The sequence below is a fragment of the Serratia sp. T13T92 genome (genome assembly GCF_047530105.1).
Taxonomy (GTDB): Bacteria; Pseudomonadota; Gammaproteobacteria; order Enterobacterales; family Enterobacteriaceae; genus Chania; species Chania fonticola.
In genome coordinates this window covers 1-57,671 of the sequence record NZ_JBLJAK010000006.1, presented here as the reverse complement: position 1 = coordinate 57,671, position 57,671 = coordinate 1, and the positions used below count along the sequence as shown (strand labels likewise).

Sequence of the window (57,671 nt, the reverse complement as noted above, 5' to 3'; positions counted from 1 at the left end):
GCTCATGCGCCAGCACCACATCGCGCGGCAGGATATGCTGTTTGGCGTAGTGCTTGGCGACGATACCGGCCAGCAGATCGCGCTGGGTAGGGATCACCTTGCTGTCTTTATTGGCGTTCTCATTGAGCAGCGCGACGTTGCTTTGTTCCACCAGACCACGAATTTCCTGGTTCAGCCGCCCGCGCAGCTCACGCGAGACGTCACGATCGTGGCGATATTCGATGTAGGTACGTGCCAGTTGCTTATACGGGCCAGACATCAGCTGGTTTTCTACCGCCTGCTGGATTTCGTGGATGTCGACACGCGGTCGATTTTCCATCTGTTGAGCGACCACGCGGGCGACGGTAGCACAGTAGTCAGCATCGACAACTTCAGCGGCCAAAGCGGCCCGCTCGATGGCCTGCTTGATCAGCATCTCGTCAAAAGATACTTGGCAACCGTCCCGTTTAATCACTACTGGTTTCACGTTGTAACTCCTGTCCCCATGGGGGAGCGTCGGCTTATCCACAGGGCAAAACCGCAGGGCGCAAGGGCTGCGGAGGGTGTGGATGATATTGTGGATAACTACTACATATAGGTGATTGAATCTCTATGGGCACTATATATGGGTGTGGTGCCGCTTTTTTTGACGTGGGTCAAAGAATGGGGGGAGCAGTTTGAACGCTGTACAGTTACCCGTTACAGGAATATTTGTAACCCTTGCTATCAGCGGCTTGAATGGAAAATGCCGATTATCCGAAAGATCGTTAAAGCGTGATTGCGATCGCATCATGCCGATTAGCGGCGAAAATGCGCCAGTAAAAAATCGACCCAGACGCGCACCCGCGGCGGCAGATCTGCCGAGGCATAGTAAAGCCAGATTTGCGTGGGTTTAGGCCAGTGATCTTGCAGCACTGGCAACAAGGTTCCTTGGGCAAAATGCTGTTCCACATGCCAGCGCGACAGGCAAGCGATGCCCAGCCCGGCCAGCGCGGAATCTAGCAACATCTCCGGGCTGCTGGCCGTCAGGCGGCCATGCAGATCCAGCGTTTTGTGTGCCAGTGGCCATTTTACATTACGCCCGGTGTCCGGATTGCGGTGCAGCAGGCAACTGTGTTGCAGCAGATCTTCCGGCACCTGCGGTGTGCCATGCTGGGCAAGGTAACCGGGGGCGGCGACCAATAGCATCTGCATTGGGTAGAGCGGGCGTGCTACCAGCCGGCTATCGGGATCGACCTGGCTACCGATACCCACATCAAAGCCTTCACCTACCAGGTTCACCACCCGGGCATCCAGTGACAGATCCAGATCGATCATCGGATAGCGTTGTAAAAATTCAGGGATCAGCGGCATCAGTACCTGACGGCCAAAGCCTGGGATCATGCTGACGCGCACGCTACCGGCTGGAGGGAGTTGTGCACCCCCGGCCAGCTCCAGCGTGGCGGTCAGCGCTTGCCATAGCGGTGCTACCTGTTCCAGCAGGGCTTTGCCTTCGTCAGTCAGCACCACGCTGTGGGTGTTGCGTTGGAACAACCGCAGCGCCAGCTTCTCTTCCAGCACGCGGATATTTTTGCTGATCGCTGCCGGGGTCACGCCCAGCTGGCGTGCAGCGGCGGAGAAGTTTTGTGTCTGAGCGGCGCTGAGAAACGCCGGTAACAGGCGGTGCACGTCAATGGGCAGCGACATAATGGTTGATACTTTAGGTTGAAGTTAATGTGACCGTTTACAGACTACACCGGAAACGGAGGAAATGAAAAAATGGCTTACTTTCGATAAACAAGGATTTCCCCATGTCGCGTATTTTAGTGTTGGCCGCCCACCGTTTCCCCGACGACTCCCGCATCAATAAGGCGCTGATCGAGGCGCTGCGTCCTTTACCTAACGTCACCGTGCATGAACTGATGCGCGTTTACCCGGACTACCAGATTGACGTGGCCCGGGAACAGGAACTGCTGCAAGCGCACGATGTAGTGGTGATGCTGTTTCCGTTCTATTGGTACAGCTCACCGGCGATCCTCAGCGAATGGCAGGATGCGGTATTAACCCACGGTTTCGCCTATGGCAGCGAAGGTACCCAATTACAGGGTAAGCCTTTGCAATTGGTGGTCAGCACCGGGGGCAACGCGCAGGCCTATTCACCGGCAGGGTATAACCGCTATCCGGTAGCAGACCTGCTGCGGCCGTTTAACGCCGTCGCCAACCTGACCGGCATGGATTATTTGCCGCCGCATCTGGTGCAGGGCGTATTTGATATGAGCGATGAGAAGCTGGTAGAGGAAGCGACGGGAGTAGTGAAGCTGGTGAAAAGTTTTTAAGTGGTGACGTTCTGCATCCCTCTTCCACACGGGAAGAGGGATGAGGAGAGGGCCGTATTACAGAATACCCGCGCCGATTGGGAACAGAGGATCGACAGAATCGTGCGCCACGTCCTCTTTCTGATCCAGCACCGCCTGCCAGCTGGATGGCAGCTCAAACGGTAACTTACCCTGTGCCTTGCTCTTGCCGGTGATCACATCCAGCACCGCCTCATCGGATGCGCCAAAGTTGGCCAGCAGTACGTCGGTTTTATCCACGATGTTGGTCAGGATCGCCGGACGATCGAGGTAAACGGAAATCACCGTTGGAATGTTGAGCGCCTTCACCTGTTTGATCAACTGATAGTCTTCACTGCCGCTGTAAGTGCCCGCTTTCTGATCCAGCACCACGGTTTCGGCATCGTCAAAGCCCAGTTGGCCAAAGTTGACAGAAACGCCAAACGGGTAGTGCGGATCGTTCTGATGCGGCGTATCGACTCGCAGGATGGCGATCTCCGCCTCTTGCGGCGTAGCGACGACTTCCAACCCATAGCGTGCCGCCACGGTAGCGTTGACGTTATGCAGGAACACCTTCTTGCCGCTCAGCGCCAATGGCAGCAGGGAATTATTATTCTGCAACAGGATCTGCGCACGGCGCTGTGCATCATCCCCTTTCTGCTGGAACTCCGCATTGCCGACAATTTTCACCGCTTTGGCTTCATCCACGTAAGGTTTCTCAAACAGCCCCAGCTCAAACTTCTGCTGTAAAATGCGTGTGACGGAAGCGTCGATGGTGGCGATCGGCAGCTGTTGCTGGTTGATGGCTTCTATCAGATCGCTAGGATCGCTGGTACCGCCGAACTGATCGATCCCGGCTTCCACCGCTTTCACTACGCGTTCCTGGCGGGTGAGGTTCTCAACGCCCCACGACATGCCGATCCCTGCAGTCCAAGGCGAGACTCCGGCGGCGATGTCGGCATCGCTGATGCCGGTGGCGCATTTACCTTCGCAGCTTTCCAGGATGCCCCAGTCACTCAGCACTACGCCGGTGAAACCAAAGCGGCCACGCAGCATCTCGGTCAACACCTGCTTGTTAAAGCCAAAGCCTACTTCTTCAATCAGCTGATCCTTGTACCACAGGTTGATCGGTTGGCCGTAATAGGGCATCACCGAGGCCACATTGGCGGCAAACGCTCCTTCGAACGGTACCAGGTGGTATTCCAGATTATCGCCCGGATAGACCTGCTCTTTGCCAAAGATATTGTGCGGATCCAACCCGCCAAGCTGTGGACCGCCACCGGCAAAGTGTTTGACCACGGTGATGACGCTATCTTGGGTCAGGCCTTTGTCACCATGCTGGAAGCCTTCGATATAAGCTTGTACCTGACGTTTGGCGAGTTGGTTATCCTCGCCGAAGGTACCGTTGATGCGGCCCCAGCGCGGTTCGGTGGCAAGGTCGGCCTGCGGTGATAACGCCATATGGATCCCAACGGCCCGGTACTCCTGACGGGCGATGTCACCAAAGGTTTTGGATAATGCCGTATCATCGATTGCCGCCAAGCCGAGCGGTTCTGGCCATTGTGAGAAGCTGCCCGCCGCGACGCTGGTGGCATTAGGATCGTTAACGAAGTGGTTGCGCGGATCGGTACTGATGGTTACCGGTATACCGAGGCGAGACTTCTCGGCCATTTCCTGCAGCGCATTGTTATCGGCGGAAATATGCTGTGGATCGCCCGCCATGCGGGTAATGAAGGTGTTGACGAAGCGTTGGTTCACATCTTCTTCGGCGGCGCTAATATCGACGCGGCCAGCACCATCGAGGCCAATGGTACCGTGCATCATGGCACCGGCTTTTTCTTCCACGTTCATGCGGGCGGTCAGATCGCGGGCGCGGGTGGCGCTATCAAGACGCCAGTCTTCATAAGGATCTAGCTGGCCGTTTTTATTCAGATCTTTAAATTTCAGCCCGTCGACGGTAAGCGTGGGAATATTTCTGCTCTCCAGCTCCGCCTGATTACTCGGAGTAATCTGGGTATCATTATTGTCACAGCCGGTCAATCCGGCGGCTAATAAACCACTGACTATAAATATCGACTTCCTTTTGATGGTCATAAAGAGTGCTCCATTTCGCGAGAGGTAAAAAGGCCGATGGGAAAAATCAGTCTGGTGGTTTAATTAAAATAGTTATATTTATTATGAATTTATGTTTTTAATCTGGTTTTTACCTATTATTGCATGTTTTTTTTACAGCGTGAAATAAATCTATTTACAATTTGGGATATCCTTCACAATTTGATCTTCGGCGCAGTTCTTTTAGCGCCTGAAATAGCGTGGTAATGATTTAGGAAGAAATTTAGGCAAGTTAAGTGAAAGTAAAAATAATTGCGCTGGGTGACTTATTTATACGGGGAATAATAAAGGTCAATTACTTGGTGTTAAATATATGATTCAACGGCAGGGCGTCGCTGTGAAATCCGCTGCCTTTTGGCCCCTGCCTGGCGCTTGCTGGCAGGCGCTGAGTAACTGAGGAAGTGCTCCCAGCGCCAATTTCATTGTTCGAGCCATACAAAATCAATGTTTTTCCGACAATTATGTATGGATTGTAGCAAACAACTCCCGGTGACCAATCAGGACTCCAGCAGCCACCAACTCGCTTCGAAAGGCCGCAAAACACCGGCCCGTGGCTGCTCTGCAGCATCCATATAGTTGCTTATCAGTGGCCGCCACAGTTCAGAAAATTCAACGCCAGCGGCATCCCATGCCAACGGTTCGCGGCTCAGGTTCGCAACTACCAGCAACCGTTGCCCATTCCAGCTACGTTGATAGCACCATAATGCCGGGTGAGCCGGGGCCAGATCCAGATAGTCGCCGTGAGTCAGCAGCGGATACTGCTTACGCAGGGCGATCAGATGGCGATAAGCGTAAAACACCGAATCCCGATCGGCCAATGCTGCCGTGGCATTAATCTGGGGGTAGTTCTCTGCACAGGCTATCCAAGGCGTACCGGTGGTGAAGCCTGCGTGGGGTGTCGCGTCCCACTGCATCGGCGTGCGGCCATTGTCCCGTGATTTGCTGGCCAGAATAGCCAACAGTTCGCCTTCGTTTCTTCCCTGAGCCTGCAGTTCGGCGTACATATTCAGACTTTCCACATCGCGATAGCTTCCGATCTGCTGGAAGCCTGGATTGGTCATGCCGATCTCTTCACCCTGATAGATATACGGCGTGCCCTGCATACCGTGCAGCACCATCGCCAGCATCTTGGCGGCGGTGACTCGCAGCTCGCCCTCGTCGCCAAAGCGCGAAACGATGCGTGGCTGGTCGTGATTACACCAGAACAGCGCGTTCCAGGCGCGGTTATGCATGCCTTGCTGCCAGTGGTGGAAAATCTGCTTCAACTCGACGTAATCTGGCGCGGCCAGTGTCCACTTCTGCCCGTTGGCATAGTCTACTTTCAGGTGGTGGAAGTTGAAGGTCATCGACAGCTCGGCACCGCTTTGCGCCGCATACTGCTGGCAATGCTCCAGCGAGGTTGAAGACATCTCGCCCACGGTCATCAGGCCGCGCGGCTGGAACACGTCGCGGCTCATCTCCTGCAAAAACTCGTGAATGCGCGGGCCGTCGGTGTAGAAACGGCGGCCATCGCCCTGGCTATCGCTTGGGAAGTCCTGCTGCTTGGACACCAGGTTGATTACATCAAGGCGCAGCCCATCCACGCCTTTATCTGCCCAGAACTGGCACACTTTCTTCAGCTCTTCGCGCACCGGCGGGTGTTCCCAGTTCAGGTCGGCCTGCTCGGTAGCAAACAGGTGCAGGTAATATTGGCCGCTGTCGGCGTGCCATTGCCAGGCATTACCGCCAAATTTGGAGCGCCAGTTATTGGGCAGGGCGTCACCTTCGCCATCGCGCCAGATGTAGAACTGACGCAGCGGGCTGGCAGGATCCTGCGAAGCCTTAAACCACGGATGCTCGGTGGAGGTGTGGTTAAACACCATATCCATCACGATACGGATGCTGCGCTGGTGGGCTTGTGCCACCAGGTGTTCGAAGTCGGCCATGGTGCCGTAGGCCGGATCGATGGCGCAGTAATCGGCGACGTCGTAGCCATTATCGACCTGGGGCGAGACATAGACCGGCGTCAGCCAGATGGCATCGACGCCCAGCTCCTGCAAATAGTCCAGCCGTTGAGTTACCCCTGCCAGATCGCCATAGCCGTTACCGGTGCTGTCCTGGAAGCTCTTCGGATAGATTTGATAAATAACGCCGTTCTGCCACCAGGGAATTACATTGCTCATAAAAAAATACCTTTCAGTTTAAACCGGTAACTCGCCGCGGCTGGCTTTGCGTTTGTAAACCATCATGGTCAGCAGCAGTGGGATCACTACGGCCACCAGGATAGCTACGGAGTAGATCAGCCAGAACTGCGGTTGGATAGACAGGATGCCCGGCAGGCCACCTACGCCGATGCCGTTGGCCATCACGCCGGTCAGGCCACAAATCAAGCCTGCGAAGGCGGAGCCGATCATCGCGCACAGCATAGGGAAGCGATATTTCAGGTTAATGCCGTACATAGCCGGTTCGGTCACGCCGAGATAGGCGGAGATGGCGGCCGGTACGGAAATCTCACGTTCGTTGGCCTTGCGGCTGACGATGATGATGCCCAGCACCGCCGAGGCTTGCGCGATATTAGACAGGGCAATCAACGGCCAGACTGGCGTACCGCCCATGCTTTGGATCATCTGCATATCGATGGCCAGCGTGGTCTGATGCACCCCGGTGATCACCAACGGTGCATACAGGAAGCCAAACAGTGCCGCGCCGATCGGGGCGAAACTACCGGTCATTACCCACTTCACTGCCCAAGCTACGCCATCGCCAATCATGCGACCAAATGGACCGATCAGCGTGTGAGCCAAGAACACGGCCAGCAGCAGAGAAACCACCGGCACCACCACCAGATATAGATAATCTGGCACGATCTTTTTCAGACGGGTTTCGATCCAGCCCAACGCCATACCGGCGAGGATCGACGGGATCACCTGCGCCTGATAGCCCACTTTCTCAATGGTGAACCAGCCAAAGTTCCACACTTCCGGCACTTGCTGGCCGAGCAGGTAGGAGTTCATCAACTGCGGGGAGACCAGGGTGATCCCCATCACGATGCCGAGCACCGGGGTACCGCCCATCTTCTTCACCGTTGACCAACAGATAGCCACCGGCAGGAACATAAAGATGGCCTCGCCCAATAACCACAGGAAGTCATAAATGGTTTTCCAGGCTGGGTGCATCTGTGCCAGCGTTTGTCCGCCGGACATCGGGATATCGCCGATCACGTTGCGGAAACCCAGGATCAAACCGCCGCTGATCAGGGCTGGCAGCAGTGGGAAGAAGATCTCGGCGAAGTGGGAGATACCGCGTTCGAACCAGGTCATGTTCTGGCGAGCGGCCAGCTTGGCCTGTTCCTTATCGGCTTCGTTGATGCCGGTGGTGGCAATTAACGCCTGATAGTAATCACCAACTTCAGGGCCAATCACCACCTGGAACTGCCCGGCGTTGGTGAAGCAGCCTTTGACCATGCGCAACTGCTCAATCTCTTTCGGCTTGGCCTTGGCGGGATCGTTAAGGACGAAACGCAGGCGGGTAATGCAGTGGCTGACGGTGGCGATATTCTCGCGGCCACCCACCAGCACGATCAGGCGATCGATGTCCTGCTGCTGAACTTTGCTCATTATGGCACCTTTGTTATCAGTGAGGCTCAGAGGTATTGATGTTTTTAAGCTTAGCCACTAGGCCGTTTTTATTAAATGGGAACGTTCCCAACTTGCGGTGAGGATCACAAAATGAACAATAAAGCCGCAAATAGCGTCAAAATGAACTCTGGCTACGATATGTAGGGGCGCAGCATGCTGCGCCCGCTATTAGGCAAGTTTGCAGGGGATAATGATTTGGCGGATGCTCAGTTCACCACTCAACTGGCCCAGCAGCTGAAGGGCCGCCTGCTGCCCTGCGGTGCCATAGCCCAACTCAACGGAAAACGTCTCTGGGAACAAGAAGTTGAGCATTGGCGTATTACCGATGGCGCACACCTGGATTGGCGTAATCTGTTGCTGTTGCAGGTACTTCATCGCACCTAGCGCGATAGTATCGGAGGCGCACACCAGCGCGGTGGTTTGCGGTTCAATCACGTTGGCGGCCAGTTGGAAACCGCTCTGATAGTTCAGTTCACCCAACGCCACCAGCGGCGAGATTTTTTGCGCGCGACAGGTATCCAGATAGGCCTGATGGCGACGCATCCCGGTGGTGGCATCGGACTCCTGCACGCCAAGGTAGCTGATATGGCTGTGACCCTGCTTGCGTAAGCGCTGCATCAGCAGTTTCACGGCACCTTCATCGTCATAACAAACGGAGGAGATACCCGGATATTCGCGGGCGACCACCACCATCTTTTCCTGCCACGGTTTGAGCATGTCAGCGGTCAGGCCGGTAAAGCCGAACAGGACCACGCCGTCGACGTTGCGCTGGCGCAGTACGTTGAGGTGCTCCTCGACCAACCGGGTTTCAAACTGGCTTTCCATCACGATCGGATCGAAGCCCTGCTGATACAGCAGCGGCAGCATGGTGCGCACGGCCTGATTTTCCGAAGGGGAATCCAGACGGGAAACGATAATGGCGACCACTTTGTCGCTCTGGCCACGCATGGCGCGGGCCGATTTTGACGGGGTAAAACCCTGGCTACGGATCACCGCCTCCACCCGTTCACGGGTTTGCGGGCTTACGCTGCCTTCGTTATTCATCACGCGTGAGACGGTAGACTTGCCTACCCCGCTCAGGCGGGCGATATCCTTGATTGTCAGCCGGTTTTGCATGGTTTACTTTTCATTTAGGTTATGAGGCTTAAACTTATACCCGTCGCCTTTCAAGTTGCAGCGTTGTTACCTGTACTTATACACCCCAGTCACTTACTAAAGTAAGCTCCTGGGGATGAGTCAGTTTGTCGCCTAGCTGCAACTTGAAATTCATAGGGTATACAACATCCCACTTATGCTCGCTACCATAGCGCATTTTAACGCGCGGATCTTGGTGCGCGGCCCATAGTGTTGCAAAACGGAATGGCCGCCTTTGCCGTTCTCACTTTTTCTTTACCGGAGGTAAATCCCTGAATGGATCCTGATCCGAACCCTGACACTACTCATTCGGTTCCCCGGTAAAACCTCTCCGCTCTGCGTTGCTGTTTTACCGGTTTAGGTAAGCAGCGGCACTTGCTCGATAGTTCGCCTCTGTTGTGATTGAAAATAATAGGATCTGTTCCGGCGGAGGATTTTTGGCGCGTCAGAAAATCAAGCCAGCGGGCCGATCCGCCGTTCACCCACTGCCGTGAGGCGCTGGGCGATGAGGTGCGAACGATGAAATTTAAATATATCCCCCGTCGGCTGCTGGGTTTGCTCAGCCGCAATTTGCCACGCCGCTTGGTGCGGCGTGATGCGCTGTTGGAAAGCATCAGTGGATCGGCGCAAGAATTGCCTGCCGGTTTGGCGCAACAACGCCTGGAATGTGCCGCCGCCAGCGCGATGCAACTGTATGAGCGTTTCAACAGTCACCCGGAAGGCATCACCGCGCATGAAGCAGAAACTGCCCGCGGACTGTTTGGCAGCAACACCATCGAAAACCAGCTGGCCGAAAGCTGGTGGAAGCATCTGTGGCACTGTTACAGCAACCCGTTCAACCTGCTGCTGACCGTACTGGGGCTGATTTCCTACGCCACCGAGGATCTAATCGCTGCGCTGGTGATTGGCCTGATGGTGCTAATTTCCACGCTGCTGCACTTTATTCAGGAGGCTCGCTCCAACAAGGCGGCGGATGCGCTGAAGGCGATGGTCAGCAACACCGCGACGGTGTACCGCAGCGATGCGCATACCGGTAAAAGCGAACATAGCGAACTGCCGATTTCACAGTTGGTGCCGGGCGACATCATCAAGCTGTCGGCTGGGGATATGATCCCAGCGGATCTGCGGTTGCTTTCTGCCAAGGATCTGTTTATCAGCCAGGCAGCGCTGACCGGTGAATCGCTGCCGGTAGAAAAAGTGGCGGATCGCCGTGGCCAGGTGAGCGATCCGTTGGAGTGCCAAAACCTGTGCTTCATGGGCACTAACGTCGTCAGCGGCACCGCGCTGGCCATAGTGATCGGTACTGGCAGCGAAACCTACTTCGGCCAGTTGGCGCAGCGGGTGACCAGCCAGGATGAGCAGCCCAACGCCTTCCAGGCCGGTATCAGCAAAGTAAGCTGGCTATTGATCCGCTTCATGCTGGTGATGACGCCAATCGTGTTGCTCATTAACGGCTTCACTAAAGGCGACTGGTGGGAAGCGGCACTGTTTGCGCTTTCTGTGGCAGTGGGGCTGACGCCGGAAATGCTGCCGATGATCGTCACCTCTACCCTGGCTAAAGGGGCGGTCAAGCTGTCGCGCCAGAAGGTGATCGTCAAACGTCTGGACGCGATCCAGAACTTTGGCGCGATGGATATTCTGTGCACCGATAAAACCGGCACGCTGACTCAGGACAAAATTGTGCTGGAGCGCCATACCGATGTGTTTGGAGCCAACAGCGAGCGGGTGCTGCGTTACGCCTGGCTGAACAGCTTCTACCAGACCGGACTGAAAAACCTGCTGGATGTGGCGGTGCTGACCTGTGCCGACGAAAGCCAACAGCCGGACGCGTTGCAGCATTACCGCAAAGTGGACGAGATCCCGTTCGATTTCGAACGCCGCCGCATGTCGGTAGTCGTTGCCAAAGAGGCGCAATACCACGAGCTAATCTGCAAAGGTGCACTGGAAGAGATGCTGTCGATCTGTAGCCATGTGCGTCAGGAAGATGAGGTGATCCCGCTCAGCGAAGCGCTGCTGGCGCGCATCCGCCGTGTTACCGACGAGCTCAACCAGCAAGGGCTGCGTGTGGTGGCGGTGGCCAACAAGATCCTGCCAGCGACGGATCATGAGTATGGCGTGGCGGATGAATCGGATCTGATCCTCGAAGGCTATATCGCCTTCCTCGATCCACCGAAGGAGAGCACCGCACCGGCATTGGCCGCGCTGAAAAAGAATGGCGTAACCGTCAAGATCCTCACCGGCGACAACGAACTGGTCGCCGGTAAGGTGTGTAAGGACGTGGGTCTGGATGCGGAGCATATCCTGCGTGGCAGCGAGATCGAACTGATGGATGATGCCACGCTGGTCACAGCGGCGGCACGTACCACGGTGTTTGCCAAGTTGACGCCGCTGCACAAGGAACGCATCGTCCAACTGCTGCGTAAGCAGGGCCACGTGGTGGGCTTTATGGGCGACGGTATCAACGATGCCCCGGCGCTACGCGCGGCGGATATCGGCATATCGGTAGATTCTGCGGTGGATATCGCCAAGGAAGCTGCAGATATTATCCTGTTGGAAAAAAGCCTGATGGTGCTGGAGCAGGGGGTGATAGAGGGCCGCCGCACGTTTGCCAACATGCTGAAATACATCAAGATGACCGCCAGCTCCAACTTCGGTAACGTCTTCAGCGTGCTGATCGCCAGTGCCTTTTTACCTTTCCTACCGATGTTACCGCTGCATCTGTTGATCCAGAACCTGCTGTACGATATTTCACAGATTGCCATTCCGTTCGATAACGTCGATGACGATCAGATCACCAAGCCACAGCGTTGGAACTCTGGCGATCTGGGCCGCTTTATGGTGTTCTTCGGGCCGATAAGCTCGATCTTTGACGTGCTGACCTTTGCCCTGATGTGGTACGTGTTCCAGGCCAATACGCCGGAAATGCAGACGCTGTTCCAGTCCGGCTGGTTTGTGGAAGGGCTGCTGTCGCAGACGCTGATCGTCCATATGATCCGTACGCGCAAAATTCCGTTTATCCAGAGCCGCCCATCCTGGCCGCTGTGTGTGATGACGCTGGCGGTGATCGCCATCGGTATCGGCCTGACCTTCTCGCCGCTGGCGGGCTTCCTGCAACTGCAGGCGTTGCCGCTGGGCTACTTCCCGTGGCTGGTGCTGATCCTCGCTGGTTACATGGTGCTGACCCAGTGCGTGAAAGGCTGGTTTGTCCGCCGGTATGGCTGGCAGTAAATTTTCTGATGGTCCCCTCACCCTAACCCTCTCCCACAGGGAGAGGGGACCGACCGAGTACGCCATCTGTTGCAGAAAATTACCTGATCACGGTACTAACTAGCTTCCTTTTGCGGCGAAATAGCTTGATCGCGGTACTTGACTGCAATGCTGAACTAGCTTCCTTTTGCGTTGAAGTAGATTGATCGCGGACGTGATGACAACGCCAAACCAGCTCCCTCTCCCCGTGGGAGAGGGTTGGGGTGAGGGGCATCTCCAGAGCCAATCTGTGATCCATCGCACCGTTTTGCCCCTGCGGTTGGACATCTCTCTCCGGCTCAGTCTTTATCTACTTCCTTGGCTAGATTGATTTTTTCCTCTGAGGAATTTCCGATGCACAAACCTTTCAGTTATACGCTACTGGCTTCTTCGCTGTTATTTTCCCTTAATGCGCTGGCTAAACCGGCTGGCGATCTGCCGCTGATGCCCTGGCCAAAGCAGGTTGAGTTAGCTCAGCCGCAAGGCAAGCTGGTGCTGGATTACCGCTTATCATTCAACGTTCAGGGCGATGACTTGAGCGAAGCGCAGGCTCGCTGGCGCGATCGCCTGGAACGGCAAACCGGCTGGACGCTGGCCCCACAGGGCGAGAAAAACCAGGCGGCAACGATCAACATCATCATCAAACACCAGGTTGCAGCCCAGCCGCTGCCGGATAGCGATGAGAGCTACCAGCTCAAGGTGACGCTGCAGGGCGCGACGCTGACGGCCAACACCCGCTTCGGTGCGCTACGCGGCATGGAAACTCTACTGCAATTGGTGCAGACCGACGGCGAAAACACCTTTATGCCGTTGGTGAACATTACCGACGTCCCACGCTTCCCTTGGCGTGGAGTACTGCTAGATTCGGCGCGTCATTTCCTGCCGCTCGAGGATATTCTGCGCCAGCTTGATGGCATGGCGGCGGCCAAACTCAACGTATTCCACTGGCATCTGACCGACGATCAGGGCTGGCGCTTTGCTTCCGAGCACTATCCAAAGCTACAGCAACTGGCCAGTGACGGACATTTCTACAGCCGTGAACAGATGCAGCAAGTGGTCGCCTACGCCACGGCGCGTGGCATTCGGGTGGTGCCCGAAATCGACCTGCCGGGCCATGCTTCTACCATTGCCGTGGCGTATCCTGAGCTGCTTAGTGCGCCAGGGCCGTATCAAATGGAACGCCATTGGGGCGTCCACAAGCCGACGCTCGATCCTTCGAATGACAAGGTTTATCAGTTTGTCGATAGCATCATCGGCGAACTGGTGGCGATCTTCCCCGATCCTTACTTGCATATCGGCGGGGATGAGGTGGATGCCACCCAGTGGAAAGAGTCCAAAACCATCCAGGCGTTTATGCAGCAGAACCAGCTGGCGGATGCCCATGCGCTGCAGGCTTTCTTCAACCAGAAGCTGGAAAAGATCCTCGAACAACATCAGCGCCGCATGGTGGGTTGGGATGAGATTTACCATCCGACCTTGCCGCGCACCATTGTGATCCAATCCTGGCGTGGGCCAGATTCTTTGGGGGCCAGCGCCCAGGATGGCTATCAAGGCATCCTCTCTACCGGTTTCTATCTCGATCAGCCGCATAGCACCGCCTATCACTATCGCAATGAAATTTTGCCGCAGCCATTGGGAGTAGATACCAACGTACAGGCAGGGGAGCAGGCGCAGAGCTGGCAATTCAGCATGCCGCGTTTCAAGGGGAGCCCGGTAGAAGGCACCTTCACGCTGATCGAAGGCAAGCAGGGATGGCGTGGCTTTATCGATTTCAAAGACAAATCGCGCCGTGCAGTGCGGGATATCGAGTGGCGTACGCCAGAACAAGTGACCTTCCGCATTGATACCTGGATGGGTGACACGCGTCCGGTATTTACTCTGCAGCAGGACCAACTGAGTGGTTACACGCTGGTGGGCAACGTGCGCTACCCAACCACCGGCAGTAAATTGACGGCGATCCCGGCGGGCGTGATGCCAGTGGTACCGGATGAACAGCATCAGGCCAATATTCTGGGGGGCGAAGCCGCCTTCTGGGCGGAAAACATCCGCGCACCGGTGCTCGATCTCAAGCTGTGGCCAAGAACCTTTGCCGTGGCGGAGCGTATGTGGTCGGCCAAGGATGTGACCAATGAGGACAATATGTACCAACGCCTGGCGGCGATAGATGCCTGGTCGGTGGTGTCTGTCGGCCTGCAACAGCACGCCGAAACGGCGCGTGAGTTTACCCGTTTGGCTAACAGCGTCGATATCACCCCATTGCAGGTCTCGGCCGAAGCGGTGGAGCCGGGGCAGTATTACACCCGTCAGCACCTGAAGTTCAAGGCAGGTAATTACCATCAATTTGAGCCGCTAAACCGCTTTGCCGATGCCATCCCACCGGAAAGTTCGGCAGTGCGCGATCTCGATAAGCAAGTGGCGTTGCTGCTCAAAGACAAGAACCATCGCGCAGCGGCAGAGGCGATCCGTGAACGTCTACAACGCTGGCAACGTAACGGTGCACCGGTGAAGCAGGTGATAGCCGGTAACGTGGTGATGAAGGACTTGGCACCGGTGGTACAGGATGTCAGCGCGTTGGCCGATCTGGGCTTGATGCTGTTGGAACGCTATCAGCAAGGGAAGCCTTTGAGTAACGCGGAGGCGGAACAGGCCCAGCAACAGCTGGACGCGGCAGCACAGATCCGGGATGAAGTGGTGATTGCGGCGGTGTACCCGCTGGAAACGCTGTTGCGCGCAGTTGCGGTGCGCTAACCGGGCAGGGGATGGCGTGGTTAAGACTGCGCCAACCAGCTATCCCAGATGGGCACCGGCTGTAGCTGCTCCAGCAGAAAATCGATAAAGGCACGTACCTTGGGGTTGCTGTAGCGGCTGGGGAAATACAGGGCATACAGGCCGTGGGTCGGGTGGGTCAGTGTGCCGTCCAGCGCTAGCGGAACCAAGGCGCCTTGCTCAATTAAATCGCCCAACAGGTAGGTTGGCAGATAGGCAATGCCTTGATTTTCCAGCACCGATTTCAATAACACCAGGCTGCTGTTGGCCTGGATCGGGGTGCGTGTCTTCAAGTGGTGGGCGACGCCCTGCTCATCAAGGGTTTTCCACACCGGGGTCAAGCCAGGGTAAATCAGGCACTGATGATGGCTTAAATCCTGAATGGAATGCGGCGTACCGTACTTTTCGAGATATTTTGGGCTGGCGCAATAGGCCCAATTCACCGTGGCTAATTTACGCATTGCGTAATTAACAGGCGGTTCCGAAGAAATGCGCAATGCGATATCAAAGTTGGTTTCATTAAGATTAACAAAGTTGTCATTAAGGTTAATATATAAATCAACATCGGGACAACGCTCACGAAAATGATTCGCCAACGTTGCCAAATGGGAATAACCAAAAGCCATCGAGCAGGTTATCCGTAATTCACCGTTGGGGTGATTATAGTAACCGGCGGTGGTATTGAGCGATTCATTAAAATCCAGCAACAGTTGTGTCGCACGATTGTATAAGTATTGGCCAGGTTCGGTGAGCGTAAAGCTGCGGGTAGTTCTCTTGATTAAGGTGGTGCCCAACTGACTTTCCAGCTGCGACAGGCTCTTGCTGATCGCAGAGGGTGAGACGTTGAGGTGTGCGGCAGCCTCCGACAGCCCACCACATTCCACAATTTTGACCAGGACTTCGAGTTGCTTTAACGACGCTGGGCTGCTCATTTTTTCCTTTAATTCACGAGTGATTTCTTTAAACGGTACGAATGCGCTATTACATCGCTGGAAACAAGATGCCATTATTAATCGCAGAATACGCTGTACCGTACCAGATCACAACCAAACACCAAGGGGTGACCTGTCTCACACAAGTCACATACTATTGTTGAGAAAAATAAAAAAGTGACATAAGTCACATGAACAAAAAAGATAATAATAAGGAACTGAATATGTGGAAACGTCTAGAACCCTACAAGTCATCTTTTATTCTGTTATTTGCCTTAACGCTCGGGGGGATCGTCGGTATATACGCCCCCGATATTGCGTTGAAATTACAGGCAATCGGTAAGATATTCCTTAACCTGTTGTTTATGATCATCGTGCCTTTGGTCAGTGTCAGCGTGATGTCCTCAATCGCCGGCATGACCGACCTGAAAAAGCTCGGGCGCATCATGGGGGTGATTTTTGCCGTTTCCATTGTGATGGCGCTGATACCTGCAGCCGGTATCGTCGGCCTGGCCACCTTATTCAACCCTGCGCAGGGCGTCACCATTGAATTGGCTGAAAAGTTTAATGCTGGTGGCGGAGGCATGGACTTTGTCAGTATGGTGACCACCAACGACTTCGTCGGGCTGCTGTCCAAATCCAACATTCTGGCGCTGATTATCATGTCCGTGATTGCCGGCATCGCCATCGGCCAGTCGGGTGAGCAGGGCAAGCGGGTGTCAAACTCGCTCAACGATCTCAACACCATCATCATGAAGATTGTCTCTATCATCATGAAGGGCGCGCCAGTCGGGCTGGGCTGCTATTTTGCCTCCACCATGGCCAGCCAAGACTCGCAGTTGCTGGTCACCTTTGCCAGAGCGATTGGTCTGTTCTTTGCCGCTACGCTGCTGTACTACGTTTTTGGTTCCATCTTCTACTCCTGGATTGGTGGCGGCGTGCCTGCGATACGTGCCTTCTGGCGTAACGCCATCGAGCCTTCGGCCACCGCATTGGGCACCTGCTCCTCTCTGGGCACCTTGCCTGCCAATATCCGCGCTGCCAAAGCGATGGGGATTAATCCGGAAATCGTGGACATCTCCCTGCCGCTGCTGGTAAACCTGAATAAGGGCGGCGTGGCAATGATTGCGGCCCTGAAGATCGTGTTTATCTTCGCGGTGCTGGGGTTGGACTTCACGATGGAGACCTTCTTCCTGACGATGCTGATTTCCGTACTGTCAGCAATTATCGTCGGTGGCGTACCCGGCGGGGCTTTCCTGGGCGAGATCTTCATTGTCACCACGTTGGGGCTGCCGTTGGAAACCATCCCGATGCTGGTGGTGCTGGGCACTATAACCGACGCTCCGGCCACGCTGATCAACGTGATCCACGATCTGAACGCCGCACAAATTGTTGAACGCTTTGCGGGCAAAAAGCCGCAACCGGTCTCTGAAAACGCAAGTCTTACGGATGTAGCAGAAAAAATCGCGTAAGGGCCGCTGCATAGCCCTATTATTTTTGATTAACGATAAAAGCAGGCAAATTGTTATGACAGCTAAAAAAATAGAAACCGCCCTGGTCACCGCTGGCCGTAAGCCTCGATTCACCCAAGGATCGGTCAACCCGGTGATCCAACGCGCCTCTTCCTTAACCTTTGATACGGTGAAGGCCAAAAAGTTTGCCACCGCCAACCGTGCTAAAGGTGAGCTATTCTACGGGCGTCGCGGCACCCTGACGCATTTCTCATTCCAGGACGCGATGGCCGAGCTGGAAGGCGGGGTAGGCTGCTCGCTTTACCCTTGTGGGGCGGCGGCTGTCACTAATGCTATCCTGGCGTTTGTTGCCAGTGGCGACCATATCCTGATGACCGGATCCGCCTATGAGCCGACGCAGGATTTCTGCAACAAGATCCTGAGCAAGCTGGGCGTGGCAACCACCTATTATGACCCGCTGATCGGTGCCGGGATCGCCGAGCTGATCCAGCCCAATACCAAAGTGCTGTTCCTGGAGTCCCCAAGCTCTATCACCATGGAAGTCCAGGACGTACCGGCGATGGTGAAGGCAGCTCGGGCCGTGAACCCAGATATCGTCATCATGATTGATAACACCTGGGCGGCGGGCATTCTGTTCAAGGCGCTGGATTTTGACGTGGATATCTCTATTCAGGCCGGAACCAAATACATCATTGGCCATTCCGACGCCATGTTGGGTACCGCCGTGTCGAACGCTCGTTGCTGGGACCAACTGCGTGAAAACTCCTACCTGATGGGGCAAATGGCCGACGCGGATACCGCCTATAACGGTAGCCGTGGCCTGAGAACGCTGGGTGTCCGCCTCAAGCAACATGAGATCAGCAGTATCGCCATTGCCGAATGGTTGGCGGCACGGCCAGAGGTGGAGCGGGTTAACCATCCGGCGCTGCCTTCTTGTAAAGGGCATGAATTCTTCCAGCGGGATTTCAGCGGTAGCTGCGGGTTATTCTCTTTTGTGCTGAAAGCACGGCTGACCAATGAGCAGGTTGCCCACTATCTGGACCATTTTGAGCACTTCAGCATGGCCTATTCGTGGGGCGGGTTTGAATCGCTGATCCTGGCCAACCAGCCGGAAGAATTGAACGAGATCCGCCCGGCAGCCAAGGTGGACTTTAGCGGCACATTAGTGCGTGTTCATATTGGTTTTGAGAATATTGACGACCTGATCGCCGATCTGGAGGCGGGCTTTGCGCGTCTGAAGTGACCCCTCACCCTAACCCTCTCCCACAGGGAGAGGGAACCGAACGTGCCACTGATTGGGCTTTGTGTCCGACTAGCGACAGCTCTGAACGAGCCACAATTTGACTCCCGCACTCGACTACAACACCGATCTGGCTCCCTCTCCTTGTGAAGGGGACGGAACATGTCACAGATTGACTCCTACACCTGACAACAGCACTGAACTGGCTCCCTCTCCTTGGGGAGAGGGTTGGGGTGAGGGAGAACGCATCTTGGTAAAACCAGAACATTTGGCGAGCTTGTAGAACCCATCTAACTCGTGGCTTTGAACGAGAGTGATTTTGCGGATGAATGTTTCAGATTGATGATGACGAAAAAACAAACGGCCAGCAAAGGCTGGCCGTATTCGATCGCACCGGGTTGCCGATTAACGGCGAACGGCGATGGCTTCGATCTCGATTTTCACGTCTTTTGGCAAACGCGCCACTTCAACGCAAGAACGCGCTGGGAACGAGGCGTTGTGCTCGGTGAAGAACGCTTCATAGGCCGCGTTAACGGTAGCGAAATCGTTGAGGTCTTTGACGAAAACGGTGGTTTTAACGATGTCGCCCACTTTCAGGCCTGCGGCTTCCACGATCGCCTTCACGTTGGCCAATGACTGACGCGCTTGATCGGCAACATCATCGGGTACGGCACCGGTTTTTGGATCGACCGGGATCTGGCCGGAAGTGATGATCATGCTGCCCAGGTCAACGCCCTGCACGTAAGGACCAATGGCGGCTGGCGCGAGTTCAGTGCTGATATTACGTGACATTTTTTCTCCTGATATCCTGTTGTTGTTCAAACGGCGAGTCAACCCGCCGTAAACTCACATGGACGCAGCATGCAGCGCCCTACGACGCACCATTATAAAGGGTACCCGCCAGATTAACAGCGGCATACCCTGGTAAAGCGGAGGATTTTAGTCGGTCTGTAACACCACCTGATGATCGAACTCTTTCTCGCAGTAACGGCACTTGAGGTGCACTTCCCCTGCATGGGATTTGACGCTGAAACTGGATGCCACCGGTTCGCTGCGGCTGATGCAGTTGCTGTTCGGGCAGGTCAGCACGCCGTCGATATGATCCGGCAGGCTGAGCGTCAGCTTGCGCACCACTTCATAGTTATCGATACGGTTGACCGTAGCCTTGGGCGCGTACATCGCCAACTGGTTGGCCTGCTGCTCGGTCAGGAAGGTGTTCTCGATCTTGATCAAATCCTTGCGGCCCAGCTCTTTGGAGGGCAGGTTCAGGCCGATGGTGATGCGCTGATCGGTGGCGGTCAGCTTGAACAGTGAAAGCAGCTTAAAGCCGATCTGCGCCGGAATATGGTCGATCACCGTGCCGCACTTGATCGCTTCAACCTGGAGTTTGTTATCGTGAGTCATGACGGTTCCCCCTTAAAGAGCCAAATCTGCGTTTAAAACCAGTGCCAACAGCGCCTGACGGGCGTAAATACCGTTGCCTGCCTGTTGGAAATAGTGGGCATACGGTGTCTTGTCCACCTCAATGGCAATCTCATCGATGCGCGGCAGTGGATGCAGCACCTTCATGTTGTCCCGGGCACCGGCCAGATCGGAAGCCCGCAGGATGAACTGCGCCTTCACGTTGGCGTATTCGGACGGGTCCAGGCGCTCTTTCTGCACGCGGGTCATATACAGAATATCCAGTTCCGGCACCACTTCTTCAATGCTGTTGTGGCGACTGTAAGAGATGCCTTTTTCGTCCAGCATCTTCAGGATATAGCTCGGCATCGCCAGGGCGTCTGGTGCGATGAAGAAGAAGTGATTCCCTTCGTATTTTGCCAGTGCCTGGGTGAGTGAGTGCACGGTACGGCCATATTTCAGGTCGCCGACCATGGCGATATTGATATTGCTCAGGCGGCCCTGGGTTTCCTGGATGGTGAACAGATCCAGCAGCGTTTGGGTTGGGTGCTGGTTCGAGCCGTCACCGGCGTTCAACACCGGGATACCGCCAGAGAATTCAGCGGCCAGACGGGAAGCCCCTTCCTGCGGATGGCGCATCACGATGGCATCAACGTAGGTGCTGATCACCGAGATGGTATCGGCCAGCGTTTCGCCCTTTTTGCCGAGGGAGGTGTTGCTGCTGTCGGAGAAGCCGACCACCGAAGCCCCCAGGCGCTGGATGGCGGTCTCAAACGACAGGCGGGTACGCGTAGACGCTTCAAAGAAGCAGCTGGCGATCACCAGGTGTTTGAGCAGCTCCGGCTGCGGGTTAGCTTTCAGGCTGGCGGCGGTGCTGAGCACCAGCTCCAGATCTTCACGGCTGAGATCGTTAATAGAGATGATGTTCTTGCGATACAGCGGATTGGCCATGTTCACTCTCCTCGACTCGTGCCCTTGGCGCGGGGCTTTTCAATGTAATAGCAATGCTTTGGACAAAAAAAAGCCCCTCAACGAGGGGCTTTAAATGATGATTCATGCAACAGGGGAAATAACGGCAGTTGCCCGCCGATTGGCTGGCGGTCTTGTCGAGTGTGGCGAACAAAACAAAGCTCGTTTTTCATGCTTTCTCCTGGCAAATTGTCGCGCATTATACTCGCGCTTTTTTTCTCTGCAAGGGTAAAAACACCACTTTTTGCGATTTCGCAATCGATTGGCTTGATGATTACCGCTGCGAGTAGAACTTGGTGTCTGGTTGTTTGGCCATGCTGCCGCTAGCGCTTAATCATGCATATGCTCACCGGCCTGTAAGGCAGCCCGGTCGTAATGCTGCACGATGTGGCCGTTTTCCATCAGGGCGGCGCGTTCGGACATATGGGCTATCACGTCGCCGTCGTGACTGACCAGCAGATAGGTCATGCCATGCTCGCGTTTGAGATGGTTGAGCAGGTTGAGGATCTCAGCCTGTACTGACATATCCAGCGCCGAGGTGGGCTCATCCAATAGCAGCAGCTTAGGCCGCAACAGCAAGGCACGGGCGATAGCAACGCGCTGGCGCTGGCCACCGGAAAGCTGGTGGGGATAACGCTGTGCCGTGGCCTCGCTCAGCCCTACCTGCCGCAAGGCTTCGTCGATCCGCGCCGCAATGTGTTTTTCACCGTGGATCTTCAACGGTTCACCCAGCGTACGGGCAATCTGATGCTGCGGATGTAACGAAGCGTAGGGATCTTGAAACACCATCTGCACGTCGCGGCGTAATTGGCCGGTGAACCGTTGCTGTGGTTGCAGAGGCTGGCCGAGCAAGCGAACTTCTCCGCGCCATTCACGTTGCAAACCGGCCAGCACGCGCAGCACGGTAGATTTGCCGCAGCCTGAAGCCCCAATCAGGCTGAAGGTTTCCCCCGCCTCAACGCCAAAGCTGACCGACTCCACAGCGATCTTATGGCCGTTGTCCTGCGGGAAGCTGACCTGCAAATTTTCAATTTCAATCAGCGCCATGTTCGCTCCGGGTAAAATCGATGCTGCGATCCAATACTGGCAGATCCTGGCCGTAGGTGCTGGCATTGGGGCGGCAGGCCCACAGCGTGCGGGTATAAGGATGGGTGGCTAGCGGCAGGTTGGCCGCGATCCCCTGATCCACCAGCTTGCCCTGATACATCACCAATACCCGGTCGCAGCGCTCGGCCACCAGCGGCAGATCGTGGCTGATCAGCAACAGCCCCATGTTACGCCGCGTGGTTTGTTCGACGATCAGATCGAGGATCTGATTACGCAATCTGGCATCCAGCGCCGAGGTTGGCTCATCGGCAATCAGCAGTTGCGGATCGTTGACCAGCGCAATCGCCAACATGGCACGTTGCCCCATGCCGCCGGAAAGCTGGCCGGGGTAGCTGTGATAGAGGCTCTCCGGCAAGCCGACGGCGGCCAGTGAGTTCAGCACACGCTCATGGCGATCGGCCCGGGTTAGTGCGTTGTGCAGTACCAGGGATTCTTCGATCTGCTTACCAATGCTGCGTACTGGATTCAATGCATAGCGCGGATCTTGCAGCACCATGGCAATTTTGGCGCCGCGTACCTCGTTCCATTGGCGTGGTTGCAGCTTCAGTAAATCGGTCTCACGATAGTGCAGTTTTTCGGCGGTGACGATGCCCGGCTTACGTACCAGCCCCATCAGGGCGCGGGCGGTCATGGATTTGCCGGAACCTGATTCCCCCACCAGCGCCACTTTCTCCCGGCCAATGCTGAAAGAAAGGCTATCCACCACCTTGTGGCCGTTAAATTCGATATTCAGGTTCTGTGCTGCCAGCAGTGGTTCAGTCATGATGCGGATCCAGTAAGTCGCGCAGGCCGTCGCCCAGCAGGTTAAACGCCAGGCTGCTGATCAGGATCGCACAGCCAGGGATCGCTGCGATCCACCACTGATCGAAGATCACTTGCATCCCGTCGGCTACCATCGATCCCCATTCCGCCATCGGCGGTCGGGCACCCAGCCCCAGGAACCCCAGACCGGCGGCGGCCAGAATAATCCCCGCCAGATCCAAAGCAAGGCGAACGACGGCAGAGGGCAGGCACATGGGCAGAATATGGCCCCACAGCAGGCGCGGCCCCTGAATGCCCATCATCTCGGCGGCGGCCAGGTAGTCGCTTTTACGCAGCAGTTGGATCTCGGCTCTGGCCTGGCGAGCATAGGCGGGCCAGGTGGTGAGCGCTAACGCTAGCGCGCCGTTGACGAGCCCAGGGCCGAGCATCGCCACAAAGGCGAAGGCCAGGATCAGCCGTGGCATCGACATGACCACGTCGGTAAAGCGCATCAGCACTCGCTCCAGCCAGCCGCCGTAATAGCCGGATAGTACACCAATCAGCAGGCCGAGCGGCAGGGTGATGGCCGTGACCAGCAGCACCAGCCCAAGGGTTGGCCGGGTGCCGTAGATCAGGCGTGAAAGCACGTCGCGGCCATAGCTGTCGGTGCCAAGCCAGTGGCCAGCCCCCGGCGGTAATAAGCGGTTGGCGGCGTTTTGCCAGTTGGGATCAACAGGTGCCAACCAAGGAGCGAACAGCGCTATCAACACCAGTAACAGCAGAATGGTGGCTCCGCAGGTGGCGGAGGGCGAACGTTTAAGTAGCGTCATAGTCATTGGCGCGCCCTCGGATCGAGCAACCGCACCAGCAGGTCGGTGAGGTTGTTGATAATCACAAAGCACAGGCCAATCAGCAGCGTGCCGCCCATGATGGCGGTGGTGTCCCCGGCAAACAGCGCAGTGGTGAGATAGCGGCCAATACCCGGCCAGGAGAACACGGTTTCGGTCAGAACCGCTCCCTCCAGCATGCTGGTATAGGCAAGAGCGATCACTGTCAGCAGGGTGCCGCTGATATTGGGCAGCACGTGGCGGAACATGATGCGCATCTCACTGGCCCCTTTGGCGCGCGCCAGGGTGATGTACTCTTTATTCAGTTCGCTCAGGCAGGCGGAACGGGTCAGGCGGGTAATGCTGGCTAACGAATAATAAGCCAGCAGGCAAACCGGCAGCACCAGATGTGCTAACGCATTGCGCACGGCCCCCGCATCGCCGGAAAGCCAGGTATCAATCAGCGCGAAGCCGGTTTTGGCCTCGACGGTGTATTGGTAGATATCGTCCAACCGCCCCGGCCCGGCGCTCCACTGTAGCTTGGCGTAGAACAGCAACAGCATCAGCAGCCCCAGCCAGAAGATGGGCACCGAGTTGCCGAGCAGGGTAATAAAGCGCACGCCGATATCCAGCTTGCTACCGGCAAAACGCGCACACAAGATGCCAGCCAGCACGCCGAGCGGGGCACCAATCACCAACGAGAGTGTGGCCAATTCCAACGTGGCCGGGAAGGCATGCAGCAAATCCAGCAACACTGGCTGGCCGGTGGCGCTGGCGGTGCCGAGATCGCCATGGGCCAGCCGTTCCAGATAGTGCCAGAACTGCACCGGCAAAGAGCGATCCAGACCAAGCTGCTGTTTTACCTGCTCATAGGTGGCCGCGCTGGCGTGATCGCCGACGATCTGCAACACGCGATCCACCGGCGACAGGGCAGACAGTAGGAAGGTGATCAACAGCAGGCCGAACAGGGTCAGCGCCAGCGTGAGCAGCCCCTGCGCCAATCCCCAAAGACGACGCCGGGAACGGCTTCCCGGCGTGGATTTTATTGCTACCGACATGACAATCCTGATTATTTGCTAACGCGATCGTAATAGACCATATCCGCATTCAGGCCCTGTTGATAGCCTTTGACGTTATCGCGCAGCACCACCTGCGTTTTGGCCTGATCGATAAACACATACGGCGAGCTACGCTGTAATTCCTGCTGCATGGCGGTATAGAGCGCGGTGCGTTTGGCTGGATCGGCCTCAGCGACTGCTGCCAGCGTTTGTTTGCTCAACTCAGGGAGCTGCCAACTGTTCAGTCCGGCTACCGTGCTGCTTTTGCCATCGTTATAGGCGAAGGCGCTGGCATTGGAGTGCGCATCGAAGTAATCCGGGATCCACAAGCGGATCGCTGCCTGATGCTGCTTGGCGCGTACGCGGGCATAGACCTGGCTACCGGCGGCAGGCAACAGATCGAGCTTCACTCCACCTTGGGCAAAGCTGGCCTGTAGCGACTGAGCGATGGTGATAAACGGCGGTTTGTTTTCCACGTCCAGCGTCAGGCTGGCGTTGGTGATCCCGGCTTTTTCCAGGATCGCCTTGGCTTTGGCCGGATCGAAGCTGAACGGGTTATCTTCCAGCGCCCCCGGCAGGCCGACCGGCAGGAAGCTTTGATGGACGAAGTATTGCCCTTTCAGCAGATCTTTGGTGATGCCCTGATAATCCACCAGATAGCGGGCTGCTTCCCAGAAGGCCGGGTTCTTCAGCAGCGGGTTGGCGGTATTTCCGGTGTTGAACACCAGATAGTTCTGCTCGGCGGAAGGGATTTCCAGCACCTTCACACCCGCCTGGCTTTTCAGCGCGGCGGTTTGATCCGGGCCGAGTTCACGCGCCACGTCGGCATCCCCTTGCTGGATCAGCAGGCGGCGCGCGCTTGGGTCTGGCACGTTCTTGATAATGATGTTGCTCAGCAGTGGCTTATCGCCCGGTGAGGTTGGGTTGGCGTCCAGCACGATCGCCTGATGTGGCTGGTAAACCCGCATCTTGAACGGGCCGCTACCCGCAGAGTGCATCTTCAACCAGGCATTGCCAAAGTCATCACTCTTCACGTTGGGCTGCACGGCTTTACTGTCGACGATTGAGGCGATCGGCGTCGAGAGGATATTCAGGGCCACCGCCGGGCTGACGTCTGCCGTCCAGCTCAGTTGCACGGTATGGTCGTCAATCTTCTTCAACTGCTGTTCGATGTTGTCCGGCTGCCAGCCGAGAACGTTGAGGATAAACGCCGGTGACTTGTTCATCTTCACCGCGCGGGTGTAAGAGAAAATCACGTCGTCGGCGGTCAGCGGGTTACCGGAGGAAAACGCTGCCTGTGGGCGTAGCTTGATCGTCAGGGTCTTGGCGGCGGCATCATCCTGCCAGCTTTCGGCCAGTACCGGGATCACCTTGGCCGGATTATCACGATCGGCCTGCACCAGACGCTGATAGAGGCTGGGCACGGTCTGGATGCTGGAAAGCTCATTGGCCTCCGCCGGATCCAGGCTGACAATATCATCCAGTGACTGCACCACCACCAGCGTATTCGGCGGCGTGGCGGCCAGTGCAGTGGTGGAGAGGGCGGCAAGAATAAACAGTGGCAAGACTTTGGCTTTCATAGACGTTTTCCCTTAAATGTGCCGGTAAACCAGAACGGAGAAGAGGTTGTTCTCATTAGTTTTTTACGGCATTTCCGCCGCCAGAATGCCACGGTAGAACGTTGGTAAAAAACAGGCAAAGGCCAATAAGTTATTAGCAATAACGAAAAAGACTATAGAGCCAGAAGGGGGATTAACCAGAATAAACGAGACTGCTGATAAACTCTCACCGGGCTTACAACGTAGGGGCGCTGCATGCTGCGCCCGTCTTGATAATCAATGGGTTAGCAAATACTAGTATAGATAGATCCCGACCAATTCAGCAATATTGCCACTTTGTCAGCAATCTGAACCCTTCTATAAGAAGGGTTTTTGGAGAGGGCGATTTATAGGGTTTTGCTCAGCGTGGCGACCATCACTGCCTTGATAGTGTGCAGGCGGTTCTCTGCCTGATCGAACACGATGCTGTGCTCCGACTCGAACACCTCGTTGGTCACTTCCATACCGCCGTGCATGCCATACAGCTCGGCCATCTGTTTACCCAACGTGGTTTGATCGTCATGGAATGCTGGCAGGCAGTGCAGGAACTTCACCTGTGGATTACCGGTCAGTTTCACCATCGCCATATTCACCTGATACGGCCTGAGCAGGGCAATCCGCTCCTGCCAGACTTCTTTGGCTTCCCCCATGGAAACCCAAACGTCGGTATACAGGAAATCGGCACCTTGCACGCCTTCGGCAATATCTTCCGTCAGGGTGATTTTACCGCCGGTCTGCTGTGCCAGCGCCTGGCATTCAGCAACCAGCTCGGCCTGCGGCCAACAGGCCTTTGGCGCGACCAACCGCAGATCCATTCCCACCAGCGCGGCGGCTTCCAACAGGGTGTTGCCCATATTGTTACGTGCATCGCCAATGTAGGCGAATTTCACCTCGCTCAACGCTTTCCCCGGCAGATGTTCACGCACGGTGAGCAGATCCGCCAGCAACTGGGTAGGGTGGAACTCATTGGTCAGGCCATTCCACACCGGCACACCAGCGTGTTCTGCCAAGGTTTCCACCAGGCACTGGCCAAAACCGCGATATTGAATACCGTCGTACATCCGGCCCAGCACGCGGGCGGTGTCTTTCATCGACTCTTTATGGCCGATCTGGCTGCCGCTTGGGCCAAGGTAGGTCACCTGAGCGCCCTGATCGAATGCGGCAACTTCGAAAGAGCATCGGGTACGGGTGGAGTCTTTTTCGAAGATGAGCGCAATGTTCTTGCCTTGCAGATGGCGGGTTTCCTGGCCTTGCTTCTTGGCCTGCTTCAAATTGGCGGCCAACTGCAACAAGGACTGGATCTCACTGGGGGTAAAATCCATTAATCTCAAAAAGTGACGACTGTAGAACGGGTTCATCTGGCTCATCTCCGTAAATCCCTATCGTTTTGACTGAATTTAAATTCACTTTATATGTATGAATATTCAATTTCAACCCCGAAGCAGAAATCTTTCACGTTTATCGTGGCAGCGGTGACAGCGGTGTGTGAAAATAGAAGTAACGAAGCCCATTTTATTGAGGATAGAGGCATGGCAAACCGCGAATTGCTGGAAGAACAACGTGAAGAAACCCGCCTGATCATCGAAGAACTGCTGGAAGACGGCAGCGATCCGGATGCGCTCTACACTATCGAGCACCATTTCTCTGCCGAAAAGTTTGAAGTTTTGGAGCAGGCCGCCGTGGAAGCCTTCAAGCTGGGCTACGAAGTGACCGATGCCGAAGAGCTGGAAGTGGAAGATGGCTCCATGGTGATGTGCTGTGACGTGATCAGCGAAGTTGCGCTGAATGCCGAGCTGATCGACAGCCAGGTAGAACAACTGGTGGCACTGGCAGAAAAATGCGGTGTCAATTACGACGGTTGGGGCACCTACTATGAAGATCCGAACGGTGAAGAAGGCGACGACGAAGAAGACGGCGACTTTATCGATGAAGACGACGACGGCAAACGTCATTAATTAAATCCTGCGGGCTGGCGCAAGCTGGCCCCTGATAGAACCCGATGAAATACCAATCTCTGTTATCCCCGATTTTAAACTTCCTGCACTGTGAAACCCCGGATGGATGGATCGAAGCGGCCCGTCGCCCGGAAAACCTGCCACTGTTGCTGACCGACCACCTGGTATGCGAGCTAAAAGCGGCGCAGACCGGCATGTGGCTGATCCGCCGCTATGTGGCCGATAAAGAGAGTGGCGATGCCCTGTTGGCGCTGCTGAGGCCCTATGAGGCGTTTGTGCACGAGGCGCAGGAAGTACCAGAAGAGCTGTTCCGTCAGAGCGCGTTTACCAGGAAGATCCTACCGAAGAATGGCTCGGCCTATGGCCAAGATCTGGTCGACAAAATGGTGTTGTTGATCAAAGAAGAGCTGCATCACTTCTCGCAGGTGCTGGAGATCATGCAGGCTCGACAGATCCCTTATAGAAAGATCACCGCCAGCCGCTATGCCAAAAGCATGATCCGCGAGGTGCGCACTCACGATCCGGCCACTCTGATCGATAAGCTGATCTGCGGCGCGTATATCGAGGCCCGCTCCTGCGAACGCTTCGCCAAGCTGGCCCCGTTCCTGGACGATGAGCTGAACCGGTTTTACGTCTCGCTGCTGCGTTCTGAAGCCCGCCATTACCAGGATTACCTGACGCTGGCAGAGCAGATTGCCGGCGGCGATATCAGTGAACGCGTGGCGTTTTTTGGTCAACTGGAGGCGGAGCTGATCCGCTCACCGGACACCGAGTTCCGCTTCCACAGCGGCGTACCGGTGGCGTAAAATTTCACGATCCGGCCTTTCTCATCTAGAGGCAAGGCCGGTCAGGTTACTGTCGGAAATCGGAGTACAACTGCTGGCCACGGTAGCCAATGCGTTGTGAGAGCTCCAGGGCGGTATCAGAGATCATTTGCCCCAATGCGGCGATTTTTTCGGGTTGCTGGTTAATTTTGTTAAACAGGCTGGCGACGCTGATAGCGGCGTAAACCTTACCCCGAAAGTTATAGACTGGAGCGGCAAGGCAGAACACCTCGGCATTATGTTCCCGATCGTCAATGGCATAACCCTGCTGGCGTGCCTGATTTAAAATCGCGAAAAATTTCGCTTCATCAGTCACGGTATACGGCGTGATGGCCTGCAACCCGCCGGTGCGGGCCAAAATGGTTTTTACCTCATCATCAGGTAAGGTTGCCAGGATCGCTTTACCCAGGCCGGTACAGTACAGCGGGTTGTTCGAACCAATTCTGGCGGAGGTTCTGACGGAGTTGGGGCTTTCCACTTTATCGAAATACACCAACTCATCGTTATTGAGCAACGCCAGAAACACGGTTTCCCCCGCGATTTCGGCGAGCTTTTCCAGCATTGCATGCGCGACGTTGTGGAAAGGCGTTTGCTCCAGGTAACAAGCCCCTGTCTGGAACAGTTTTACGCCCAGCTTAAACGACTTCTGCTTTTCGTTGGCTTGCTCCAGATAACCTTTATCGAGCAGGGTGTAGAGAATATCAAAGGTAGTGCTCTTGGGGATGCCCAGTTGCTTGCTGATTTCGGTAATGGTCAGTTCGTTTTTGCTTGCTGCGACCAACTCCAGCATATCCAACGCCCGGGCAACCGAACGATTTATCTTTTCAGACACGGGCTTACCTCACCGTTATTGTTATAGCTGGCAGTATAACGAGGTAGCGAGGGTGAATACAGATCTGCTAAATAATAACCAAGCTACGGCTGTTCACCGTAGCTTGTCTGTCCTGATGTCAGGACCGTTTTCCCTCATGAAACGCCTGGATAAAGGCTTGTGCCTGCTGGGTGATTGCTGCCCAGTTGCCTGCCTCAATCCATTGTTTATTAGTCAGTGCGCTCCCCACACCCATCGCAAACGCACCGGCCTTGGCAAATGCGCGGGTGTTTTCAAGCGTAATCCCGCCAACCGGGATCATGGATAGGTTATCCAACGGCCCTAACACCTCTTTCATATAATCAACGCCGAGGCTGTTGGCTGGGAACAGTTTTAACAAATCTACCCCCAGGCGGCAGGCCTGCAATATCTCCGAGGGTGTCATCACCGCAGGGATCATCAGGCGTTGCTTTTCGTGCACCATCATCACCACATCGGGGTTGAAGTCGGGGGAAAGGACAAAATCGGCACCGGCGTCCAGCACCAACTGTGCCATTACCGGATTTAATACCGTCCCCGCGCCTACACACATTCTGTCTCCCATCTCCTGCTTAAGCGCGCTGATGCTTTCCAGGTGCCGGGTCGAGTTACAAGTGACCTCAATGACTCGGATGCCGCCGTCATACAGTGCATTGGCAAGGGGGATAATGCCCTCGGGCGCGACGCCACGAACGATGGCAATCATGCCGGTTTCTTCTATGGCGCGAATCACGCGTTGTTTAATCATGGATAACCTCTTGGGAAATATCAGGGAGCGGGCTCCCTGATGACATCAATCCGTTACGGTTACCGGTTCTTTGACGATGAACCAATAACACAGTGCAGCGCAGGCTGCGATAATTCCACCGCTGACAAATGCCAAGGTGTATGAGCCAGTGACATCGGCAATTAACCCGGTCACTAGCGGTGATAACGATCCGGCAAAATAGCCCCCGAAGTTCTGGATGCTGCCAACCGAGGCCACCATGGACGCCGGGGCGACGTCGCCAGGTAATGCCCAGCCAGTAGCCGAAAGCGAGGAGAGCAGCGCCATGGCAATCACCAGCAAGGTCAGGGTGGCGGCCAGGCTATCTACCATTGGCACCGCAATAACAGCGACGCCAGCCAGCAGTGCCGAGACACTGATGGTGACACGCTTGGCTTTTAAGGATTCGGTGAAAATCTGTTTATCAACCAGCCACTTGGAGATGTAACCACCGGCAATGGCGCCGACAATCCCACCGAAATAGGGAATACTGGCGTAAATGCCCAACTCTTTAAATTGGATGTTTTGGGTTTTCATTAAATAGAGCGGTAAGAATGTAGTGAAAATATTCATCATCCACACATAACAGAACCAACCTAAAATCATTCCCCAGATACAGCGATATTTAAACAGACCGCCCCAGCTGATTTTTTCAGCGTCACCCGTCAGTTTTTGTGCTGTGCCGCCACCGCCTTCTTTAATATAGTCCAGCTCTTCTTTGGTAATGTTAGGGTGCTGCTCTGGCTGATGATAGGCGAAGATGAAAAACACGACGAAAATAAAACCTATTGCCCCAGCAATATAAAATAGCGCACGCCAACCGAGTGGCACAATGATAGCGACCAGGATCGGCGGAGCGATGGCTGGCCCCCATTTGGACGCGGCATCCCAGAATCCGGTTGCCAACGCACGTTCACTTTTTGGGAACCATGAAGCGGTAATTTTCGCCGCTCCCGGCCAGCATGGGGCTTCGGTTATCCCCAACAGTCCACGGGCAAAAATCAGTGTCACCATACTGCTACAAGCACCGGTTAGCATGGTAGCACCGCTCCATAAGCCGACAGCCCAGCCGTACACTTTTTTCGGGCCGAAGCGGTCAACCAGCCAACCAGCAGGAAGTTGGCAAAGCGCGTAGATCAGCGCAAAGACCGAACCCAGCAATCCGATATCCGTATTCGATAATTCAAGTTCTTTCATCATATCGGGCGCAGCAATAGAGAGGCTGGCACGATCGAGGTAGTTGACAATACCGCCAATCAATAAGAGGAATACAACAAACCAGCGCTTATTTCCTCGTTTTTTTGTTATGACTTTTTCATTAACGATGGTGTTCATAATCAGACCTTTTAATTTTGTGTAGGATACAAAGGAATTAAATAATCTGTCGGTGGTGAGCCAGGGCAAATAATCCAGAACTGGAAAGTGAACGATCTACCGATGCCAGGGTAACTTTCCCGTTAAACCACGGGTCATTTTCAATGAGAGTAGCGAAAGCGAATTTAAGCGTGTCTTTGCCGCATACCACGACGTGAGTATCCGGGGTAACCGTAAAGGCCTCGCTATTTTTGACCGCCTGCAGGTCATCTTGTAGCACGGCTCCTAACAGGACATTGGCTTTCTGGTTGAGCGTAAGTTGGCTGAACATATCCAGAACGCGCACAGAAAAACAGGTGCGGGACAAGCCCGTTTGCCGGCATTGGTTCGCACCTTGCAGCAAGGCTGGGGCTTCAATCTCCTGAGCGAATTGCCGATCCAGGGAGTTGGCCAGGATCGTATGCCGGGTAATCACGTCCAGCAGTTCACCACCGAGTGTCGTGACACAACCTTCGATGCGGTCCTGCGCATCTATCTTGACGAATTTAGAGTGTGAACCCGGCAGCACAATCAGCGCCGGGCCGTGGATGTCCAGGCTGGCGAGTACACCGATAGCTTCAGTCTCTTCGCCACGCATCATGTCCATCTGCTCGGCATTACCCAGCGTGACGGCAGAATCATGATTGCGAACTCCTGGTACAAACCAGATGGGTTCCTCGGCGATTTCTGGCAGATTGGCGCAGACCATGCCTTGAGCCAGTTCGCCAAGCCCGGCAGGCGCCAACAAATGCGGAATTTCACATAATCCCACGTTGGAGGTGATCATACCCGATGATAGGTAAACCACGCGTTCAGCAGCCGGTATCGTGGCCAGATTTTTGGCTTCCTGAACGGCTTCGCGTACGCCATTCATCAGCGTTGCCGTACTGCCAGAGATGGCGGTATCGCGTACGCCGATGGGGCGTGCCGCTTCAGCTAACAGCCGTTGGTCCTGCCAGGCACATACCCTGGTGTTGGTTGTGCCGGTATCGATAGTGATTATATACATGTCATTCTCGTTATTATTATCAGCGTAGGGTGCGGAGTGTATTAGCAATAGCGCTGGCGCCGGTTATCGCTAACAGATCTATTTGCTGCTCATCGGAAATTATTCGCTGTGGGCTATCTATTTTTAACTGCTGTCGAATAATGTGCTGGTAAATCTCACAACGTCTCGCATGGCCGATTAAAAATATCTCGCCATGGAAATTAAACCCCTGGTGTTGGGCATTAATAAAAACGTTGATATCGTCACCTGCCATGGCGCTTTCAAGGAAGAGTTTGCGCTGCGGCGCTGTGGTCGGAAACGCGAATTGTAAGAATCGGCTCATCAATATTGTGCGTAATAAACCGCTCTCCTGCACGGACTGGCAGGCAGCATCAATAATCTGTGGCTCTATTTTTGCCTGCGCTTCTTCTTCTGGCGTGGTGGCAACACTGGCTGCGACAAAGGTCTGCTTCAGGATTGCTGCATACACCTGGCCGCTTAAGGAGGTAATACTGCCGGCAATTTTCCCCTGTTGATTAATCGAAATCAATTTTGTGGTGGAACCCAGCTCGATCAGGATACAGGGGAGCTTGGGCTGATAACCCAACAGCAACCCGACAGCCTGAGTCTCTTCACCTCGCATCAGATCAATGCCGCTGAGATTATCCCATGAGGGAGTCGTCTGGTTACGAACGCCAGGGATCAGCATGACGGGAATATCCAACGCCAGGAGCTCATTGGCAGCAAATGGCACAGTATGCTGTGCCAATTCGTCAATCCCGACCGGTGCAACCAGATGGGGAACCTCATGCAAACCCAGGTTTGACGTGATCATGCCTGAGGCAATAATAAAGGTGATATCCTGCTGAGCCTTGCCGTTTCTTGCCAACAATTCCGTTACGCCACGCACCATCTCCTGACGTAATAGATTATTATCTCCATGAGTGACGGTGGAGTTTACCCCTTCGCCGATCGTGATCTTGTCAATAATCTTACTATCGGCGAATGCCAGCAGATAAATACGTGTCGTGGACGAACCTGAATCAATGACAATAAACATGCTCACTCCTTTAAATAGCGCTGCTGAGGCTGATGTTTTTCATTAAAGGCTACGTTGTAAAATATCACGCAGGGTGTCGGCATCCGGCACTCGTGGATTATTCTCCAGCACCACTTTCATGGTGGTTTGCACGTTATTGATAATCCAGTCGAAGTGTTCTTCTTTCACCCCCAGTTCAGTCAAGGAAGGGAGCATATTGACTGATGACAGCAATGACGTGACGGCCTGTACGCTGCTGTAAGCGGCTTGTTCAAGGGACATATCGCGAGTATCCACACCCATGGCATAGGCAATGGCGGCAAATTTTTCGGGGGCGGCCGACCAGGTGTATTCCATAAAAGCAGGATAAACCGCGGCGATCCCTTCTGCATGAACGACGTCAAGCAGTCCGCCCATTGGGTGTTGCAGAGCATGTGGCAGCGCCGTACCGGCACAGTCGATCGCCATTCCGGCAAGCGTACTCGCCACGCAAACCTGCTCCCATGCCGCCAAATCGGTCACATCGGCATACACGCGTGGCAGGTTCTGTGTCAGCAGGGTTATCGCACGCAGCGAGAGCATTTCACTGACTGGATGCGCATTCCGGGAGATATATGACTCCAGGGCATGGAACAAGACGTCGGCACCCGGCCCGGCGATCACGCGTTTTGGCAGAGTGAGCATCAGTTCGGGGTCAACAATCGAGGCGACCGGGTAGATTAACGGGTTAACCAAGCCTTTTTTATCATGGGTTTCCGGGTTGGTGAACACGGCGGTACGGTTAGCCTCGCTACCTGTGCCTGCCGTGGTCGGCACCAGGATATTTGGCAGTGCGTTCTGTGCCTGGGCTTTGCCAAACACATAATCCCAGATGCTGCCTGGATTGCAGGCACAAAACGCGATGCCTTTGGCCATATCCATTGCGCTGCCACCACCAATACCAATCACCAGATCGCATTGCTCCTGGCGTGCCATTTCAGCACCGGCTTCCACCAGTGTGGAAAGCGGGTTTTGCATAAATTTGTCATAGACGGCAAATGCCACCCCGGCGGCAGCCAGGGTTTCCTGTGCCCGAGCGAGTAGGCCCGTGGACTTGGTGTTATCAGAAACGACCAACAGTGCTTTCTTCCCGTATTGTTGAGCGATGCTACCAAGCAGAGCAAATTTGCCAGGGCCAACGTGAAGTTTGACAGGGTTGTTGAAGATAAAACTGTTCATTAGTTATCCTTTTTGTCCGCATATTCGGATCGTGTTCGCATTTGTGATTATATTGGCCGTGTTTCATCCTGCGTTCAACCCTTTTTGCTGGATTAATGAGCGCAATCACATTTTTTCTGGTTGTTGGCGAATTAGGGGGAGGTAAATAGGGGGGGTTTTAACGTGATTTGCAGCAATGGGTAGCTGACAGCAAGCCAACATCGGCTTGCTGTCTATTTGGGCTATTCACCCAATATCAAATCCACCGCCTTCTCGGCCAGCATAATGGTTGGGGCATTGGTGTTGCCGCTGGTGACCTGCGGTATCACCGAACAGTCGACCACACGCAGGCGTTCAAAGCCATGCACTTTTAGCTGCAAGTCGGTCACCGAGTCCTCCGTATTTTGCCCCATCCGGCAACTACCCACTGGGTGATAGACCGTCTTGCAGAAGTTGCGCACAAACTCCTCCATCTGCGCCTCATCGTTCACCCACGCCGGTTGTGGCATCAGCAGATCTTTAATCAGCGGCTTGAGAGAGGCGGTTTCCAGGAAGCGCAGGCCAAATTTCACCGCGCGAATGCTGCCCGCGATATCGTCTGGATGACCGAGGTAGTTGGCCTGGAGCTTGACCGGATCGGCAGGGTTGCGGCTACGTAGCTGCACCTGACCGCGCGCTTTGGGTTGCAGATAGCCGACCTTGAGCGACATGCCGTGGATCGCCGGTAGCGGTTCGCCGGGCACGTCGTCCCAACTGTCCAGAATCGGCAGGAAATGTACCTGCACGTCTGGCCTGCCATTACCCAGGGAGTCTGCAAAGGCGGCCCCCTCCAGTACGTTAGAGGTCAACACACCGCTGCGAAACGCCAGCCACTCTGCACCGTGGCGTAACGCCTGTAATCCCCGATCGGCACCGAACAGGCTGACTGGTTCGCGGGTGCTGACGTTAATCGACATATGCAGATGATCGTGGAAGTTTTTGCCTACCGGCAGATCGGCCAGCGGCGTAATACCCAACTGCTCCAGATGTTCGCGCGGACCAATGCCGGACAGCATCAGGATCTTCGGTGAGCCAATCGCCCCGGCGCTAAGGATCACTTCCTGGCTGGCGTGGGCGACGATCTCATTGCCACCGTTCAGGCTGTAGACCACTCCAGTTGCCACGTTGTTTTCGAACGTGACGCGATGCACCAGCGCGTTGAGTTTCACCACTAGCCGCGAGTTATCGCGCACGGCTTGCAGATAGGTGCGGGAGGTGCTGGCGCGTTCTCCATTGTGGGTGGTGGTTTGGTAGAACCCTACGCCGTGTTGGCTAGCGCCATTAAAGTCGTTGCGGTAGGGCAGGTCCAACTCCTGGCCCGCGCGGATAAATGCCATGCTGAGTGGATGGCGATAACGGTTCTCGCTGACGGGCAACAACCCTTCGGTGCCGTGATATTCATTCGCCAGGCTTTCATTGGCTTCTGCGCGTTTAAAATAGGGCAGTACGTCCTGATAGCTCCAGCCGGTACAGCCATACTGTTGCGCCCAGCCGTCGTAATCCTGCGGTTGGCCACGCAGATAGATCATCCCGTTGACCGAGCTACTGCCACCCAGCACCTTGCCCTGGGCGATTTGCATGCGGCGGTTATTGGCGTGCGGCTCTGGCTCGGTTTCATACGGCCAGCTCTTCTTGGCGATGATCTTGGCGACCCCGGCGGGCATTTTGATAAACAGATTATTGTCGTCGCCACCGGCTTCCAGCAGCAGGATGCGGGCCTGAGTACGGCGGATGAGTTGGGCTGCCAGCACGCAACCCGCCGAGCCTGCGCCAACAATGATGTAATCGAAGTTATTTTCTGACATGACCGTTCCCTGTGCGTGATGGTTGGAGACTGTCATGGCAGAGTAACTCAGAGGAAGGGTAGGTCAATTCACGATCGTTAATTTATTAACGAATATCACAATAAATTTACATTACAGAACTGAGCATCAGTTTAACTGTTTGAAATATAAAATTACCGTGCGAATTTTTGAATAGTGTTGATGTTAATAATTTTTGTGTGAGTGATGTGTTCTCTCCCTCACCCCAACCCTCTCCCCAAGGAGAGGGAGCCGATAGGCGCAGTTGTCAGGTAAAGAAGTTAATTGGTAACAGGGGGAATATCGAGGGTGTATACCGTTATTAAGTTGTGGCACATTCGGTCCCCTCTCCCTGTGGGAGAGGGTTAGGGTGAGGGGCCATTGCGGCGGTTAAAGCGTCTTCAGCATGGTGACTTCGCAGTCGCCGTGGCCGGTATTGCCCATGGCACAGCCGATATGCTCAAAACCAAGATGTTCATACAGACCGATCGCCTGCTGCAACGTGGCGGTCGTTTCCAGATAACAACGGCCGAACCCCTGCTGGCGGGCAAACTCCAGCGCCTGCAGCGCCAGGCGTTTTGCCAAACCTTTGCCACGCAGCACCGGCAGGAAATACATTTTCTGTAATTCGCAAACGTCGATCTCACCGCCCTGCAGCGGCGCAACGCCACCACCACCGGCAATCTGACCGTCTATCTCCACCACCCAGTAAGCACTGCGCGGTTGGCTATAGAGTTGGTATAAAGCGTCCAGATTGGGATCGGAAACGGTATAGCCTTTATCCGCCGTCAGGCCATGCTCGGCGGAGACTTCGCGAATGACGTGAGCAATAGCGGCATTATCGTCGGCCGTGATTGGGCGCACCAGAAGGCGCACTGGGGTGGCTGTTGTCATGTTTACACTCACCATCAAAGGGAACCTGAGGGGACCAGGAATTTCGTTGTTATTACGGAATGCACCGCATCAATAATACTTTGTAATAACACTTAAGCCTGGCTCTTGGCAATGCCGATAAAAAAACAGCGGGGAAAAATCACCCGCTGTTTTTGATCGGTAGTTTGCAGAATTACAGTGCGGCGATAGTCGCCTGCTGTTCCTGTAGCTTCAGCTTACCTTCTTTACAGGCTGCCAGACGCTCACGCTCTTTGGCCACCACCGCTTCCGGTGCGCGAGCCACAAAGCCTTCGTTGGACAGCTTGCCTTCGATAGACGCGATCTCACCATCCAGCTTGCCCATCTCTTTCGACAGGCGCGCGATTTCCGCATCCTTGTCGATAAAGCCAGCCATCGGGATCAGCAGTTCGGCACCATCTACCAGCTTGGTGACCGAAACCGGGCCTTTCTCGCCTGCAGGCAGCAGGGTGATAGAGCTCAGGCGTGCCAGGCGTTCGATAAAGCTCTGGTTTTCCTGTACGCGGCGTTGGGCATCACCATTGGCGTTACGCAGCAGCACTTCCAGCTGTTTGCTTGGCGCGATGTTCATCTCGGCGCGGATGTTACGCACCGCGATGATCGCCTGCTTGATCCATTCCAGATCGTTCAATGCCTGCTGGTCTTCCAGCGCGGCATCGAAGGCCGGGAACGGCTGCAGCATGATGGTGTCTGCGGTTTCACCGGTCAGAGGCTTGACGCGCTGCCAGATGGTTTCGGTGATAAATGGAATGATTGGGTGCGCCAGGCGCAGCAACGCTTCCAGCACGGTGATCAGCGTATTACGTGTGCCACGCTGTTCCGCTTCGCTGCCGTTGATCACGACCGGTTTGGTCAATTCCAGATACCAGTCGCAGAACTGGTTCCAGGTGAATTCGTACAGGATGCCTGCCGCGATATCGAAGCGATAGGTGTCCAGCGCCTCACGGTAGGCTTTCACCGTGCGGTTGAATTCGGCCAGGATCCAGCGGTCGGCCAAGGAGAGCTGCATTTCGCCACCGTTGAAGCCGCAGTCGTGCGCTTCAGTGTTCATCAGTACAAAGCGGCTGGCGTTCCACAGCTTGTTACAGAAGTTGCGGTAGCCTTCCAGGCGCTTCATGTCCCAGTTGATGTCACGGCCAGTAGAGGCCAGTGCTGCCAGGGTGAAGCGCAGGGCGTCGGTGCCGTGCGGTTCGATGCCGTTCGGGAACTGCTTCTCGGTGCGCTTGCGGATTTTCTCTGCCAGCTGCGGCTGCATCATGTTGCCGGTACGTTTCTCCAGCAGGTCTTCCAGCGAGATACCGTCAACCATATCCAGCGGATCGATGACGTTACCCTTCGACTTCGACATCTTCTGCCCTTCGTCGTCGCGGATCAGGCCGGTCATGTACACGGTCTTGAACGGAACCTGCGGTTTGCCGTTTTCATCTTTGACGAAGTGCATGGTCAGCATGATCATGCGGGCAATCCAGAAGAAGATGATGTCGAAGCCGCTGACCAGCACGCTGGTCGGGTGGAAGGTCTTCAGATCTGGAGTCTGCTCTGGCCAACCCAGGGTCGAGAAGGTCCACAGGCCGGAGGAGAACCAGGTATCCAGCACGTCTTCGTCCTGGTTCAACGCCACGTCGGCACCCAGGTTGTTTTCGCGGCGCACTTCTTCTTCGGTGCGGCCAACGTACACTTTGCCTTCGGCGTCGTACCAGGCCGGGATGCGGTGGCCCCACCACAGCTGACGGGAGATACACCAGTCCTGGATATCGCGCATCCAGCTGAAGTACATGTTTTCGTACTGCTTGGGCACGAACTGGATCTCACCTTGCTCAACCGCTTCCACCGCGACTTTCGCCAGCGGTGCGGTACGCACGTACCATTGGTCGGTCAGCATTGGCTCGATAACCACGCCGCCACGGTCGCCGTAAGGTACGGTCAGGTCGTGAGGTTTGATCTCTTCCAGCAGGCCGAGTTCGTCAAAGGCGGCAACCACGGCTTTACGCGCAGCAAAGCGCTCCAGGCCACGGAACTGGGCTGGCAGCTCGCCGCTGTAGGCGGTGCTGGCTTCGCCCAGGGTGTCGAACACCTCTGCCACTTCGAGGATGTCACCGTCGAAGCTCAGGATGTTGATCATCGGCAGGCCGTGACGCTTACCAACCTCATAGTCGTTGAAGTCGTGCGCCGGGGTGATTTTCACGCAGCCGGTGCCTTTCTCCATATCGGCGTGCTCGTCACCCACGATGCGGATGCGGCGGCCCACCAATGGCAGAATGATCTCTTTGCCAATCAGATCTTTGTAGCGTGGATCTTCCGGGTTTACCGCTACGCCGGTATCACCCAGCACGGTTTCCGGACGGGTGGTGGCTACTACCAGGTAGTCTTTGCCTTCCGCCGTTTTTGCCCCATCGGCCAGCGGATAGCGCAGGTGCCACATGGAACCTTTGGACTCGCGGTTTTCCACTTCCAGATCGGAGATGGCGGTGCGCAGTTTTGGATCCCAGTTCACCAGGCGTTTGCCACGGTAGATCAGGTCTTCTTTGTACAGGCGGACAAACACTTCTTTCACCGCGTTGGACAGGCCTTCATCCATAGTGAAGCGCTCGCGCTCCCAATCCACGGAGTTGCCCAGACGGCGCATCTGGCGGGTGATGGTGCCGCCGGACTCGTCCTTCCACTGCCAGATTTTGTCGATAAACGCGTCGCGGCCATAATCATGGCGAGTTTTATTTTCTTCTGCGGCGATCTTGCGCTCAACCACCATCTGGGTCGCGATACCGGCATGGTCGGTACCGGCTTGCCACAGGGTATTTTTACCCTGCATGCGCTGGTAGCGGGTCATGGTGTCCATGATGGTCTGCTGGAACGCGTGGCCCATATGCAGGCTGCCGGTAACGTTCGGCGGCGGGATCATGATGCAGAAACTTTCCTGGCTGGTATCGCCATTCGGTTTGAAATAGCCCTGGCTTTCCCAGTGATCGTACAGCTTCTGTTCGATCTGGGTTGGGTCATAGGCGGTATCGAGATCGGTGTTGGTCTTTTCCATTTTTATTTCAAGGTTCAGTTAGTTGGCGGCGTGGCCGTGGTCAAATGGAAGCCGACGCTGCGATAGGCTTTGTAACGTTCGCGCGCCAACTGTTTCAAGGTGTCTTCGTAAGGGACGAAGTCTACCACTTCATGGAAAGCAGTAGCAAAATCTGCAAACTGCGGCAGCAGGGCGATCAGCAGATCGCGCGGGGCATTGCCGCGTTTACCTGGCCAGCACAGCTCGACCGGGGCGCCAAAGTTTGGCCCTTCGCCTGCCAGGTTGTGCGGTACAAATTGGTGTGGCTCACGTTGCCACAGGGCTTCGTCCAGCCGCTGGGCCTGCTCCTGGCTTTCACAGGCGATCAGTATCCGCTTGCCAGCGCGCCATCTTTCGGCGGCAACGGCACAGGCCACAGCCTCGTGTGCACTGAGCGCACCAGCGGGTTCTGCGTGTTCAAGAAGGTAGAACGTTGCCTGTTTCATGATTCAATTCACCGTGGCCAAAAAATGTAAGGGCACAGCGTGCTGTGCCCTCGGTGATTATACCTGAATTACCGCGCGGATTTAATCGTCGCCGTTTAGACCAGCACGATTGAGCAGGAACTGCGCCAGCAGGGCTACCGGGCGGCCAGTGGCCCCTTTGGCCTTGCCGGAGCGCCAGGCGGTACCGGCGATGTCCAGGTGCGCCCAGCTGTACTTGCGGGTAAAGCGTGAAAGGAAGCACGCGGCGGTGATGGCACCACCTGGGCGGCCGCCGATGTTGGCCATATCCGCAAAGTTGGAATCCAGCTGCTCGTAATACTCATCGCTCATCGGCAAGCGCCACGCACGGTCACCCGATTGCTCGGAAGCGCCGATCAGCTCGTGAGCCAGCGGGTTGTGGTTCGACATCAGGCCGGTGATGTGGTGACCCAGTGCGATCACGCAGGCACCGGTCAGGGTGGCGATATCAATCACCAGCTCTGGCTCGAAACGTTCCACGTAGGTGAGGGTATCGCACAGCACCAGGCGGCCTTCGGCGTCGGTGTTCAGCACTTCTACCGTCTGGCCCGACATGGTGGTCAACACATCGCCTGGGCGATAGGCACGTCCGCCGGGCATGTTTTCACAGCCAGCCAACACGCCGATCACGTTCAGCGGCAGGTTCAGTTCTGCCACCACACGCATGACGCCGTATACGGTAGCCGCACCGCACATGTCGTATTTCATCTCGTCCATGCCGTCGGCCGGTTTGATCGAGATGCCGCCGGAATCGAAGGTCAACCCTTTGCCTACCAGCACGATCGGCTTAGCGTCCGGGTTAGGATTTCCCTTATATTCCATCACCGACATCAGCGATTCATTTTGCGAACCGGCACCGACCGCCAGATAGGCGTTCATCCCCAGCTCTTTCATCTGCTGTTCGCCGATGACGCGGGTGGTGATGTGGGTGCTGAAGGCATCGGCCAACTGACGTGCCTGTGAGGCCAGATAACCGGCATTACAGATGTTTGGTGGCATATTGCCGAGATCTTTGGCGGCCTTGATGCCGGAAGCCACGGCCAGGCCGTGCTGGATGGCGCGTTCACCGCTGGTCAGTTCGCGGCGGGTTGGCACGTTGAACACCATTTTACGCAGCGGGCGACGTGGCTCCACCTTGTTGCTCTTCAACTGATCGAAGGTGTAGAGCGTTTCTTTGGCAGTTTCTACCGCCTGGCGCACCTTCCAGTAAGTATTGCGGCCTTTGACGTGCAGCTCGGTCAGGAAGCAGACGGCCTCCATGGAACCGGTGTCGTTAAGGGTATTGATGGTTTTCTGGATCACCTGCTTGTACTGGCGTTCATCGAGCTCGCGCTCTTTGCCACAGCCAATCAGCAGGATGCGTTCGGAGAGAATGTTCGGCACATGGTGCAGCAGTAACGTCTGCCCGACTTTGCCTTCCAGTTCGCCCCGGCGCAGTAGTGCGCTGATATAACCATCACTGATTTTGTCGAGCTGTTCTGCGATAGGTGACAGGCGGCGTGGTTCGAAAACACCAACTACAATACAGGCGCTGCGCTGTTTTTCCGGGCTACCGCTTTTTACACTGAACTCCATGCACTCTCCTGAATCTTAAAGACAACGACGAAAGCTACGGCTAGAATGATCTGCTCCGCCAAGATCTTCCGTCATTGAGTTAACTAACTAGGTTAACCTGAACGGCGTAAACGTTCTGTTTTGGCTACTATAGGTCTGTTCCTATAGGAAGGCCAAACAGCTTGATGTTCTAATACTATTTTAGCTGTGAAGGTTGCCACATGATGAGAAAAAATGGCGGATTAGCGATGAAACTATCGATTTTCCTGCAAAAAGACAAGTTTTCACAGGCGTAATAAGCGTGATCATCATTAGATATCTGGTACGGGAAACGCTGAAGAGCCAAATTGCCATCCTGTTTATCCTGCTTCTGATCTTCTTTTGTCAGAACCTGGTCAGGGTGTTAGGTGATGCGGTAGACGGCAATATCCCGACAAATTTAGTCTTATCCCTGCTTGCATTGGGTGTGCCGAAGATGGCGCAGCTAATCTTGCCCTTAAGCCTGTTTCTTGGCCTCTTGATGACGCTTGGTCGGTTGTATACCGAAAGCGAAATCACCGTTATGCACGCCTGCGGCCTGGGTAAACGAACCCTGATCATTGCCGCTATGGTGTTAGCGATCTTTACCTCGGCAGTGGCTGCGGTAAACGTCTTCTGGGTCGGGCCATGGGCGGCCAGCCATCAGGACGAAGTGATTGCCGAAGCCAAAGCCAACCCCAGCATTGCCGGGCTGGCTGAAGGGCAGTTCCAGCCCTCACAGGATGGTAACGCCGTACTGTTTGTCGGTAGCGTAAAGGGTAACACCTTCAACGACGTGTTCCTGGCGCAGCTACGCCCGAACGGTAACCAACGCCCTTCGGTGGTAGTGGCCGAGCATGGAATGATCAATCAGGGCCGCGACGGATCGCAGGTTGTCACGCTGGACAAAGGCACCCGGTTTGAAGGCACCGCATTGCTGCGTGATTTCCGCATTACCGACTTCACCGACTATAAAGCGGTTATCGGCCATCAGTCGGTCACTATCGATAATACCCAGTCCGAGCAGATGTCGATGCGCACACTGTGGGAATCGAATGAACCGGATGCGCGCGCCGAATTCCACTGGCGTCTGACGCTGGTCGTTTCTGTGGTGCTGATGGCGCTGCTGGTGGTGCCGCTCAGCGTGGTCAACCCGCGCCAAGGCCGTGTGCTGAGCATGTTGCCAGCGATGCTGCTGTATCTGATCTTCTTCCTGCTGCAGACCTCGCTGCGTTCCAATGCCGGTAAGGGCAAGCTGGATCCGCTGGTGTGGATGTGGCTGGTGAACCTGGCGTACTTCGCGATTGCTCTGGCACTTAACCTGTGGGATACCGTGCCGATGCGCAAACTGCGTGCACGCCTGAGAGGAGCGGCCTGATGTTTGGTGTACTGGACCGTTATATCGGTAAAACGATTTTCAACACCATCATGATGACGCTGTTCATGCTGGTTTCGCTTTCCGGCATCATCAAGTTCGTCGATCAACTGCGTAAAGTCGGGCAGGGTGAATACTCGGCATTTGGCGCGGGGGTGTATACCCTGCTCAGCGTACCAAAGGATATTGAGATCTTCTTCCCGATGGCGGCGTTGCTAGGGGCATTGCTCGGTTTGGGCACCTTGGCTACGCGTAGCGAACTGGTGGTGATGCAGGCTTCTGGCTTCACCCGGCTGCAGATTGCCGGTTCGGTGATGAAAACCGCTATTCCGCTGGTCTTGCTGACAATGGCAATCGGCGAATGGGTGGCACCGCAGGGCGAACAGATGGCGCGTAACTATCGTGCGCAGCAGATGTATGGTGGCTCGCTGCTCTCTACCAAGAGCGGCCTGTGGGCGAAGGACGGCAATGACTTTATCTACATCGAACGGGTGGCGGGTGAAAAAGAGCTGGCTGGCGTCAACATTTACCACTTCAACGATCAGCGTCGGTTAGAGACGGTCCGCTATGCCGGTACCGCAGATTTTGAAGATGGCGCGTGGCAGCTTTCGCAGGTGGATACCTCCGATTTGACCAATCCGAATCAGGTCACCAGTACCCAGACGCTAACCGGGGTGTGGAAAACCAACCTGACGCCGGACAAGCTGGGCGTGGTGGCGTTGGATCCGGACTCGCTTTCCATCAGCGGCTTGCACAACTATGTGAAGTACCTCAAGCAGAGTGGCCAGGAGGCTAGCCGTTACCAGCTGAATATGTGGAGCAAGATCTTCTCGCCGCTGTCGGTGGCGGTGATGATGCTGATGGCGCTGTCGTTTATCTTTGGCCCGCTGCGTAGCGTGCCAATGGGCGTGCGAGTGGTGATCGGTATCAGCTTCGGCTTCCTGTTCTACGTGCTGGATCAGATCTTCGGCCCGCTGAGCATGGTGTACAGCATGCCGCCAATTCTGGGTGCCCTGTTGCCAAGCTTGCTGTTCCTGTTAATTAGCCTTGTGCTGCTGCTGAAGCGGAAATAGTCAGGCCCAATAGACTGGGCCTGTATGCAAATCAAAGCCGCGATGTATTAGTCACCGCAGCAGAGGAAAGACGGGTGGGAGAGATCCTACCCGTTTTTCGCTTAGAGTGCAGAGGCGCTAGAAGGGAACAGTGCAAAGGCTTCGCTGCAATCGTAAGGCTCTTCGGATCCATTACGGTTATCCAGCACTTCAAACTCTGCGGCACCGTTGTCCGCGGCTTCCAACAGCAGGTCCGCCAGGGATACCGGGCCAGGTCCCATCAGGATCTGAGCATAAGAAGGCGCGGCAGGGATTGTTGCCGAGGCTTTGCTAGCCAACTGTGGTGAGCTGTCAAACACGGTGTTATCGAGCACAATATTTCTTAATGGCAGATCTTGGCCATCAGAGCTGAAGCCGCGTAAGGTGACCCGAACGTTATCTCCGTTATAAATGGAGTCTGGCGTATCCACATAGTGGTAATTTTTGATGGTGACATCTTGAATATCGGGGTAGGCCTGTCCGGTTTTTTTGCTGTAGTAGGTATCTATGGTCAGCGCTTCCTGAGCGCGGCGGATGCAAATACCATCATAGTTGATGTTCCTCACTTCTCCTCCAACGCTCATATCGGTTTTGATACGCACGCCGACGGCAAAGCCAGCATCATGGCCGTCAATGCTCATATCCCGAATTTCCACGTCTTTGACCGCGCAGTCGGTTTCACTGCCGATTGACATGCCATGGGTGAAGTAGAGGCGGTTATGCAGAATTTTGACGTTGCTGACGGTATAAATAGGCAACTGCCCTGCATACTTTTCGGCAATCGGTGGGACACAGGCATTGCTGCTATGGGCTTTGATGGCGATACCGTCATCACCGGTACTGATGTGGTTATAGGCAATCAGGACATTCTGCGATTGGCCAGGATCGATCGCGTCGGTGTTCTTGGTCGTATCCGGGGTAAAGCAGGTGCTTGCTCGGGTATAGTTAGGGGAACCCGATGTCGCAGGGGTTGTCCCTTTAGGGCAATCATAGCCTGGAACCGTATAGGCCAGTGAAGGAGTTAACACCTTCACGCCCCAGACGACCACTTCATTGACCCCACTGGGGACAAAGTGGAATTTGGGCGCATTCTGTAAGGTGATCTTATACAGCGTGAAGTTCTGGCTGGTCGGCTTGGCGGAATTCTTGTTGGTGACCTGAATTAGCCGCGGGTTGTTCTGATTGGCGCCGGAAACGGTTTTGGTTAATGCGCCCACATCCCACCAGGTTAGGATATCGGCATATTTTCCGCTGGTGAGCACTGCTCCCCCTCGTCCGTCGATGATACCTTCACCAATCACGCCGCTGTTTATTGTATCGGTGGCGGTAATCAATGCGTTACAGCCATTATCGGCACTGGCGGTTTCGCCGCAGTTATTCTTACCGGCAATCTGGTAATCCACCGGGCTACGTGAGGCAAACAGGGTGATCCCTTGATCTACCCAGAGCGTGACGCCACTTTTTAGCGTAAGTGGGCCGCTCAAGAACGCATTCTCTTCGTTGCTGCCTGCGACCAGTTTTACGGCACCGGTGTTGCAGGCGTCGATCGCGGCTTGAATACGGTGGGTATCGGGTTGGGAATTATTCACGTCAGCATCAATGGCTTCATCCAGTAGCCCTTTGGCATTCTGGTTCAGTTCGGCTGAGAGTGTTTGGCAGACTTCAGGCATTACCGGTTCTTTCCCGGCCAATTCTGGATCGTTAAGGGCTGAGGCTGGCCAGGCACCACTGCGGTCAGCGACAGGTTTCTCAGTTTCGGGGGGAACAACGGGTTTAACTGGCTCAACGGGAGAGGCGACACTACCATCCGAGTTATCACAACCCGTCAGGGCCAGCAGAAAAATCGCCATAGCTGATAATGACTTGATATTTCTTTGCATGATTTATCCCTAATAATGAAACAGCGTTCCGAAATTAGATATTGTCTTGCAAAATACGTTGCCGCAACTGTTACATGACAGGATTATGCGGTATCAAATCATTAGCCTGCATATACCTCTATTCAGCATGCCGCCGATCTTGGGGCGTTGCTTTCAGGCCTGTTGCTGAAACAGAAATAACCGTTCCTTCCACCTCTTTGTTGAACAGGTCCAATTTGTTCATAGTTAGTGGGGCAGTTTTTCAAATGCCCAAAACTAACAGGTCGATGGCCGCAACCAGCTCATCACGCAGATGGGCTGCATTGGTAACCAGGCAATCTGCATTAAGATTTTTGACATCCGTAGTCGTCAGTAAACTAGTAAGGATCACGTAATCTTGTTGATCCACAGACAAAACAGGAGTCAGTGTTTTGACCTGTGAGTTTGTTGCATGCTTTAAAGCCAAGGGCATGACCAAACGAGTGCTAAGGTGATCGAGTAAATCGGACTGAACAACGATAAAGAAAGGATAGTTTTTTTTGTTTTTAGATTGATTTTTATAAACAGAAAATTGTTTCATTACAGGACACCAAAGTCAGCATCATCAGAAAAAAGGCCGTTCTCCTCAACGAAGCCATTCAATGCTTCAAGACCAGCACGATTTTCCGCTAACCAACGTTCACGTTGCCCCTTCTTCACTGCGAGTTCTAAGGCGTGGTTTAGTGTAGCCGATAAGTTAAGGTCTAATGCTTTAGCCTGTTCAATCAGGTCGACACTTAAGTACACGTTAGTATTGCGTTTTTTTATTACTGAAACGGTTCCCATAGTACCTCCTGAACATAATTTATGCGCATAACTATAGCGCATCAAAAAAAAAGCGCAACGTTGTCGCTGCGCTATAGGGGGCTGAGATCTTACATCTGCGAGAAGATATTCATAATGACGCCACCGCCGATGATCAGCGCCATGGCGAAGATAGCAGGGAGATCCGGTTTCTGCTTGTAGAGCAGCATGGAAACGAAGGTCACCCCGACGATGCCAAAGCCGCACCACAGCGAGTAGGCGACGCCCACCGGGATAAACCCCATCGCCTTGGTCAGGGCAAAATAGCACAGGCAGTAAGCGCTAATCACCAGTACCGAAGGCCCCAGCTTTTTAAAGTTGTTGGTTTTTTTGATCATCGAGGTCCCGGTGATTTCTGAACCGATCGACAGAGCCAGCCACAAGAAGCCAATATTAAACATAGTTGATACCCTTATTCTTCGGAGGAGCCCATTTTGGAGAAGAGGTTCATGATCACGATGCCGCTGGCAATCACGATCATGCCGATAATGGCTGGCATATCAGGGTGCTGGCCGTAAAACACCATGCCCAGGCTTGAGACCAGTAAAATCCCGGTACCTGACCAGGTGGCGTAAGCCAGGCCGACAGGGATGTATTTTACCGCGTTGGATAACGAGTAATAACAAACGCAGTACAACACTACGATCAAGCCGAGTAATAACGTCTTGGTGGTACCTTCGCTGTTATCAAACATTTTTAAGGTAGAGGTGGCCGAGGTCTCGGAGAAGATGACCAATAACATCCATACCCATGCTTTTGCTTTGGTAGACATAGAGTTCGCTCCTGATAAATAATTATTGATATAAAGTGAAATTTTGAGACTTATATTAATTACCCCTCACCCCAACCCTCTCCCACAGGGAGAGGGAGCTGTTAGCTCCTGCTCTTTTGGCAATAAAGAGGTAACCTCAGCAAACTCGATCATCCACTCATCCAAGGAGCGTCACCGAGTTTTCAGATCCACTCGTTCGCCCACTATCCGAGGTGTTTCACCGAGTTTTCAGATCCACTCGATCACCCACTTATCCAAGGAACGTCACCGAGTTTTCAGATCCACTCGATCGCCCACTTATCCAAGGAGCGTCACCGAGTTTTCATATCCACTCGATCGCCCACTTATCCAAGGTGTTTTACCGAGCTTTCAGGTTCACTCGATCGGTCCCCTCTCCCTGTGGGAGAGGGTTAGGGTGAGGGGCCTCTCTTCGGGGTAAAAGCCCTCACCTAGTTCTGTATTATTTTTTTCCTCGGCTATATTCCAATGCCAAATCGGTCAGCTTGGCTCCCGGTGGTGAACGACCATTGAGCCGCTTGAGTTCGCTTAGCGTTACGTAAGCCTGTGGCGGCGCTGCCAACGGCTCCGTGGCGGCTGGCTGGGCCGATAGCATCCGATCCAACGTACAGAGCTCAATGCCCTGGGCCGCCAGTTTTGGCAGATAATCTGCCTGTGGGGCACGGCTCAGGCCTTTTAGCTGATTTAATTCGCTGGTCGGGTTGCAGTTATAATCCAGTGCCATTATTGGCCTGCCGCTCATGCGAGCCAGATGAATAAACCGGGCAGCATCAGACTGTAATAAACCGTTGGCCACTTCCGCCGCCGTCGCGAAATCGAGAAAAGGAATTAATACCCGCTCAATATTATCCAACGCGCCAGTTTGGCTGATTTCCGCCAGCGAAGTTATCGGCCCCAGTTGGCTCCAATCTGCTTCTGCGTGAAACTTCCGGGCATTATCGCTAAACAGGATCACCGGCGAGAACGCCTGGCAGTGCTGCAAGCGCGCTCGGATAATTTCGTGGTAACCATCCGCTGCGGTTAACAACACCAACGCCCGTGGCCGCATCCGTGAGAGCACTTCACTGACCAACTTATCGATGATTTCACGTTGCATCATAATTGCCGCCTTAGGGAACGATAACCACGTTGTCACCGGAAGCCAGCCCGGCGGCGTTGGCTTCATCGGTATCAATGTGCAGCTCCAGCGCAAAACTGGCTTTGATCCGCACGATGACTTCGTCAAAGATCAACCCACGCACACCTGCCGCTTTCACCCGCACCTTCTGCCCGTTCTGCACGCCTAACCTGGCGGCATCCTGCGGGTTCATATGGATATGGCGCTGGGCACAAATCACCTGTGAATGCAGCGAAACGTAGCCCGCCGGGCCAGCCAACATGGCGTCACCGGAGGCGTTCAGATTGCCGGATTCGCGTACCGGAGCCTTCAGCCCCAAGGTAAAGCAGTCCGCCTTGGAGATTTCCAACTGAGTGCAATCACGTGCTGGCCCCAGCACCCGCACCTTGGAGAGCGAGCCTTTCGGGCCGACGATCATCACGCACTCTTTCGCGGCGAACTGCCCAGGCTGGCGTAGCTCTTTGCATGGCGTCAACTGATAACCGGCACCAAACAGCGTTTCAATATCCTGCTGCGACAGATGGACATGCCGGTTTGAAACCCCAACCGGGATGGCGATGCCGGTGGGAGAAGAATAGTTCTCTGCCAGGTTATGGCGGATCCTTTCCAGTAACGACTCATTAAACATACTGTTATTCCTACCCGATCTCAGAAGCTGTACGGTTATTTAGACTCTTTCTTGCCGCCGGTGCGTGCGGGTTTGTTATCGGCAACAGGGGCTTCGACTACCGGCGCTGCGGCCTCTGCCTGCGGGGCGGCCACTTCTGCTACTGGCGCAGGTGTTTCTTGCTGTACTTTGGCCGCTGGCGGCGTAAGCTCCTTGCCTTTCAGCCCGGTCAGCAGCGCGACAACCTGTTTTTCCGGGCGGGCAATCACCAACTGGCCTTTGATAAACGCCGGTTGTTTGATCACTGCCACACCGCTGTCGATGGCGGTTTTCACCGCGCTGATTTCCCCGGCAAAGAACACGCTAACCAGGCCGGAACCAATCTTCTTGTACCCCAGCACCGTTACCGCAGCGGATTTACAGGCCGCATCGGCCGCGTGGATCGCGGCGGTCAGGCCATAGGTTTCAATCACTCCCAGGCTTAAGTTCATCTCAATCTCCTTAGTGCCTTACCAGGCGGATATCAAAGTCAAAGCGCTGGAAAAAAGCCGCCAGTTGGTCCAGTTCTTCATTGCTGTAACTTGGGTCGTCTTTGACCGGATAGATCATGTCGAGCCGCTGGTATTTGTTTTTACCCAGTTGGTGATAAGGTAAAACGTCGATGCGGCTGATATTGCCTTTGCGTGCCAGGGCCATGACATAGTCAATGGCACCGGTGATGGCATCGTAAGAATCGTTATAGCCGCGTACCAAAGGCATGCGCACCACGATATGGCTGCCCAGTTCCACCAGGCGCTCCAGGTTTCTTTTTACGCCCTCGTTGCCGACGCCAAATAATGCTTTATGCCGCGCGCTATCGATATGCTTGATGTCGAACAGGAACATATCGGTGCAGGTCGCCAGCTTTTCATAATTGGCTAAGGTGGTGGTACCATTAGTTTCGATGGCGGTGTTGATCATCTGTTTTTTGCATTCGGTCAGCAGCGCGGCCGCAAAGTCGGTTTGCAGACTCAGTTCGCCACCGCCCAGGGTGACGCCACCGCCGGAGGCATGATAGAAATCGACGTCCTGCAGGATGATATCCATCAACTCTTGCACCGTGACGTCCTTGCCCATGATGTCCAGCGCGCCAGAGATGCAGACTTCTTCGCACTTGCGGCAACCGATGCAGTCTATGTTGCGATCGAGATGGTGCTTGAGATCGCCTTGTGCATTCTGGATCTGGGAGTGGATCCCCACCGGGCAGACGCTGACACATTGCCCACAGTCAACGCACTTATCATGTGAATACATCACCTGGAAATTGCTGGTGAGCCCCTCGGGGTTGGCGCACCAGGCGCAGAGGATGTTACAACCTTTGAAAAAAATCAGGGTGCGAATACCGTCTCCGTCATAGATCGAGTATTTCTGGATATTGAATATCCGACCCTTTTTCTCCAGCGTGTTATTCATCGTGAGCGCTTCCTCAATAATTTAGGGCTAGTTAATACCCTATGGATTTCGAGTCACAGCTAGGCACCAAGCTTACTCATCCCCAGGAGCTTACTTTTAGTAAGTGACTGGGGTGAGTAAGTGCAGGTAACAACGCTGTGGCTTGAAAGACGACGGGTATTAGAACTTCTCAATGACCGTACGGCTTATGATCTCGTCCTGCACTTCTTTGCATAGCTCGACGAAGTAGGCGCTGTAACCGGCCACACGGACGATCAGGTCGCGATATTTCTCTGGCTCCACCTGCGCCTGCTTCAACACTTCGTTATCCACGTAGCTGAACTGCATCTGGCCGTTGCCCAGAATGGACGCGGTACGCAGCAGGGTGATCAACCCGTTCTTGCCTTCCGGGGTATCGAGCAGCCCTTTGAGGAACTTGAAGTTGTGCACCATGCCGATGTTCATGGTTTCCACGTTCATCTTGCTGACGGACTTGATGATGGCGGTTGGGCCCTGTTTGTCCGCGCCCTGCGTCGGGCTGATCCCGTCGGAGAGTGGCATCCAGGCCAAGCGGCCGTTTGGCGTTGCGGCAGTCAGTTCACCGATCGGCGTGTTGTTGGAAATCGACAGGGTGCCGTGGCTCAGCGTGGAGTAGAGCATCTTGTACTTGCGGCACTCGCGCTCGGTCCACTCGGTGATGTCCAGCGCGTACTGATCGACCGTGTCATCGTCATTGCCGTACTTCGGCGCGTTCAGACAGTCGCGGCGCAGCTGTTCAAAGCCTTCAAAGTTGGCCAGCAGCGCGTCACGGATCTGCTCGAGGGTGTATTTGCCATCCTGATACACCAACTTGCGGATCGCGGCCATGGAGTCGACATAGGTCGCCAGGCCGGAGAAGATCAGCCCTGGGCCGTGGTTGATCACCGCGCCACCGGCGGCCACGTCTTTACCCTGTTCCATACAGCCTTCCACCAGCAACGACATCAGTGGTTTTGGTGCCACGTCGCGGTGGACACGCTGGCTGATCACGGTACCGATAGCCGACAGTTTGACGATGTGCGCGATCTGCGCCTTCACCGCATTGTCGAACTTTTCGTAGGTTTTCAGGGTGCTCAGCTCACCGGTATCCAAGCCTTGATAGCTGTCGAACAGCACCATGCGGCCACGGTTGAGCACGAACTCGATGGCGATCGGCCACTGGGTATAACCGGTAGAGGTCCACTGATAGATGCGGCCGGATTTTTGCGGCTCTACGCAGCCCATCAGGCAGTAGTCGCGCGCATCTTCAAAGTCGAAGCCCTTGCGCAGCATCATCTTGATGTGGGAATCATCAAAGTGGCAGGCCGGGAAGCCCATACCCGCTTTCACCACGTCGACGATCTTCTCCATGTACTTCTGTGGCGACTGGTTATGGATACGACAGGCCAGTGACGGCTGGTACACTTTGACAAAGCGCACGGCGTCCATGATCAGGTAGGTCAAATCGTTACAGGCATCGCCGCCGCTGCGCTTCTGCCCGCCGATGGTCAGGTTGATAAACGGCTGGTAACCGGCGAAGTACTTGGCGCCCAGTTCGCTGGACATCCACATCAGTTCGGCACACTTGATGATGAAGGCCTGCAACAGTTCCAACGCCTGTTCCTGCGTCAGGCGGCCAGATTCGATATCGGCCTGGTACATCGGGTAGCAATACTGATCCAGACGGCCCAGCGACAGCCCGGTCTGGTTCTCTTCCACTTCAAACAGTGACTCTACCGTCCAGATGCTTTGCAGCGCTTCTTGCAGGGTCTTCGGTGGGTTGGCAGGGACGTTCTCGTTGGTTTCTGCGATGGTCAGCAGTTCCGCACGGCGTGCCGGATCTTGCTCAACGGCAGCCAGTTCACGGGCCTTGTCGGCGATACGTTTGGCGTAGGCCACCACGCCGTCACAGGTTTCAATGGCCGCTTTGTAGAAGTAGATCTTGTCGATATCCGCCGGGTTTTCCATGCTCAGCGCCGCGAGGTGCTGCTGGGCATCGGCCTTGATACCGTTCATCCCTTTGGTAAACAGCAGGATGTCATAGCCTGGGCAGGTGTCGCCGCCGCCGTTAATCTGGTGGTAGGAGAGGTCGCTGACAAAGGTTTCGCCGCTGAAGGCCCAAACGCCCGCTTCGCGGTACTGTGCTTCACAGATCTCATCGAGCGAACGGCCTTCCCAGAACGGTACGATCTCTTCACGGATCGTCTTCTTGTCGGCCTCGGAGATAACGAACGGATCCTGCGGGCGGGTGCCCATGGTGTCCAGTTCGTCACGCACCCAGCGCCAGGCGATATCCGGTGAGAACGCCCCGGCACGCGGTTTGCCGCACGGATGGCCGACGATCAGCTCATCTTGTTGGATCAGGATTGGCGCGGTTTCACAGGCGGCGCGGAAAGACTTGGCGCGCAGCAGAATGGTTGGCAGACCTGGGTTGTTTTTCGCCATCTCGGTAAAGGTGATGGCACGATATATAGAGACGCTAGGGCGAGCATCGAGGTAGTTGTCACGCAGGCGTTGCAAGCGCGGCGTCAGCCCTTCCATCAGTTTGTGCGTTGCCACGTCTTGCGCAGAGGCCGCCACGAACGGGGCCGATGGCGCACTGTACTGCGGGCGAGCACCTGCCTGGCCAGCAAACAGTTTTACCTGCAGGTTGCTGTTGAGCGTCATCAGGTTGCTACGGGCTGCCAGCAACATGGCGGACAGATCGTTGATCACCAATGCCGGATCGTCGAGGCGCACGCCGTGCAGCATGGCGTCAAACATCGGGTAGCCGTCCAACTCACGTGGTGCGCGCACTTCGGAAAGCTCACACAGCTTCAGCCACAGGCACTCGACGATTTCATAAGCCTGCTCCGGCGTCAGCACGCCACGGGTGATGTCTTGCTGATAGAAGCTGTACAGCAGTTTGTCGAAGCCGCCTGGGTAAACCGCGTAGCTGCCGTTTTCCAGGTGCAGTGCCAGTTGGAAGAAGTAGAACGACTGGCAAGCCTCTTTAAAGCTGCTGGCCCCGTAAGCCGGGACTTTCTTCAGCATGGCGGCCGCTTCTTGCAGCTCCGCCTTGCGGTACGGATGGTTTTCTACCGCAGCCATGTTTTCGGCTTTGCTGGCCAGTTTCTGCGCCAGATGCATCGCTGCATTGCAGGCGTAGATCATGGCGCGGCATTGGTTGACTTCGTCCAATCCAGAACGGCTGACGGCGCTGCCGATGCTTCTGGCGCGGTCTTCCATTTCGGCTTCGATGGCGAACAGCCCTTTGGTGATCACCGCCAGATAGTCCGGTGAGGTCTGGCCAAATGCGGTGAAGGCCGAAGGACTGCGCAGTTCGCTTTCGCTGTGGAACACGGCGGCGCGCGGGGTGGAGGATTGGCTGCCGATGATCAACTCATCGGGGCCGATGTAGCCGGGCAGTTGCTTGACCAGCTCATTGAACAGCTTGGCATTCTTGACCAACTGCGGCATGCCGGCCACATCGCCACCCAGCGTTTCCAGAATGGCGGCACGTTCGGTGCTGATGGTGCTGTTTTGGGATAAGAGTCTTTCTGCCAGCAGTTTTACGCGTGGCGTCAGTGAATAATGGGCCATGTTCAAATCTCTCCTGATGTCCTGCGGCTTTCACACAAATTGGCAAAATCCGTTGACTGTAATGAGTGCGTTATTGAAGCTGTACCGGGCCGCCGCTGTAGGCGAGGCGGAACAGTTTCTCCAAATCTGCCGCGTTAACGTCGCGCGGGTTGGTTGGCGTGCAGCTGTCGTGCAACGCCTGCGTGGCCAGTTCGCCAAGGCAAACCTGGAAGCGGTGTTCCTCTACCCCTGCGGCTTGCAGATTGGCCGGTAGCTGCATTTCCTGTTTCAGCGTTTCGATCGCCACCAACAGGCTATTGACGCCATCACGAACTGAGGTGCTTGGCAGCCCCAACAGGCGCGCCAGGGCGGCATATTTGTGCGCGGCCGGGGTGTCGCAGTTGCCGTCAACGTCGGCATTGAAGGCGACCACCGATGTCATCAGCAGTGCATTGGCTCGGCCATGCGGGATACCAAACATGCCGCCGAGGGCGTGCGCCAGGCTGTGGGTGATACCCAACGATGCGTTGGTGAACGCCATCCCGGCCATGCATGAAGCGTTATGCATTTTTTCCCGCGAAGGCAGATTGCTGCCCTGTTGGTAGCAGGTCAGCAGGTGGCCGAATACCATCTGCACCACTTTTTCGGCCATCGCATCGCTGAAGTCGCTGGCCTTGCGGGAGACATAGGCCTCCAGGGCATGACACAGCACATCCATCCCGGTATCGGCGGTAATGCTGGCCGGCACCGACTTCACTAGCTGAGGATCGAGGATGGCGATGTCGGGCAGCATGAACTCGTCCACCAACACCAGCTTTTGGCTGCGGGACTTGATCACCGAGAAGCTGGTGACTTCGGAACCGGTGCCGCTGGTGGTGGGGATGGCGACAAAACAGGGCTTGCTACGGCCGCTGTCTTTACGGCAATGCCACAGCGCATACATCACCGCCTTGGCGGCATCGATGACCGAGCCGCCGCCCAAGGCAATCACCAGGTCCGGGTAGTCGTCATCCATCAGCTTCATGCCGCTGACGATGGCGGAAATATCCGGGTCTGAGGCCACCTGGTCATACTGACGACAGCGGATCTGCTGCTGTAGGAGCAAGCTGGTCACCCGCTCGGCCAAGCCAAACTTCACCATCGCCTGATCGGTGACCAAAAACGCCGAGCGTCCAGGCAAGCTGCTCAGCGCGAGCAGCGCATCCTCACCGAAATGGATTTTTGGCTTAATCAGAAACTCATTCATGCCTACTTCCTCTTACTCTTAACGCTCCCGGTGAACCTTCTCGACAATGGCAACGATCGACATGGCCTTGTAGCGGTCTTTACTCAGTGCGAAATACTCTTCCACCAACACCAGATCGTTTTCACCGGCACCGACACTGTCGACGGCAACGTAGGTACGATCTTTGATGGCTTCCAGGTCGTCACCCAGAGCTGTGACCAGCAGCAGGTTGCTGCCGCGTAGTTCGTCACTTTTCTGCGTGGCCACCACATGGCCGGTTACCTTTGCGAGGATCATGTTTTCACCCTTGATGGTTAGGAGATTGGATCGTTTCTTTTTGAGGGCGACTGACCATGAACAGTAGCGCGACGTCCCCCCTGATGGTGCGGTATCGCGATGGGTTGTACGTAAAAATGCCGGTTTTGCTTTCTTT

General features: G+C 55.2%; 48 protein-coding genes (1 of these 48 running past the window's edge). 9 read left to right on the top strand and 39 right to left on the bottom strand.

Annotated elements, in window-relative coordinates; translation table 11 throughout:
• Positions 1-466, bottom strand: the beginning of a protein-coding gene (nrdD, locus tag ACMV5I_RS08725) for an anaerobic ribonucleoside-triphosphate reductase (protein WP_121608545.1). It extends 1,673 nt beyond the left edge of the window; only the first 466 of its 2,139 coding nucleotides appear in the window; it begins with the start codon at positions 464-466; its stop codon lies off the left edge, out of view.
• 311 nt (positions 467-777) lie between these two features.
• The gene (locus tag ACMV5I_RS08720; protein ID WP_202672818.1) at positions 778-1,665 is read right to left on the bottom strand and encodes a LysR family transcriptional regulator; all 888 of its coding nucleotides are present in this window, start codon (positions 1,663-1,665) and stop codon (positions 778-780) included.
• Positions 1,666-1,769: 104 nt separating this feature from the next.
• Here ACMV5I_RS08720 and ACMV5I_RS08715 point away from each other — a divergent pair, with 104 nt between their 5' ends.
• On the top strand, positions 1,770-2,294 hold the full coding sequence (locus ACMV5I_RS08715; protein WP_414824147.1) for an NAD(P)H-dependent oxidoreductase: 525 nt from the start codon (positions 1,770-1,772) through the stop codon (positions 2,292-2,294).
• A 57-nt stretch (positions 2,295-2,351) separates the two neighbouring features.
• Here the strand turns inward: ACMV5I_RS08715 and ACMV5I_RS08710 are convergent, their stop codons facing one another.
• The 4 genes from ACMV5I_RS08710 to treR all read right to left on the bottom strand — a co-directional run bounded on the left by ACMV5I_RS08710 (position 2,352) and on the right by treR (position 9,136).
• The gene (locus tag ACMV5I_RS08710; protein WP_414824146.1) at positions 2,352-4,385 is read right to left on the bottom strand and encodes a glycoside hydrolase family 3 N-terminal domain-containing protein; all 2,034 of its coding nucleotides are present in this window, start codon (positions 4,383-4,385) and stop codon (positions 2,352-2,354) included.
• A 515-nt stretch (positions 4,386-4,900) separates the two neighbouring features.
• The gene (gene treC, locus ACMV5I_RS08705) at positions 4,901-6,565 is read right to left on the bottom strand and encodes an alpha,alpha-phosphotrehalase (protein ID WP_414824145.1); all 1,665 of its coding nucleotides are present in this window, start codon (positions 6,563-6,565) and stop codon (positions 4,901-4,903) included.
• 18 nt (positions 6,566-6,583) lie between these two features.
• On the bottom strand, positions 6,584-7,999 hold the full coding sequence (gene treB / locus ACMV5I_RS08700; RefSeq protein WP_059199570.1) for a PTS trehalose transporter subunit IIBC: 1,416 nt from the start codon (positions 7,997-7,999) through the stop codon (positions 6,584-6,586).
• A 189-nt stretch (positions 8,000-8,188) separates the two neighbouring features.
• A complete protein-coding gene (treR, locus tag ACMV5I_RS08695; RefSeq protein ID WP_284122091.1) occupies positions 8,189-9,136 on the bottom strand; it encodes a trehalose operon repressor TreR in 948 nt (315 codons plus the stop codon).
• Between the two features lie 537 nt (positions 9,137-9,673).
• Here treR and mgtA point away from each other — a divergent pair.
• Positions 9,674-12,382, top strand: coding sequence for a magnesium-translocating P-type ATPase (gene mgtA / locus ACMV5I_RS08690; RefSeq protein WP_414824144.1), 2,709 nt, complete (start codon positions 9,674-9,676; stop codon positions 12,380-12,382).
• Between the two features lie 372 nt (positions 12,383-12,754).
• Positions 12,755-15,148, top strand: a complete 2,394-nt coding sequence (locus tag ACMV5I_RS08685; protein WP_414824143.1) for a beta-N-acetylhexosaminidase — start codon at positions 12,755-12,757, stop codon at positions 15,146-15,148.
• Between the two features lie 20 nt (positions 15,149-15,168).
• Here ACMV5I_RS08685 and ACMV5I_RS08680 read toward each other — a convergent pair whose 3' ends face one another.
• Positions 15,169-16,098 carry a LysR family transcriptional regulator gene (locus ACMV5I_RS08680; protein ID WP_414824142.1) on the bottom strand — a complete coding sequence of 310 codons (930 nt, stop codon included), beginning with the start codon at positions 16,096-16,098 and terminating at the stop codon, positions 15,169-15,171.
• 224 nt (positions 16,099-16,322) lie between these two features.
• Here ACMV5I_RS08680 and ACMV5I_RS08675 point away from each other — a divergent pair, with 224 nt between their 5' ends.
• Both ACMV5I_RS08675 and metC read left to right on the top strand, forming a co-directional pair.
• The gene (locus tag ACMV5I_RS08675; RefSeq protein WP_071681272.1) at positions 16,323-17,570 is read left to right on the top strand and encodes a dicarboxylate/amino acid:cation symporter; all 1,248 of its coding nucleotides are present in this window, start codon (positions 16,323-16,325) and stop codon (positions 17,568-17,570) included.
• A gap of 55 nt (positions 17,571-17,625) precedes the next feature.
• A complete protein-coding gene (gene metC / locus ACMV5I_RS08670; RefSeq protein ID WP_414824141.1) occupies positions 17,626-18,813 on the top strand; it encodes a cystathionine beta-lyase in 1,188 nt (395 codons plus the stop codon).
• A 402-nt stretch (positions 18,814-19,215) separates the two neighbouring features.
• Here the strand turns inward: metC and ridA are convergent, their stop codons facing one another.
• From ridA to argF, 9 genes are all read right to left on the bottom strand, one after another.
• Complete coding sequence (gene ridA, locus ACMV5I_RS08665; RefSeq protein WP_024483413.1) at positions 19,216-19,602, bottom strand: 2-iminobutanoate/2-iminopropanoate deaminase; 387 nt, start codon at positions 19,600-19,602, stop codon at positions 19,216-19,218.
• 147 nt (positions 19,603-19,749) lie between these two features.
• Positions 19,750-20,214 carry an aspartate carbamoyltransferase regulatory subunit gene (gene pyrI, locus ACMV5I_RS08660; RefSeq protein WP_021807800.1) on the bottom strand — a complete coding sequence of 155 codons (465 nt, stop codon included), beginning with the start codon at positions 20,212-20,214 and terminating at the stop codon, positions 19,750-19,752.
• A gap of 12 nt (positions 20,215-20,226) precedes the next feature.
• Positions 20,227-21,162 carry an aspartate carbamoyltransferase gene (gene pyrB, locus ACMV5I_RS08655; protein WP_024483414.1) on the bottom strand — a complete coding sequence of 312 codons (936 nt, stop codon included), beginning with the start codon at positions 21,160-21,162 and terminating at the stop codon, positions 20,227-20,229.
• Positions 21,163-21,510: 348 nt separating this feature from the next.
• The gene (locus tag ACMV5I_RS08650) at positions 21,511-22,227 is read right to left on the bottom strand and encodes an ABC transporter ATP-binding protein (protein WP_414824140.1); all 717 of its coding nucleotides are present in this window, start codon (positions 22,225-22,227) and stop codon (positions 21,511-21,513) included.
• Positions 22,214-23,050 (bottom strand): ABC transporter ATP-binding protein, encoded by an 837-nt coding sequence (locus ACMV5I_RS08645; RefSeq protein WP_414824139.1) that lies wholly within the window; start codon positions 23,048-23,050, stop codon positions 22,214-22,216. The genes ACMV5I_RS08650 and ACMV5I_RS08645 overlap by 14 nt, the downstream gene beginning before the upstream one ends.
• Complete coding sequence (locus tag ACMV5I_RS08640) at positions 23,043-23,864, bottom strand: ABC transporter permease (RefSeq protein ID WP_024483417.1); 822 nt, start codon at positions 23,862-23,864, stop codon at positions 23,043-23,045. Before ACMV5I_RS08640 ends, ACMV5I_RS08645 begins: the two co-directional genes overlap by 8 nt.
• Positions 23,861-24,913 (bottom strand): ABC transporter permease, encoded by a 1,053-nt coding sequence (locus tag ACMV5I_RS08635; RefSeq protein ID WP_414824138.1) that lies wholly within the window; start codon positions 24,911-24,913, stop codon positions 23,861-23,863. The genes ACMV5I_RS08640 and ACMV5I_RS08635 overlap by 4 nt, the downstream gene beginning before the upstream one ends.
• Before the next feature lie 11 nt (positions 24,914-24,924).
• Positions 24,925-26,493, bottom strand: a complete 1,569-nt coding sequence (locus tag ACMV5I_RS08630) for an ABC transporter substrate-binding protein (RefSeq protein ID WP_414824137.1) — start codon at positions 26,491-26,493, stop codon at positions 24,925-24,927.
• 365 nt (positions 26,494-26,858) lie between these two features.
• The gene (gene argF / locus ACMV5I_RS08625; protein WP_414824136.1) at positions 26,859-27,878 is read right to left on the bottom strand and encodes an ornithine carbamoyltransferase; all 1,020 of its coding nucleotides are present in this window, start codon (positions 27,876-27,878) and stop codon (positions 26,859-26,861) included.
• Between the two features lie 162 nt (positions 27,879-28,040).
• On the opposite strand from argF, the gene rraB reads away from it, so the two are divergent.
• Entirely contained in the window at positions 28,041-28,466 is a 426-nt protein-coding gene (gene rraB, locus ACMV5I_RS08620) for a ribonuclease E inhibitor RraB (RefSeq protein ID WP_166733982.1), read from the top strand.
• A 44-nt stretch (positions 28,467-28,510) separates the two neighbouring features.
• Positions 28,511-29,272, top strand: coding sequence for a tRNA isopentenyl-2-thiomethyl-A-37 hydroxylase MiaE (gene miaE, locus ACMV5I_RS08615; protein ID WP_021807809.1), 762 nt, complete (start codon positions 28,511-28,513; stop codon positions 29,270-29,272).
• 46 nt (positions 29,273-29,318) lie between these two features.
• Here the strand turns inward: miaE and ACMV5I_RS08610 are convergent, their stop codons facing one another.
• The 11 genes from ACMV5I_RS08610 to pepA all read right to left on the bottom strand — a co-directional run bounded on the left by ACMV5I_RS08610 (position 29,319) and on the right by pepA (position 43,324).
• On the bottom strand, positions 29,319-30,122 hold the full coding sequence (locus tag ACMV5I_RS08610; protein WP_024485835.1) for an IclR family transcriptional regulator: 804 nt from the start codon (positions 30,120-30,122) through the stop codon (positions 29,319-29,321).
• Between the two features lie 118 nt (positions 30,123-30,240).
• Complete coding sequence (locus ACMV5I_RS08605) at positions 30,241-30,888, bottom strand: bifunctional 4-hydroxy-2-oxoglutarate aldolase/2-dehydro-3-deoxy-phosphogluconate aldolase (protein ID WP_024485834.1); 648 nt, start codon at positions 30,886-30,888, stop codon at positions 30,241-30,243.
• 45 nt (positions 30,889-30,933) lie between these two features.
• A complete protein-coding gene (locus ACMV5I_RS08600; RefSeq protein WP_414824134.1) occupies positions 30,934-32,241 on the bottom strand; it encodes an MFS transporter in 1,308 nt (435 codons plus the stop codon).
• A gap of 37 nt (positions 32,242-32,278) precedes the next feature.
• Positions 32,279-33,268, bottom strand: a complete 990-nt coding sequence (locus ACMV5I_RS08595; protein ID WP_024485832.1) for a 2-dehydro-3-deoxygalactonokinase — start codon at positions 33,266-33,268, stop codon at positions 32,279-32,281.
• A gap of 19 nt (positions 33,269-33,287) precedes the next feature.
• Positions 33,288-34,307, bottom strand: a complete 1,020-nt coding sequence (locus ACMV5I_RS08590) for a 2-dehydro-3-deoxygalactonokinase (protein ID WP_414824133.1) — start codon at positions 34,305-34,307, stop codon at positions 33,288-33,290.
• Positions 34,308-34,349: 42 nt separating this feature from the next.
• A complete protein-coding gene (locus tag ACMV5I_RS08585) occupies positions 34,350-35,504 on the bottom strand; it encodes an iron-containing alcohol dehydrogenase (RefSeq protein WP_414824132.1) in 1,155 nt (384 codons plus the stop codon).
• Between the two features lie 221 nt (positions 35,505-35,725).
• The gene (locus ACMV5I_RS08580; RefSeq protein ID WP_414824131.1) at positions 35,726-37,327 is read right to left on the bottom strand and encodes a GMC family oxidoreductase; all 1,602 of its coding nucleotides are present in this window, start codon (positions 37,325-37,327) and stop codon (positions 35,726-35,728) included.
• 387 nt (positions 37,328-37,714) lie between these two features.
• Positions 37,715-38,218, bottom strand: a complete 504-nt coding sequence (locus ACMV5I_RS08575) for a GNAT family N-acetyltransferase (protein WP_414824130.1) — start codon at positions 38,216-38,218, stop codon at positions 37,715-37,717.
• 172 nt (positions 38,219-38,390) lie between these two features.
• Complete coding sequence (locus tag ACMV5I_RS08570) at positions 38,391-41,267, bottom strand: valine--tRNA ligase (protein ID WP_024529413.1); 2,877 nt, start codon at positions 41,265-41,267, stop codon at positions 38,391-38,393.
• Between the two features lie 14 nt (positions 41,268-41,281).
• Positions 41,282-41,731 carry a DNA polymerase III subunit chi gene (locus tag ACMV5I_RS08565; RefSeq protein ID WP_414824129.1) on the bottom strand — a complete coding sequence of 150 codons (450 nt, stop codon included), beginning with the start codon at positions 41,729-41,731 and terminating at the stop codon, positions 41,282-41,284.
• Positions 41,732-41,812: 81 nt separating this feature from the next.
• Positions 41,813-43,324, bottom strand: a complete 1,512-nt coding sequence (gene pepA, locus ACMV5I_RS08560; protein WP_024486368.1) for a leucyl aminopeptidase — start codon at positions 43,322-43,324, stop codon at positions 41,813-41,815.
• A 280-nt stretch (positions 43,325-43,604) separates the two neighbouring features.
• On the opposite strand from pepA, the gene lptF reads away from it, so the two are divergent.
• Together lptF and lptG are read left to right on the top strand one after the other, a co-directional pair.
• A complete protein-coding gene (gene lptF, locus ACMV5I_RS08555) occupies positions 43,605-44,699 on the top strand; it encodes an LPS export ABC transporter permease LptF (protein WP_021807814.1) in 1,095 nt (364 codons plus the stop codon).
• Positions 44,699-45,769, top strand: coding sequence for an LPS export ABC transporter permease LptG (gene lptG, locus ACMV5I_RS08550; RefSeq protein ID WP_121608562.1), 1,071 nt, complete (start codon positions 44,699-44,701; stop codon positions 45,767-45,769). The genes lptF and lptG overlap by 1 nt, the downstream gene beginning before the upstream one ends.
• Positions 45,770-45,870: 101 nt before the next feature.
• Here the strand turns inward: lptG and ACMV5I_RS08545 are convergent, their stop codons facing one another.
• The 12 genes from ACMV5I_RS08545 to ACMV5I_RS08490 all read right to left on the bottom strand — a co-directional run bounded on the left by ACMV5I_RS08545 (position 45,871) and on the right by ACMV5I_RS08490 (position 57,535).
• On the bottom strand, positions 45,871-47,667 hold the full coding sequence (locus tag ACMV5I_RS08545) for a glycoside hydrolase family 28 protein (protein ID WP_414824127.1): 1,797 nt from the start codon (positions 47,665-47,667) through the stop codon (positions 45,871-45,873).
• Positions 47,668-47,908: 241 nt separating this feature from the next.
• Positions 47,909-48,226 carry a CcdB family protein gene (locus tag ACMV5I_RS08540; RefSeq protein WP_179249597.1) on the bottom strand — a complete coding sequence of 106 codons (318 nt, stop codon included), beginning with the start codon at positions 48,224-48,226 and terminating at the stop codon, positions 47,909-47,911.
• Positions 48,226-48,471, bottom strand: coding sequence for a type II toxin-antitoxin system CcdA family antitoxin (locus tag ACMV5I_RS08535; protein WP_179249596.1), 246 nt, complete (start codon positions 48,469-48,471; stop codon positions 48,226-48,228). The genes ACMV5I_RS08540 and ACMV5I_RS08535 overlap by 1 nt, the downstream gene beginning before the upstream one ends.
• Positions 48,472-48,560: 89 nt before the next feature.
• Positions 48,561-48,890 (bottom strand): DMT family transporter, encoded by a 330-nt coding sequence (locus ACMV5I_RS08530; protein WP_021179117.1) that lies wholly within the window; start codon positions 48,888-48,890, stop codon positions 48,561-48,563.
• Positions 48,891-48,901: 11 nt separating this feature from the next.
• Positions 48,902-49,261: a DMT family transporter gene (locus ACMV5I_RS08525; protein ID WP_024529409.1), complete on the bottom strand. Its 360-nt coding sequence runs from the start codon at positions 49,259-49,261 to the stop codon at positions 48,902-48,904.
• A gap of 460 nt (positions 49,262-49,721) precedes the next feature.
• Positions 49,722-50,378 (bottom strand): hypothetical protein, encoded by a 657-nt coding sequence (locus ACMV5I_RS08520; protein ID WP_414824126.1) that lies wholly within the window; start codon positions 50,376-50,378, stop codon positions 49,722-49,724.
• Between the two features lie 10 nt (positions 50,379-50,388).
• Positions 50,389-51,024, bottom strand: coding sequence for a phosphate propanoyltransferase (locus tag ACMV5I_RS08515; RefSeq protein WP_024484709.1), 636 nt, complete (start codon positions 51,022-51,024; stop codon positions 50,389-50,391).
• A gap of 35 nt (positions 51,025-51,059) precedes the next feature.
• Positions 51,060-51,494 (bottom strand): BMC domain-containing protein, encoded by a 435-nt coding sequence (locus ACMV5I_RS08510; protein WP_115160406.1) that lies wholly within the window; start codon positions 51,492-51,494, stop codon positions 51,060-51,062.
• Positions 51,495-51,504: 10 nt separating this feature from the next.
• Complete coding sequence (gene cutD / locus ACMV5I_RS08505) at positions 51,505-52,455, bottom strand: choline TMA-lyase-activating enzyme (RefSeq protein WP_202672837.1); 951 nt, start codon at positions 52,453-52,455, stop codon at positions 51,505-51,507.
• A 159-nt stretch (positions 52,456-52,614) separates the two neighbouring features.
• Complete coding sequence (cutC, locus tag ACMV5I_RS08500) at positions 52,615-56,034, bottom strand: choline trimethylamine-lyase (RefSeq protein WP_414824125.1); 3,420 nt, start codon at positions 56,032-56,034, stop codon at positions 52,615-52,617.
• 70 nt (positions 56,035-56,104) lie between these two features.
• A complete protein-coding gene (locus tag ACMV5I_RS08495; RefSeq protein WP_414824124.1) occupies positions 56,105-57,259 on the bottom strand; it encodes a 1-propanol dehydrogenase PduQ in 1,155 nt (384 codons plus the stop codon).
• Positions 57,260-57,277: 18 nt separating this feature from the next.
• Complete coding sequence (locus ACMV5I_RS08490; RefSeq protein ID WP_021179125.1) at positions 57,278-57,535, bottom strand: EutN/CcmL family microcompartment protein; 258 nt, start codon at positions 57,533-57,535, stop codon at positions 57,278-57,280.
• Between the last annotated feature and the right edge of the window lie 136 nt (positions 57,536-57,671).

Bases quoted from the DNA above. Each gene is read 5' to 3' on its own strand.
- ACMV5I_RS08535 (WP_179249596.1), bottom strand. From the start codon at position 48,471: ATGGGAACCGTTTCAGTAATAAAAAAACGCAATACTAACGTGTACTTA.
- ACMV5I_RS08590 (WP_414824133.1), bottom strand. From the start codon at position 34,307: ATGTTTATTGTCATTGATTCAGGTTCGTCCACGACACGTATTTATCTG.
- argF (WP_414824136.1), bottom strand. From the start codon at position 27,878: ATGAGCCAGATGAACCCGTTCTACAGTCGTCACTTTTTGAGATTAATG.
- pyrB (WP_024483414.1), bottom strand. From the start codon at position 21,162: ATGGCCAATCCGCTGTATCGCAAGAACATCATCTCTATTAACGATCTC.
- ACMV5I_RS08585 (WP_414824132.1), bottom strand. From the start codon at position 35,504: ATGAACAGTTTTATCTTCAACAACCCTGTCAAACTTCACGTTGGCCCT.
- ACMV5I_RS08715 (WP_414824147.1), top strand. From the start codon at position 1,770: ATGTCGCGTATTTTAGTGTTGGCCGCCCACCGTTTCCCCGACGACTCC.
- pyrI (WP_021807800.1), bottom strand. From the start codon at position 20,214: ATGACTCACGATAACAAACTCCAGGTTGAAGCGATCAAGTGCGGCACG.
- ACMV5I_RS08515 (WP_024484709.1), bottom strand. From the start codon at position 51,024: ATGTTTAATGAGTCGTTACTGGAAAGGATCCGCCATAACCTGGCAGAG.
- ACMV5I_RS08630 (WP_414824137.1), bottom strand. From the start codon at position 26,493: ATGAAAGCCAAAGTCTTGCCACTGTTTATTCTTGCCGCCCTCTCCACC.
- ACMV5I_RS08530 (WP_021179117.1), bottom strand. From the start codon at position 48,890: ATGTTTAATATTGGCTTCTTGTGGCTGGCTCTGTCGATCGGTTCAGAA.
- ACMV5I_RS08510 (WP_115160406.1), bottom strand. From the start codon at position 51,494: ATGAACTTAAGCCTGGGAGTGATTGAAACCTATGGCCTGACCGCCGCG.
- ACMV5I_RS08650 (WP_414824140.1), bottom strand. From the start codon at position 22,227: ATGGCGCTGATTGAAATTGAAAATTTGCAGGTCAGCTTCCCGCAGGAC.
- treC (WP_414824145.1), bottom strand. From the start codon at position 6,565: ATGAGCAATGTAATTCCCTGGTGGCAGAACGGCGTTATTTATCAAATC.
- ACMV5I_RS08710 (WP_414824146.1), bottom strand. From the start codon at position 4,385: ATGACCATCAAAAGGAAGTCGATATTTATAGTCAGTGGTTTATTAGCC.
- ACMV5I_RS08635 (WP_414824138.1), bottom strand. From the start codon at position 24,913: ATGTCGGTAGCAATAAAATCCACGCCGGGAAGCCGTTCCCGGCGTCGT.
- treR (WP_284122091.1), bottom strand. From the start codon at position 9,136: ATGCAAAACCGGCTGACAATCAAGGATATCGCCCGCCTGAGCGGGGTA.
- ACMV5I_RS08595 (WP_024485832.1), bottom strand. From the start codon at position 33,268: ATGTATATAATCACTATCGATACCGGCACAACCAACACCAGGGTATGT.
- ACMV5I_RS08675 (WP_071681272.1), top strand. From the start codon at position 16,323: ATGTGGAAACGTCTAGAACCCTACAAGTCATCTTTTATTCTGTTATTT.
- ACMV5I_RS08645 (WP_414824139.1), bottom strand. From the start codon at position 23,050: ATGACTGAACCACTGCTGGCAGCACAGAACCTGAATATCGAATTTAAC.
- ACMV5I_RS08580 (WP_414824131.1), bottom strand. From the start codon at position 37,327: ATGTCAGAAAATAACTTCGATTACATCATTGTTGGCGCAGGCTCGGCG.
- metC (WP_414824141.1), top strand. From the start codon at position 17,626: ATGACAGCTAAAAAAATAGAAACCGCCCTGGTCACCGCTGGCCGTAAG.
- lptG (WP_121608562.1), top strand. From the start codon at position 44,699: ATGTTTGGTGTACTGGACCGTTATATCGGTAAAACGATTTTCAACACC.
- pepA (WP_024486368.1), bottom strand. From the start codon at position 43,324: ATGGAGTTCAGTGTAAAAAGCGGTAGCCCGGAAAAACAGCGCAGCGCC.
- ACMV5I_RS08640 (WP_024483417.1), bottom strand. From the start codon at position 23,864: ATGACTATGACGCTACTTAAACGTTCGCCCTCCGCCACCTGCGGAGCC.
- ridA (WP_024483413.1), bottom strand. From the start codon at position 19,602: ATGTCACGTAATATCAGCACTGAACTCGCGCCAGCCGCCATTGGTCCT.
- ACMV5I_RS08565 (WP_414824129.1), bottom strand. From the start codon at position 41,731: ATGAAACAGGCAACGTTCTACCTTCTTGAACACGCAGAACCCGCTGGT.
- treB (WP_059199570.1), bottom strand. From the start codon at position 7,999: ATGAGCAAAGTTCAGCAGCAGGACATCGATCGCCTGATCGTGCTGGTG.
- ACMV5I_RS08495 (WP_414824124.1), bottom strand. From the start codon at position 57,259: ATGAATGAGTTTCTGATTAAGCCAAAAATCCATTTCGGTGAGGATGCG.
- ACMV5I_RS08605 (WP_024485834.1), bottom strand. From the start codon at position 30,888: ATGATTAAACAACGCGTGATTCGCGCCATAGAAGAAACCGGCATGATT.
- ACMV5I_RS08575 (WP_414824130.1), bottom strand. From the start codon at position 38,218: ATGACAACAGCCACCCCAGTGCGCCTTCTGGTGCGCCCAATCACGGCC.
- ACMV5I_RS08490 (WP_021179125.1), bottom strand. From the start codon at position 57,535: ATGATCCTCGCAAAGGTAACCGGCCATGTGGTGGCCACGCAGAAAAGT.
- ACMV5I_RS08545 (WP_414824127.1), bottom strand. From the start codon at position 47,667: ATGCAAAGAAATATCAAGTCATTATCAGCTATGGCGATTTTTCTGCTG.
- cutD (WP_202672837.1), bottom strand. From the start codon at position 52,455: ATGAATAACACGCTGGAGAAAAAGGGTCGGATATTCAATATCCAGAAA.
- rraB (WP_166733982.1), top strand. From the start codon at position 28,041: ATGGCAAACCGCGAATTGCTGGAAGAACAACGTGAAGAAACCCGCCTG.
- ACMV5I_RS08600 (WP_414824134.1), bottom strand. From the start codon at position 32,241: ATGAACACCATCGTTAATGAAAAAGTCATAACAAAAAAACGAGGAAAT.
- ACMV5I_RS08540 (WP_179249597.1), bottom strand. From the start codon at position 48,226: ATGAAACAATTTTCTGTTTATAAAAATCAATCTAAAAACAAAAAAAAC.
- ACMV5I_RS08680 (WP_414824142.1), bottom strand. From the start codon at position 16,098: ATGAGCAGCCCAGCGTCGTTAAAGCAACTCGAAGTCCTGGTCAAAATT.
- ACMV5I_RS08520 (WP_414824126.1), bottom strand. From the start codon at position 50,378: ATGATGCAACGTGAAATCATCGATAAGTTGGTCAGTGAAGTGCTCTCA.
- miaE (WP_021807809.1), top strand. From the start codon at position 28,511: ATGAAATACCAATCTCTGTTATCCCCGATTTTAAACTTCCTGCACTGT.
- cutC (WP_414824125.1), bottom strand. From the start codon at position 56,034: ATGGCCCATTATTCACTGACGCCACGCGTAAAACTGCTGGCAGAAAGA.
- ACMV5I_RS08570 (WP_024529413.1), bottom strand. From the start codon at position 41,267: ATGGAAAAGACCAACACCGATCTCGATACCGCCTATGACCCAACCCAG.
- ACMV5I_RS08720 (WP_202672818.1), bottom strand. From the start codon at position 1,665: ATGTCGCTGCCCATTGACGTGCACCGCCTGTTACCGGCGTTTCTCAGC.
- ACMV5I_RS08525 (WP_024529409.1), bottom strand. From the start codon at position 49,261: ATGTCTACCAAAGCAAAAGCATGGGTATGGATGTTATTGGTCATCTTC.
- mgtA (WP_414824144.1), top strand. From the start codon at position 9,674: ATGAAATTTAAATATATCCCCCGTCGGCTGCTGGGTTTGCTCAGCCGC.
- ACMV5I_RS08685 (WP_414824143.1), top strand. From the start codon at position 12,755: ATGCACAAACCTTTCAGTTATACGCTACTGGCTTCTTCGCTGTTATTT.